At 70.8% G+C, this 57671-nt stretch carries 51 protein-coding genes and 2 riboswitches (1 of these 53 only partly in view); of the genes, 38 read left to right on the top strand and 13 right to left on the bottom strand.

The window, feature by feature from the left end; all coding sequences use genetic code 11:
* From AC067M_RS20755 to gcvT, 4 genes are all read right to left on the bottom strand, one after another.
* Window positions 1–1185 carry the 5' portion of an L-serine ammonia-lyase gene (locus AC067M_RS20755; RefSeq protein WP_478698470.1) on the bottom strand. The gene continues 183 nt to the left of window position 1, outside the view, so the window shows 1185 of its 1368 coding nt (coding positions 1–1185); it begins with the start codon at window positions 1183–1185; its stop codon lies off the left edge, out of view.
* 65 nt (window positions 1186–1250) lie between these two features.
* Window positions 1251–2513 (bottom strand): serine hydroxymethyltransferase, encoded by a 1263-nt coding sequence (gene glyA / locus AC067M_RS20750; RefSeq protein WP_478698469.1) that lies wholly within the window; start codon window positions 2511–2513, stop codon window positions 1251–1253.
* Between the two features lie 15 nt (window positions 2514–2528).
* On the bottom strand, window positions 2529–2906 hold the full coding sequence (gcvH, locus tag AC067M_RS20745) for a glycine cleavage system protein GcvH (RefSeq protein WP_478698468.1): 378 nt from the start codon (window positions 2904–2906) through the stop codon (window positions 2529–2531).
* A 118-nt stretch (window positions 2907–3024) separates the two neighbouring features.
* Window positions 3025–4143 carry a glycine cleavage system aminomethyltransferase GcvT gene (gcvT, locus tag AC067M_RS20740; protein WP_478698467.1) on the bottom strand — a complete coding sequence of 373 codons (1119 nt, stop codon included), beginning with the start codon at window positions 4141–4143 and terminating at the stop codon, window positions 3025–3027.
* 39 nt (window positions 4144–4182) lie between these two features.
* Window positions 4183–4289, bottom strand: a riboswitch (glycine riboswitch).
* Window positions 4290–4390: riboswitch (glycine riboswitch) on the bottom strand.
* A gap of 174 nt (window positions 4391–4564) precedes the next feature.
* On the opposite strand from gcvT, the gene AC067M_RS20735 reads away from it, so the two are divergent.
* The 9 genes from AC067M_RS20735 (at window position 4565) to AC067M_RS20695 (ending at window position 14474) form a co-directional block, all read left to right on the top strand.
* Window positions 4565–5233, top strand: coding sequence for an AAA family ATPase (locus AC067M_RS20735; protein ID WP_478698580.1), 669 nt, complete (start codon window positions 4565–4567; stop codon window positions 5231–5233).
* 113 nt (window positions 5234–5346) lie between these two features.
* The gene (locus AC067M_RS20730; protein WP_478698466.1) at window positions 5347–6141 is read left to right on the top strand and encodes an enhanced serine sensitivity protein SseB; all 795 of its coding nucleotides are present in this window, start codon (window positions 5347–5349) and stop codon (window positions 6139–6141) included.
* Window positions 6142–6337: 196 nt separating this feature from the next.
* Window positions 6338–7135: an enhanced serine sensitivity protein SseB C-terminal domain-containing protein gene (locus AC067M_RS20725; protein WP_478698465.1), complete on the top strand. Its 798-nt coding sequence runs from the start codon at window positions 6338–6340 to the stop codon at window positions 7133–7135.
* 323 nt (window positions 7136–7458) lie between these two features.
* Complete coding sequence (locus tag AC067M_RS20720; RefSeq protein WP_478698464.1) at window positions 7459–8466, top strand: ABC transporter permease; 1008 nt, start codon at window positions 7459–7461, stop codon at window positions 8464–8466.
* Between the two features lie 70 nt (window positions 8467–8536).
* Window positions 8537–10333, top strand: coding sequence for an ABC transporter substrate-binding protein (locus AC067M_RS20715; RefSeq protein ID WP_478698463.1), 1797 nt, complete (start codon window positions 8537–8539; stop codon window positions 10331–10333).
* Between the two features lie 108 nt (window positions 10334–10441).
* Window positions 10442–11440 carry an ABC transporter permease gene (locus AC067M_RS20710; protein ID WP_478698579.1) on the top strand — a complete coding sequence of 333 codons (999 nt, stop codon included), beginning with the start codon at window positions 10442–10444 and terminating at the stop codon, window positions 11438–11440.
* Window positions 11437–12534, top strand: coding sequence for an ABC transporter ATP-binding protein (locus tag AC067M_RS20705; protein ID WP_478698462.1), 1098 nt, complete (start codon window positions 11437–11439; stop codon window positions 12532–12534). Before AC067M_RS20710 ends, AC067M_RS20705 begins: the two co-directional genes overlap by 4 nt.
* Window positions 12531–13748: an ABC transporter ATP-binding protein gene (locus tag AC067M_RS20700; RefSeq protein ID WP_478698461.1), complete on the top strand. Its 1218-nt coding sequence runs from the start codon at window positions 12531–12533 to the stop codon at window positions 13746–13748. Before AC067M_RS20705 ends, AC067M_RS20700 begins: the two co-directional genes overlap by 4 nt.
* 69 nt (window positions 13749–13817) lie before the next feature.
* Window positions 13818–14474, top strand: a complete 657-nt coding sequence (locus AC067M_RS20695) for a trimeric intracellular cation channel family protein (RefSeq protein WP_478698460.1) — start codon at window positions 13818–13820, stop codon at window positions 14472–14474.
* On the opposite strand, the gene AC067M_RS20690 is transcribed toward AC067M_RS20695, so the two are convergent.
* Window positions 14383–15633 carry an alpha/beta hydrolase gene (locus AC067M_RS20690; RefSeq protein ID WP_478698459.1) on the bottom strand — a complete coding sequence of 417 codons (1251 nt, stop codon included), beginning with the start codon at window positions 15631–15633 and terminating at the stop codon, window positions 14383–14385. The genes AC067M_RS20695 and AC067M_RS20690 overlap by 92 nt on opposite strands.
* 133 nt (window positions 15634–15766) lie before the next feature.
* Here AC067M_RS20690 and AC067M_RS20685 point away from each other — a divergent pair, with 133 nt between their 5' ends.
* Window positions 15767–16633, top strand: coding sequence for a thioesterase family protein (locus tag AC067M_RS20685; RefSeq protein ID WP_478698458.1), 867 nt, complete (start codon window positions 15767–15769; stop codon window positions 16631–16633).
* A 19-nt stretch (window positions 16634–16652) separates the two neighbouring features.
* Here the strand turns inward: AC067M_RS20685 and AC067M_RS20680 are convergent, their stop codons facing one another.
* Window positions 16653–17240 carry a TIGR03086 family metal-binding protein gene (locus tag AC067M_RS20680; protein WP_478698578.1) on the bottom strand — a complete coding sequence of 196 codons (588 nt, stop codon included), beginning with the start codon at window positions 17238–17240 and terminating at the stop codon, window positions 16653–16655.
* A 104-nt stretch (window positions 17241–17344) separates the two neighbouring features.
* Between AC067M_RS20680 and AC067M_RS20675 the strand changes: the two genes are divergently transcribed.
* Window positions 17345–18322 carry a helix-turn-helix transcriptional regulator gene (locus tag AC067M_RS20675; protein WP_478698457.1) on the top strand — a complete coding sequence of 326 codons (978 nt, stop codon included), beginning with the start codon at window positions 17345–17347 and terminating at the stop codon, window positions 18320–18322.
* A gap of 268 nt (window positions 18323–18590) precedes the next feature.
* Here the strand turns inward: AC067M_RS20675 and AC067M_RS20670 are convergent, their stop codons facing one another.
* Together AC067M_RS20670 and AC067M_RS20665 are read right to left on the bottom strand one after the other, a co-directional pair.
* The gene (locus AC067M_RS20670) at window positions 18591–18893 is read right to left on the bottom strand and encodes a hypothetical protein (protein ID WP_478698456.1); all 303 of its coding nucleotides are present in this window, start codon (window positions 18891–18893) and stop codon (window positions 18591–18593) included.
* Window positions 18894–18925: 32 nt separating this feature from the next.
* Window positions 18926–19552 carry a TetR family transcriptional regulator gene (locus AC067M_RS20665; RefSeq protein WP_478698455.1) on the bottom strand — a complete coding sequence of 209 codons (627 nt, stop codon included), beginning with the start codon at window positions 19550–19552 and terminating at the stop codon, window positions 18926–18928.
* A 144-nt stretch (window positions 19553–19696) separates the two neighbouring features.
* Here AC067M_RS20665 and AC067M_RS20660 point away from each other — a divergent pair, with 144 nt between their 5' ends.
* From AC067M_RS20660 to AC067M_RS20650, 3 genes are all read left to right on the top strand, one after another.
* Entirely contained in the window at window positions 19697–19861 is a 165-nt protein-coding gene (locus AC067M_RS20660; protein WP_389423490.1) for a hypothetical protein, read from the top strand.
* A 32-nt stretch (window positions 19862–19893) separates the two neighbouring features.
* Window positions 19894–20160, top strand: a complete 267-nt coding sequence (locus AC067M_RS20655; RefSeq protein ID WP_478698454.1) for a DUF4190 domain-containing protein — start codon at window positions 19894–19896, stop codon at window positions 20158–20160.
* Between the two features lie 240 nt (window positions 20161–20400).
* Complete coding sequence (locus AC067M_RS20650; protein ID WP_478698453.1) at window positions 20401–21564, top strand: cysteine desulfurase family protein; 1164 nt, start codon at window positions 20401–20403, stop codon at window positions 21562–21564.
* Between the two features lie 13 nt (window positions 21565–21577).
* Here the strand turns inward: AC067M_RS20650 and AC067M_RS20645 are convergent, their stop codons facing one another.
* The gene (locus AC067M_RS20645) at window positions 21578–22240 is read right to left on the bottom strand and encodes an N-acetylmuramoyl-L-alanine amidase (protein WP_478698452.1); all 663 of its coding nucleotides are present in this window, start codon (window positions 22238–22240) and stop codon (window positions 21578–21580) included.
* A gap of 80 nt (window positions 22241–22320) precedes the next feature.
* On the opposite strand from AC067M_RS20645, the gene mnmA reads away from it, so the two are divergent.
* A complete protein-coding gene (mnmA, locus tag AC067M_RS20640; RefSeq protein ID WP_478698451.1) occupies window positions 22321–23451 on the top strand; it encodes a tRNA 2-thiouridine(34) synthase MnmA in 1131 nt (376 codons plus the stop codon).
* Window positions 23452–23535: 84 nt separating this feature from the next.
* On the opposite strand, the gene AC067M_RS20635 is transcribed toward mnmA, so the two are convergent.
* A complete protein-coding gene (locus AC067M_RS20635; protein ID WP_478698450.1) occupies window positions 23536–24315 on the bottom strand; it encodes an alpha/beta fold hydrolase in 780 nt (259 codons plus the stop codon).
* Window positions 24316–24396: 81 nt separating this feature from the next.
* Between AC067M_RS20635 and AC067M_RS20630 the strand changes: the two genes are divergently transcribed.
* The 10 genes from AC067M_RS20630 (at window position 24397) to gatB (ending at window position 35870) form a co-directional block, all read left to right on the top strand.
* Window positions 24397–24936, top strand: coding sequence for an LOG family protein (locus AC067M_RS20630; protein WP_478698449.1), 540 nt, complete (start codon window positions 24397–24399; stop codon window positions 24934–24936).
* Window positions 24937–24954: 18 nt separating this feature from the next.
* On the top strand, window positions 24955–25653 hold the full coding sequence (locus tag AC067M_RS20625) for an SDR family oxidoreductase (protein ID WP_478698448.1): 699 nt from the start codon (window positions 24955–24957) through the stop codon (window positions 25651–25653).
* Between the two features lie 186 nt (window positions 25654–25839).
* Window positions 25840–26841, top strand: coding sequence for a methionine synthase (locus AC067M_RS20620; RefSeq protein ID WP_478698447.1), 1002 nt, complete (start codon window positions 25840–25842; stop codon window positions 26839–26841).
* Window positions 26842–26856: 15 nt separating this feature from the next.
* The gene (gene ligA / locus AC067M_RS20615) at window positions 26857–29049 is read left to right on the top strand and encodes an NAD-dependent DNA ligase LigA (protein ID WP_478698446.1); all 2193 of its coding nucleotides are present in this window, start codon (window positions 26857–26859) and stop codon (window positions 29047–29049) included.
* A 268-nt stretch (window positions 29050–29317) separates the two neighbouring features.
* Entirely contained in the window at window positions 29318–31573 is a 2256-nt protein-coding gene (locus AC067M_RS20610) for a putative bifunctional diguanylate cyclase/phosphodiesterase (RefSeq protein WP_478698445.1), read from the top strand.
* A gap of 44 nt (window positions 31574–31617) precedes the next feature.
* Window positions 31618–32109 carry a cupin domain-containing protein gene (locus AC067M_RS20605; protein WP_478698444.1) on the top strand — a complete coding sequence of 164 codons (492 nt, stop codon included), beginning with the start codon at window positions 31618–31620 and terminating at the stop codon, window positions 32107–32109.
* 198 nt (window positions 32110–32307) lie between these two features.
* On the top strand, window positions 32308–32604 hold the full coding sequence (gene gatC, locus AC067M_RS20600; RefSeq protein WP_018531282.1) for an Asp-tRNA(Asn)/Glu-tRNA(Gln) amidotransferase subunit GatC: 297 nt from the start codon (window positions 32308–32310) through the stop codon (window positions 32602–32604).
* Between the two features lie 6 nt (window positions 32605–32610).
* A complete protein-coding gene (gene gatA, locus AC067M_RS20595) occupies window positions 32611–34104 on the top strand; it encodes an Asp-tRNA(Asn)/Glu-tRNA(Gln) amidotransferase subunit GatA (RefSeq protein ID WP_478698443.1) in 1494 nt (497 codons plus the stop codon).
* A complete protein-coding gene (locus tag AC067M_RS20590) occupies window positions 34101–34340 on the top strand; it encodes a hypothetical protein (protein WP_030851407.1) in 240 nt (79 codons plus the stop codon). The genes gatA and AC067M_RS20590 overlap by 4 nt, the downstream gene beginning before the upstream one ends.
* A gap of 15 nt (window positions 34341–34355) precedes the next feature.
* On the top strand, window positions 34356–35870 hold the full coding sequence (gene gatB, locus AC067M_RS20585) for an Asp-tRNA(Asn)/Glu-tRNA(Gln) amidotransferase subunit GatB (RefSeq protein WP_478698442.1): 1515 nt from the start codon (window positions 34356–34358) through the stop codon (window positions 35868–35870).
* Between the two features lie 60 nt (window positions 35871–35930).
* On the opposite strand, the gene AC067M_RS20580 is transcribed toward gatB, so the two are convergent.
* Complete coding sequence (locus tag AC067M_RS20580) at window positions 35931–36752, bottom strand: SAM-dependent methyltransferase (RefSeq protein ID WP_478698441.1); 822 nt, start codon at window positions 36750–36752, stop codon at window positions 35931–35933.
* 186 nt (window positions 36753–36938) lie between these two features.
* Here AC067M_RS20580 and AC067M_RS20575 point away from each other — a divergent pair, with 186 nt between their 5' ends.
* From AC067M_RS20575 to AC067M_RS20545, 7 genes are all read left to right on the top strand, one after another.
* A complete protein-coding gene (locus AC067M_RS20575; RefSeq protein WP_478698440.1) occupies window positions 36939–37256 on the top strand; it encodes a hypothetical protein in 318 nt (105 codons plus the stop codon).
* Window positions 37257–37456: 200 nt separating this feature from the next.
* Window positions 37457–39685, top strand: a complete 2229-nt coding sequence (locus AC067M_RS20570; RefSeq protein ID WP_478698439.1) for an MMPL family transporter — start codon at window positions 37457–37459, stop codon at window positions 39683–39685.
* On the top strand, window positions 39663–40235 hold the full coding sequence (locus tag AC067M_RS20565; RefSeq protein WP_478698438.1) for a GNAT family N-acetyltransferase: 573 nt from the start codon (window positions 39663–39665) through the stop codon (window positions 40233–40235). The genes AC067M_RS20570 and AC067M_RS20565 overlap by 23 nt, the downstream gene beginning before the upstream one ends.
* A gap of 35 nt (window positions 40236–40270) precedes the next feature.
* Window positions 40271–40840: a hypothetical protein gene (locus AC067M_RS20560; protein WP_478698437.1), complete on the top strand. Its 570-nt coding sequence runs from the start codon at window positions 40271–40273 to the stop codon at window positions 40838–40840.
* 619 nt (window positions 40841–41459) lie between these two features.
* Window positions 41460–41645, top strand: coding sequence for a hypothetical protein (locus AC067M_RS20555; RefSeq protein WP_478698436.1), 186 nt, complete (start codon window positions 41460–41462; stop codon window positions 41643–41645).
* A 101-nt stretch (window positions 41646–41746) separates the two neighbouring features.
* A complete protein-coding gene (locus tag AC067M_RS20550; RefSeq protein WP_478698577.1) occupies window positions 41747–44779 on the top strand; it encodes a helix-turn-helix transcriptional regulator in 3033 nt (1010 codons plus the stop codon).
* A gap of 33 nt (window positions 44780–44812) precedes the next feature.
* Window positions 44813–45022: a DUF6191 domain-containing protein gene (locus tag AC067M_RS20545; RefSeq protein WP_478698435.1), complete on the top strand. Its 210-nt coding sequence runs from the start codon at window positions 44813–44815 to the stop codon at window positions 45020–45022.
* A 10-nt stretch (window positions 45023–45032) separates the two neighbouring features.
* Here AC067M_RS20545 and AC067M_RS20540 read toward each other — a convergent pair whose 3' ends face one another.
* A complete protein-coding gene (locus AC067M_RS20540) occupies window positions 45033–46208 on the bottom strand; it encodes a PQQ-dependent sugar dehydrogenase (protein ID WP_478698434.1) in 1176 nt (391 codons plus the stop codon).
* 126 nt (window positions 46209–46334) lie between these two features.
* Window positions 46335–47333, bottom strand: coding sequence for an aldo/keto reductase (locus tag AC067M_RS20535; protein ID WP_478698433.1), 999 nt, complete (start codon window positions 47331–47333; stop codon window positions 46335–46337).
* Window positions 47334–47409: 76 nt separating this feature from the next.
* On the opposite strand from AC067M_RS20535, the gene AC067M_RS20530 reads away from it, so the two are divergent.
* The 6 genes from AC067M_RS20530 (at window position 47410) to serA (ending at window position 57447) form a co-directional block, all read left to right on the top strand.
* Complete coding sequence (locus tag AC067M_RS20530; RefSeq protein ID WP_478698432.1) at window positions 47410–48360, top strand: 2-hydroxyacid dehydrogenase; 951 nt, start codon at window positions 47410–47412, stop codon at window positions 48358–48360.
* Between the two features lie 394 nt (window positions 48361–48754).
* A complete protein-coding gene (locus AC067M_RS20525) occupies window positions 48755–51805 on the top strand; it encodes a putative bifunctional diguanylate cyclase/phosphodiesterase (RefSeq protein WP_478698431.1) in 3051 nt (1016 codons plus the stop codon).
* 252 nt (window positions 51806–52057) lie between these two features.
* Complete coding sequence (locus AC067M_RS20520) at window positions 52058–53905, top strand: acetolactate synthase large subunit (RefSeq protein WP_478698430.1); 1848 nt, start codon at window positions 52058–52060, stop codon at window positions 53903–53905.
* Window positions 53906–53926: 21 nt separating this feature from the next.
* The gene (gene ilvN, locus AC067M_RS20515) at window positions 53927–54451 is read left to right on the top strand and encodes an acetolactate synthase small subunit (protein ID WP_478698429.1); all 525 of its coding nucleotides are present in this window, start codon (window positions 53927–53929) and stop codon (window positions 54449–54451) included.
* 127 nt (window positions 54452–54578) lie between these two features.
* Complete coding sequence (gene ilvC / locus AC067M_RS20510; RefSeq protein WP_478698428.1) at window positions 54579–55577, top strand: ketol-acid reductoisomerase; 999 nt, start codon at window positions 54579–54581, stop codon at window positions 55575–55577.
* 280 nt (window positions 55578–55857) lie between these two features.
* A complete protein-coding gene (gene serA, locus AC067M_RS20505; RefSeq protein WP_478698427.1) occupies window positions 55858–57447 on the top strand; it encodes a phosphoglycerate dehydrogenase in 1590 nt (529 codons plus the stop codon).
* Window positions 57448–57671: the final 224 nt, after the last annotated feature.

The following is a 57671-nucleotide window of genomic DNA, read 5'->3' as shown; positions in this document are numbered from 1 at the left end:
CTCGATGCAGGGGATCTGGACGAGGCCGCCCACGGGGTCGCAGGTGAGGCCGAGGTTGTGCTCCATGCCGATCTCGGCGGCGTTCTCGACCTGTTCCGGGGATCCGCCGAGGACCTCCGCCAGCGCGCCCGCCGCCATCGAGCAGGCCGAGCCGACCTCGCCCTGGCAGCCGACCTCGGCGCCGGAGATGGAGGCGTTCTCCTTGAACAGCATGCCGATGGCACCGGCCGCCAGCAGGAACCGTACGACGCCGTCCTCGTCGGCACCGGGGATGAAGTTGATGTAGTAGTGCAGGACCGCCGGGATGATGCCGGCCGCGCCGTTCGTCGGGGCGGTCACCACCCGGCCGCCGGCCGCGTTCTCCTCGTTCACGGCCATCGCGTAGAGCGTGATCCACTCCATGGAGTGCGCCAACGGATCACCCTCCGCGCGGAGTTGACGTGCCGTCATGGCCGCCCGGCGGCGTACCCGCAGCCCGCCCGGCAGGATGCCCTCGCGGGACATGCCGCGCGAGACGCACTCCCGCATCACCCGCCAGATCTCCAGCAGACCCGCGCGGATCTCCTCCTCGGTGCGCCAGGCACGCTCGTTCTCCAGCATCAGCGAGGAGATCGACAGACCGGTCTCCTTCGTCAGGCGCAGCAGCTCGTCGCCCGTACGGAAGGGGTACTTCAGGACCGTGTCGTCCAGCTTGATGCGGTCCGCGCCGACCGCGTCCTCGTCGACGACGAACCCGCCGCCCACCGAGTAGTAGGTCTTGGACAGCAGCTCGCCGCCCGACGCGTCGTACGCCCACAGCGTCATGCCGTTCGCGTGGTACGGCAGCGCCTTGCGGCGGTGCAGGACCATGTCGTCGTCGAAGGAGAACGGGATCTCGCGTTCGCCGAGGAGGCGAAGGCGCCCGGAGGCCTTGATCTCCTCCACCCGCTCGTCCGCCGTCTCCACGTCCACCGTGCGCGGCGAGTCGCCCTCCAGGCCGAGCAGCACCGCCTTCGGGGTGCCGTGGCCGTGGCCGGTGGCGCCCAGCGAGCCGTACAACTCCGCGCGTGCGGAGGCGACGGAGTCCAGCAGGCCCTCGTTGCGCAGCCGGCGGGCGAACATGCGCGCCGCGCGCATCGGGCCGACCGTGTGGGAGCTGGACGGGCCGATGCCGATCGAGAACAGGTCGAAGACCGAGATGGCCACGGGTGACTCCTCAATACGGGGGTGGTGGGGCACCAGGCACCCTTGCCGAGTGCCCCACCGGGGACTTACTTGTTCAGGCCGGGGTACAGCGGGTGCTTGTCCGCCAGTGCCTTGACCCGGTTCTTCAGGCCCTCCACGTCGTACGACGGCTTGAGTGCCTCCGCGATGACGTCCGCGACCTCGGCGAAGTCCTCCGCCGAGAAGCCGCGCGTCGCCAGGGCGGGCGTACCGATGCGCAGACCCGACGTCACCATCGGCGGACGCGGGTCGTTCGGGACCGCGTTGCGGTTGACGGTGATGCCGACCTCGTGGAGACGGTCCTCGGCCTGCTGCCCGTCCAGCTCGGACTCACGCAGGTCGACCAGGATCAGGTGCACGTCCGTGCCGCCGGAGAGCACGTTGACCCCGGCCTCCCGGGCGTCGGCGGACGTCAGCCGCTCGGCGAGGATCCGCGCGCCCTCGACCGTACGACGCTGCCGCTCCTTGAAGTCCTCCGAGGCGGCGACCTTGAAGGAGACCGCCTTCGCCGCGATCACGTGCTCCAGGGGACCGCCCTGGAAGCCCGGGAAGACGGACGAGTTCAGCTTCTTCGCGAAGTCCTTCTTCGCCAGGATGATGCCGCCGCGCGGGCCGCCCAGCGTCTTGTGGGTCGTGGAGGTCACCACGTCCGCGTACTCGACCGGGTTCGGGTGCAGCCCCGCCGCGACCAGACCGGCGAAGTGCGCCATGTCGACCCACAGGTACGCCTCGACCTCGTCGGCGATCCGGCGGAACTCCGCGAAGTCCAGCTGCCGCGGATACGCCGACCAGCCCGCGATGATCACCTTCGGGCGGTGCTCCTTGGCGAGCCGCTCGACCTCGGCCATGTCGACCAGGCCGGCGTCGTCCACGTGGTAGGCGACCACGTTGAACTGCTTGCCGGAGAAGTTCAGCCGCATCCCGTGGGTCAGGTGCCCGCCGTGCGCCAGGTCCAGGCCCAGGATCGTGTCGCCGGGCTGGGCCAGCGCGAACAGGGCGGCCTGGTTGGCTGAGGCGCCCGAGTGCGGCTGCACGTTGGCGTACTCGGCGCCGAACAGCTCCTTGACCCGGTCGATCGCGATCTGCTCGGCGACGTCGACGTGCTCACAGCCGCCGTAGTAACGGCGGCCCGGGTACCCCTCGGCGTACTTGTTGGTCAGGACCGAGCCCTGCGCCTCCATGACCGCGAGCGGAGCGAAGTTCTCCGAGGCGATCATCTCGAGCGTGGACTGCTGGCGGTTCAGCTCGGCGTCGACCGCGGCGGCCACGTCCGGGTCGAGCTCGTGCAGGGGCGTGTTCAGAACAGACATGTCGACTACGGCTCCTCAGCCGGCGGAGTGGGCGGCGTACTCGTCGGCGGTGAGCAGGTCGGAGGGCTCCTCCGTGACCCGCACCTTGAACAGCCAGCCCCCCTCGAAGGGGGCCGAGTTCACCAGCGACGGGTCGTTCACCACGTCCTCGTTGATCTCGGTGACCTCGCCGGAGACGGGGGAGTACAGGTCGCTGACCGACTTGGTGGACTCCAGTTCGCCACAGGTCTCGCCCGCGGCGACCGTTGAGCCGACGTCCGGGAGCTGGGCGTAGACGACGTCACCGAGCGCGTTCGCCGCGAACTCCGTGATGCCGACCGTCGAGACGCCGTCCTCGGCGGCCGACAGCCACTCGTGCTCCTTGCTGTAGCGCAGCTGCTGGGGGTTGCTCATGGCCTGAATTCTCCTGTACGCGGGGGAGTGCTGGTGAATGAGTGACTGCTGAAACCGCTGGTGAGCAGCGAAATGTGCGCGGGGTCACGCCCTGGAGGCGCAGCACCTCGACCAGTGTCTACTTCTGGCGCTTGTAGAAGGGCAGTGCCACGACCTCGTACGGCTCGTGAGTGCCCCGGATGTCGACGCCGACGCCCTTCGCGCCCGGTTCCGCGTGCGCCGCGTCGACGTACGCCATGGCGATGGGCCTGCCCAGCGTGGGGGAGGGGGCGCCGGAGGTGACCTCGCCGATCACCTCGCCGCCCGCGACGACGGTGTACCCGGCGCGCGGGACGCGACGGCCCTCGGCGACCAGGCCGACGAGGACGCGCGGCGGGTTCTCCTGAGCCCGGGAGGCCGCCGCGGACAGCGCCTCGCGGCCCACGAAGTCGCCCTCCTTCTCGAACTTCACCACCCGGCCGAGCCCCGCGTCGAAGGGCGTCAGGGAGGTGCTCAGCTCGTGCCCGTACAGCGGCATGCCCGCTTCCAGGCGCAGCGTGTCCCGGCAGGACAGACCGCAGGGCACGAGACCGGCGCCCTCGCCCGCCTTGGTCAGCGCCTGCCACAGCTCCACGGCGTGCTCCGGCTTCACGAACAGCTCGAAGCCGTCCTCGCCGGTGTAGCCGGTGCGCGCGATCAGGGCCGGGACACCGGCGACCGTGCCGGGCAGGCCCGCGTAGTACTTCAGCCCGTCGAGGTCGGCGTCGGTGAGGGACTTCAGAATCCCGGGGGACTGCGGCCCCTGCACGGCGATCAGCGCGTAGGCGTCCCGGTCGTCGCGCACCTCGGCGTCGAAGGAGCCGGACCGCTCGACGAGCGCGTCCAGCACCACCTGGGCGTTGGAGGCGTTGGCGACCACCATGTACGCGGTCTCGGCGAGCCGGTAGACGATCAGGTCGTCGAGGATGCCGCCGTCGGGCCGGCAGATCATGGTGTAGCGGGCCCGGCCGACCTTGACGCTCCCGATGTTGCCCACCAGGGCGTAGTCGAGGAGGTCGGCGGCCTGCGGGCCGGTGACGGTGATCTCGCCCATGTGCGAGAGGTCGAAGAGCCCGGCCTTCGTGCGCACGGCGAGGTGCTCGTCGCGCTCGGAGCCGTAGCGCAGGGGCATGTCCCAGCCGGCGAAGTCGGTCATCGTCGCGCCGAGCGCGCGATGCACGGCATCCAGCGCGGTACGACGGGGTTCGGTACTGCTCATCGGTCGGTCGTCTCCCAAGGCATGACAGGCGAGGAAAGATCCTCCCCATCTGTCATCGGAACCTGAGAGGTTCGCCATGACCGCATGGGGCATGACTTGCACCTTGGGTGGGACCACCGCGAGGGCGGCCCGCTTTTCAGATGTGCCTCGCCCGCGCGGTAACGGTGCCTGAGAGATTCAAGGGAGGGACTTGCTCCTTCGGCGCCCCAGCGACAACTGCTGCTGGGAACTCTCCCGCGCGGATTCAAACGGCCGGTATGCAGTTGGCGGCCTCATCATTGCACGCCCGTACCCCCGCGCGGCAGACCGCATCTGTAACCGGCTTGTGGCAGGAAGCGAACGATATGGCGAGGTACCGCGTATTACCTTCTCTTTACACTCGGCGGGGAGGGTTATTCGTGAGCCACCCCAGGGGAGGACCATCACGGTGAACAGGACCACCGCGTACGCGACCGGCTCGGCCGTCGCGCTGCCCGCACAGCCGACCGCCCCCGCCCGGGGGGCGTGCGGCCCGCAGCCCGTCGTCCGCGATCTGCGCGAGCGCGCGGGTCGCAGCCCCCACGCACTGCTCTTCGGCCCCCGCGACCTGGTCGTGGTCACCGGTCTGCCCGGCAGCGGCAAGTCCACCCTGATGCGGCGCACGGTGAAGGACGCCGGCATCGACTCCCAGGACACCCGCGACCGCTGGGACGCCCGCATGCCCCGCCTGCTGCCCTACGCCGTCTACCGCCCCCTCGTCCGTCTCGCCCATTACGCCGGACTGCGCCGCGCCCTGCGCTCCGGAGCCGGCGTCGTCGTGCACGACTGCGGTACGCAGGCCTGGGTGCGCCGCTGGCTGGCCCGCGAGGCCCGCCGCCGGGGTGGCACCCTGCACCTGCTCCTCCTCGACGTCACCCCGGACACAGCCCTGGCCGGCCAGCGCGAACGCGGCCGGGGCGTCTCCCGGTACGCGTTCCTGCGCCACCGCACGGCCGCCGGCCACCTGCTGCGCTCCGTGGAGCGCGGCGAGCTGCCCCAGGGCTGCGGCTCGGCGGTGCTGGTCGACCGGGCCGCGGCGGACTCCCTGCGCCGCATCGGCTTCACCGGCTGAGCCGGGCCCGCGGACCGAGTCGGGTCACGGGCTGAGCACGGCGGGGAACGTGTCGGCCGGTACCCGATAGCCTTTCCGCCACAGCAGTGGTTCCCGGCAGACGGTTGAGAGAGATGGACTTCCCGGCGGATTTTCCCGCGGACTTCCCGGCACAGGCACACCCCCACTCGCACGGCGGCTGGCCCGGCAACGAACTGGAGGAGGTGCTCTCCGCCTCCCTCGGCGTGCCGGGCGCCGGCGGCCGGATCGTCGAGGTCCTCGGGCGTAGCTTCGTCTGGGTGCCGCTGCCCAACGGCGGCGGCCCGCACAGCGGCCCCCTGGACCTGCCCACCCTGGAGATCGAGGGCCAGGCCTACGTGCCCGTCTTCAGCTCCGAGGAGCAGTTCCGCCAGGTCGTCGGCTCCCACATGTCGTTCACGATCGCACCGGCCGTCGAGTTCGCCCGGGGCCTGCCCCCGCAGGTCGGCATCATGGTCAACCCGGACGGCCTGGTCGGCGTCCCGCTGCCGCCGCCGGCCGTCGCCGAGCTGTGCCGCTCCGGCCGCACCCCACTGGACGGCCCCACGAGCGGCGGCCGCGTCCGCCTCTTCGAGCCCGACTGGCAGGACGACCCGGTCGACTTCCTCGCCGCCGCCTCCACCGAGTTCGCCGCCACCGGCGTCGTCCTCACCGCCCGCCGCTGCCTCGCCACCATCGAAACGGCCGACCCGGTCATGTTCATAGGCGTGGAACTCTCCCACCTCGAAGGCGACCTCCGAGCCCTCCCCCTCGACGCCCTCGGCCGAGCCCTGGGCCAGACCCCGACCCCCTGGCCGGTCAACCTGGTCCTGCTGGACGTGGCCCAGGCCGACCCGGTGGCGGAGTGGATGCGCGAGAAGGTCCGCCCCTTCTACATCCGGGACTACTGAAACACCGCCCGGGACAGCGCCCGAGGGGCGCGGGGCCGTATCGATGTGCGGCTCCGCCGCGTGGGCGCGATCAACCACAGCGGACCCGCACCAAGCACGGAGAACAAGCCCTCCGCGCCCTCAATGGCTCAACCCGGCAGAGCGCCTAAGCTGGTTGCATAAACGAGGCCCACTCAATTCACGAAGGGCGGTAAAGGTGAGCGCGAGCGGCACCGCCGCGACCGGACAGGTCGAGCACATGCTGCGCCAGGTGACGCCCGGGCGCTACGACGCCTACGAGGCACTCCTGCGCGCGCTCGCCACCCCCTCCTCCGGCCAGGTCTGGATGCTGCTGTGGCACGGCCAGGCCGGCTCCCCCGACGCCCAGTACGGGAACATGGAGGTCGACGGCCACGGCTACGCCCCCTGCGTCACCTCCGCCCAGGAACTCTCCGCGAGCGGCTGGAACCGGTCGTACGAGGTGGTCGACGGCCTGGACGTGGCCCGCACGCTCTACCCGGACCACTACGGCCTCTGGCTGAACCCGCACGCCCCGGGCGGCGGCGTCGGCATCCCCTGGCTCGACCTGCGGCGGATCGCGACCGGCCTGGACCGCCAGCCGGCCGGACCCCTGCGGCTGTCCGAACCCGGCATCGAGATCCCGCAGTTCTACGCACTCCTCGCGCAGAACGCCCACCGCACCCCGGCCGTCCGCTCGTTGCGCCGCGCCTGGGTCCAACCGGCGCTCGGAGCGCCGTATCTCGCCATCGGTCTCGACGTGTACGAGACCTCGCCGACCGCCGTCGACTCGGTGCGGGCGATGATGCAGCAGTCGATAGGGGCGGTGCCGGACGGGCTGCCGGTGTCGACGGTCGCCATGACCGACGAGTACGACCCGGTGGTGATGTGGCTGCGCGGCCAGGCGCGCCCCTTCTACGACCGCGAGGCCCACGCGGCCCCCGCGCCGGCCCCGGCGGGCGGGTACGGGTATCCGCCGGCGGCCGGAAGATACTGAGCGTCGGCGGTGCTCCGGCATCGCCGAAACGGGAGCGGAGCTTCATCTTCGCGCGTAGATGAAGCCGGAAAGCCGCGTTGTGGTCCCGTCTGTCCTAATTCATCCCCGTCCGGCCGCCGTTACCTGCTGTCCGGATAACGGAACCCCCCAGACAGCATCACGTTTACGCATCCTTTCACCCTCAAGTCTGGCAACAGATCGCCAAAGCGTTGAAGACTCCCGCACCAGGGGTGGTTCGCCCCTGTGTACGACGGACTGAGTCAATGCCGCCACAGCGGCAAGTGCGGGCCGGCCAACCGCCGGTTGAGAGGGGTCCCTGCCAGATGACGGCACCATTGCACGAGCCGACCGCGGAAGCGGCCCCGAGCGCGGCCGAGGAAGCGGCAGTTGGCGGCGTCGGCGCGAAGGCCGTACAGGGTCGCTCCCTGGGCCGGATCGCCTGGGAGCGCCTGAAGCGGGACAAGCTCGCCCTGACGGGCGGCGTCGTGGTGCTCGTGCTCATCGCGATAGCGCTGCTCGCACCGGTGATCACCGGTCTGCTCGGGCAGGACCCGAATGAGTATCACGAGAAGCTGATCGACCCGCTGTTCGGCACCCCCACGGGGTCGCTGGGCGGCATCAGTGGCGACCACCTGCTGGGCGTCGAGCCGGTCAACGGCCGCGACATCTTCGCCCGCATCCTCTACGGAGCCCGGATCTCACTGCTCGTCGGCTTCCTGTCCGCGGTGGTCGCCGTGATCCTCGGCACCGTCCTGGGCATCCTCGCCGGCTTCTTCGGCGGCTGGGTCGACTCCCTCATCAGCCGCGTCATGGACGGCCTGCTGGCCTTCCCGCAGCTGCTGTTCATCATCGCGCTGGTCTCCGTCATGCCGAACCAGATGCTGGGACTGACCGGCACGGGCGTGCGCATCTTCGTGATGATCCTGGTCATCGGCTTCTTCGGGTGGCCCTACATCGGACGCGTGGTGCGCGGCCAGACGCTCTCGCTGCGTGAGCGCGAGTACGTCGAGGCCGCCCGATCGCTGGGCGCCGGGCGGCTGTACATCCTGTTCAAGGAACTGCTGCCCAACCTCGTCGCGCCCATCATCGTGTACACGACGATGATGATCCCCACCAACATCCTCACCGAGGCGGCCCTCAGCTTCCTGGGCGTGGGCGTCAAGCCGCCCACGGCCTCCTGGGGCCAGATGCTCTCGAGCGCCATCGACTACTACGACTCGGACCCCATGTACATGGTGGTCCCCGGTGTGGCGATCTTCATCACCGTCCTTGCCTTCAACCTCTTCGGCGACGGCGTGCGTGACGCGCTGGACCCGAAGGGTTCCCGCTGAACTGCCGTACCCCAAGCGTCCCGTGGCACCGACTACGGGGTCTCTCATCAAATCCGGAGGATCCGAGATCGTGACTACCCAACGCACCTCAGGGCGGCGCAAGCAGGCCATGGCCGCTGCCGCCGTGGTCGCGGCGCTGCTGACCACGGCGGCGTGCGGCGGCGGAGACGACGACGGCGACGGCGGCTCGAAGAACGGCGCGGCCGGCTTCGACGCCGCCAACAACAAGGTCGCCCAGGCGTCCGCGGCGAAGAAGGGCGGCGAGCTGAAGTTCGGCGCCGCCCAGGACGCCGACTCGTGGGACACCACGCGTGGTTACTACGGCATGATGTGGAACTTCGCGCGCTACTACAGCCGCCAGCTCGTCACGAACAAGACGGAGCCCGGCAAGGCCGGCGCGGAGCTGACCCCGGACCTCGCCACCGGTCTCGCCAAGATCACCGACGACGGCAAGACCTACACGTACACCCTGCGTGACGGCATCACGTGGGAGGACGGCAAGCCGATCACCTCCAAGGACATCAAGTACGGCATCGAGCGTGTCTGGGCGCAGGACGTGCTGTCCGGCGGCCCGACCTACCTCAAGGAAGTCCTCGACCCCAAGGGCGAGTACAAGGGCCCGTACAAGGACACCTCGAAGGACAAGCTCGGTCTGAAGGCCATCGAGACGCCGGACGACAAGACCATCGTCTTCAAGCTCCCGAAGGCCAACTCGGACTTCGAGGAGATGCTGGGCCTGATCTCGGCCTCTCCGGTCCGCCAGGACATGGACACCAAGTCCAAGTACCAACTGAAGCCGTTCTCCTCCGGCCCGTACAAGTTCCAGTCGTACAACCCGGGCAAGGACCTCACGCTGGTCCGCAACGAGGGCTGGAAGCAGGCCTCGGACCCGATCCGCAAGGCGTACCCGGACAAGATCACGGTCAAGTTCTTCACCAACGCCAACGACCTGGACCAGCGCCTGATCAGCGGTGACCTGGACCTCGACCTCAACCAGACCGGCATGTCGCCGCAGGGCCGCACCATCGCCCTGAAGCAGCACAAGGCCAACCTGGACAACCCGGTCTCCGGCTACATCCGTTACGCGACCTTCCCGCAGAGCGTGAAGCCGTTCGACAACATCCACTGCCGCAACGCCGTCATCTACGGCGCCGACCACGTGTCGCTGCAGACCGCGCGCGGTGGCCCCGTCGCCGGTGGTGACATCGGCACGAACATGCTCCCGCCGTCCGTCGCGGGCGCCGAGGGCCAGAAGTACGACCCGTTCGAGCTCAACGGCGCCAACAAGAACGGCAACGTCGCCAAGGCCAAGGAAGAGCTGAAGGCCTGCGGCAAGCCGAGCGGCTTCAAGACCACCATCGCCGTCCGCAACAACAAGCCGGTCGAGGTGGCCACCGCCCAGTCCCTGCAGGCGTCGCTGAAGAAGATCGGCGTCACCGTCGACATCGACCAGTACGACGGCTCGCAGAGCTCCAGCGTCATCGGCAGCCCCTCGAACGTGAAGAAGAAGGGCTACGGCATCATCATCATGGGCTGGGGCCCGGACTTCCCGTCCGTCCAGGGCTTCGGTCTGCCGCTGTGGAACAGCAAGTACATCCTTGAGAGCGCCAACAACAACTTCGCGCTCATCAAGGACAAGACGATCGACGGCCTGTTCGACCAGTACGTCAACACGCTGGACGACTCCGGCAAGGCCAAGATCGCCACGGAGATCAACCACAAGGTGATGGAGGGCGGTTACTACCTGCCCTTCGTCTTCGAGAAGTTCATCAACTGGCGCTCCAGCCGCCTGGCGAACGTCTACACGACCGACGGCTACAGCGGTATGTACGACTTCGTCAACCTCGGCCTGAAGTCCGCGAAGTAAACCCGGCACACCCGCCGAACGGCACGAAAGGCAGGTGAAGGCCGGCGACGCGTGAGGCGGGCCACTGGATGATCTCCGGTGGCCCGCGTCCGCGGCGGGCCGAGAGCTGTGCTCGCTTACCTCATCAGGCGGCTGTTCGCCGCCGCAGTGATGCTGGTGGTCATCGTCCTGGTGGTCTTCAGCATCTTCTTCCTCTTCCCCAAGTGGGCGGGCGTCGACGTGGCCCTGAGCTTCGTCGGCAAGCAGGCCGACCCGGCCGCCGTGGAGGGGGTCCGGCAGAAGCTCGGACTGGGCGAACCGATCTACGTCCAGGCCTGGGAGTTCTTCAAGGGCATCTTCGCGGGCCGCACCTACTCGGGCGGCGGTGACGTCACCCACTGCTCCGCGCCGTGCTTCGGCTACTCCTTCCGCAGCGAGCAGGCCGTCTGGCCGGTGCTGACCGACCGTCTCCCGGTGACCCTGGGTCTCGCGCTCGGCGCCGCCGTGCTGTGGCTGATCTTCGGTGTCGCGGCGGGCGTGCTCTCCGCGCTCAAGCGCGGCACCCTGTGGGACCGCAGCGCGATGGTCGTCGCGCTCGCGGGTGTCTCCCTCCCCATCTACTTCACCGGCATGCTCTCGCTGGCGGTCTTCGTCTTCGGCCTGAACTGGTTCAAGGGCGACTACGTGCCGCTGGACGACAGCTTCACCGGCTGGTTCGGCGGCATGATCCTGCCCTGGATCACCCTGGCGTTCCTCTACGCGGCGATGTACGCGCGTATCACCCGCGCCACCATGCTGGAGGTGCTCGGCGAGGACTACATCCGTACCGCCCGCGCCAAGGGTCTGCGGGAGCAGACGGTCATCGGCAAGCACGCCATGCGCTCCACGATGACGCCCATCCTGACGATGCTCGGCATGGACCTCGGCGCCCTCATCGGCGGTGCGATCCTGACCGAGACCACGTTCAGCCTTCCCGGACTCGGCCAGGCCGTGCTGAACGCCATCAGGACCCAGGACCTGCCCATCATTCTGGGCGTCGTCCTGATCACCTCCCTCGCGGTGCTCATCGCCAACCTCGTGGTGGACGTCCTGTACGCCGTGATCGACCCCCGAGTGAGGCTGTCATGACCGAACTGAGCAAGACCGGAGCTGCCGTGGGCGAACCCACGAGCAACTCGCAGGCCCCGAGCTCCTTCCTCGAAGTGCGCGACCTGAAGGTGCACTTCCCGACCGACGACGGTCTGGTCAAGTCCGTCGACGGGCTCAGCTTCCAGCTGGAGAAGGGCAAGACCCTCGGCATCGTGGGCGAGTCCGGCTCCGGCAAGTCGGTGACCTCGCTCGGCATCATGGGCCTGCACACCGCCGGCCAGTACGGCAAGCGCAAGGCTCAGATCTCCGGCGAGATCTGGCTGGACGGCACCGAGCTGCTGTCCGCCGACCCGGACCACGTGCGCAAGCTGCGCGGCCGTCAGATGGCGATGATCTTCCAGGACCCGCTGTCGGCGCTGCACCCGTACTACACGATCGGTCAGCAGATCGTGGAGGCGTACCGCATCCACCACGACGTCGACAAGAAGACCGCCAAGCGCCGCGCGGTCGAGATGCTCGACCGGGTGGGCATCCCGCAGCCGGACAAGCGCGTCGACAGTTACCCGCACGAGTTCTCCGGCGGTATGCGCCAGCGCGCGATGATCGCGATGTCGCTGGTCAACAACCCCGAGCTGCTCATCGCGGACGAGCCGACGACGGCCCTGGACGTGACCGTCCAGGCGCAGATCCTCGACCTGATCCGCGATCTGCAGAAGGAGTTCGGCTCCGCGGTCATCGTCATCACCCACGACCTGGGCGTCGTCGCCGAACTGGCCGACGACCTCCTGGTGATGTACGGCGGCCGCTGCGTGGAGCGCGGGCCGGCCGAGAAGGTGTTCTACGAGCCCCGCCACCCCTACACCTGGGGCCTGCTCGGCTCGATGCCGCGGCTCGACCGCGAGCAGCAGGAGCGCCTGATCCCGGTCAAGGGCTCCCCGCCCTCGCTCATCAACATCCCGTCGGGCTGCGCCTTCAACCCGCGCTGCCCGTACGCGGACCTCCCGAAGGACAACGTCACCCGCACGGTCCGCCCGGAGCTGGCCGAGGTCGGCAGCCGGCACTGGGCCGCCTGCCACCTGGGCAAGGAGCAGCGGGAGCGTATCTGGACCGAAGAGATTGCGCCGAAGCTGTGAGTGACGAGAAAGCACTGACCAAGTCCGAGCAGACCGACGGCGCCACGCTCACCAAGGACGCCGCCCCCGGCGAGATCCTGCTGAAGGTGACCGGGCTCAAGAAGCACTTCCCCATCAAGAAGGGCCTGCTCCAGCGGCAGGTCGGGGCGGTGCACGCGGTCGACGGGATCGACTTCGAGGTCAAGGCCGGCGAAACCCTCGGTGTCGTGGGCGAGTCGGGCTGCGGCAAGTCCACGATGGGCCGGCTGATCACCCGGCTGCTCGAACCGACCGGCGGCAAGGTCGAGTTCGAGGGCAAGGACATCACGCACCTCGGGGTGGCGGGCATGCGTCCGCTGCGCCGCGACGTGCAGATGATCTTCCAGGACCCGTACTCGTCGCTGAACCCGCGCCACACCATCGGCACGATCATCGGCGCCCCCTTCAAGCTCCAGGGCGTCGAGCCCGCGGGCGGCATCAAGAAGGAGGTCCAGCGGCTGCTGTCGGTGGTCGGCCTCAACCCCGAGCACTACAACCGCTACCCGCACGAGTTCTCCGGCGGTCAGCGCCAGCGCATCGGCATCGCCCGCGCGCTCGCGCTCAACCCGAAGCTGGTGGTCGCGGACGAGCCGGTCTCCGCGCTCGACGTGTCGATCCAGGCGCAGGTCGTGAACCTCCTCGACGACCTCCAGCAGGAGCTCGGCCTGACGTACGTGATCATCGCGCACGACCTCTCGGTCGTCCGGCACGTCTCGGACCGGATCGCGGTGATGTACCTCGGCAAGATCGTGGAGCTCGCCGACCGCGACCTGCTCTACAAGACGCCGATGCACCCGTACACCAAGGCGCTGATGTCGGCGGTGCCGATCCCGGACCCGAGGCGCAAGAACGCCAAGAGCGAGCGGATCCTGCTCAAGGGCGACGTGCCCTCGCCGATCTCCCCGCCGAGCGGCTGCCGTTTCCACACCCGGTGCTGGAAGGCCACGGAGATCTGCAAGACGACCGAGCCGCCGCTGATCGAGCTGCGTCCCGGCCAGCAGGTCGCCTGCCACCACCCGGAGAACTTCGCGGACCAGGCCCCGCAGGACACCGTCCTGCTGAGCGCCGCGAAGGAGGCGGCCGAGCTGGTGGCCGACGAGGTGCTGGCGGAGTCGGCGGAGACGTCGGCTGCGGTGGCGGCGGAGGTGCGGGACAACTCCGACTCCGAGGGTGAAACCCCGGCCAAAGAGAAGTAACTGAGAGCGACAGTGGGCCCCCGCCTTGCAATGTAAGGCGGGGGCTTCGCTTTGCGTCAGAATAGAAGGGTGGTCCAGGAACTCTTCACCCCGTCCGTCCAGCACACGCTCGACGTGATCGGCATCTTCGTCTTCGCCATCTCCGGCGCGCTGCTGGCCGTCCGCAAGAACTTCGACGTCTTCGGCATCGCCATGCTCGCCGAGGTCACCGCGCTGGGCGGCGGCCTGTTCAGGGACGTGGTGATCGGTGCGGTGCCGCCGGCGGCCTTCACCGACCTGGGGTACTTCCTCACACCGCTGCTCGCCGCGCTCCTGGTCGTCTTCCTCCACCCGCAGGTCGAGCGCATCCAGGTCGGTGTCAACGTCTTCGACGCGGCGGGCCTCGGCCTGTTCTGCGTCACGGGAGCGACCAAGGCGTACGACTACGGGCTCGGCCTCACCGCGTCGGCGGCACTCGGCCTCGCCACCGCCGTCGGCGGCGGTGTGCTGCGCGACGTGCTGGCCAACGAGGTGCCCTCGCTGCTGCGCTGGGACCGCGACCTCTACGCGGTCCCAGCGATGGTCGGCGCCACGATGGTCGTGCTTTGCATCCGCTACGACGCCCTGACCCCGCTGGCCAGCGCTCTGGCCGCCGTCACGGCTTTCGTGCTGCGCCTGCTCGCGATGCGGTACCACTGGCGAGCTCCGCGCGCGTGGAACCGTCGTTCGACGGTGCGGGAGGAGTAGCGCCCCCGGCGCCCCCGCCGGAGTGCCGGGTGACGTGCTGCTCGCCCATCTGCTGCGTCAGCCACAGGAACGCCGAAACCACCTGCGGCCGCCACAGGGCCATCGTGTGGCCGCCCGCACTCTTCGGGACGTACACGACGTGCACGGCGGTCGGCGCCTTCGCGATCTTCTCCAGGGCCATGCCGGCCTCGTAGCCGTCGCGCGGCTGGCCGGAGAGGTAGAGGGCGATCCTGGGCGGAACGGCCTTCTTGCGCAGCAGCAGGTAGGGGTTGTTCTCGGCACGCAGGGCCGGGGTCTCGGCGGCCAGCGAGTTGCGCTCGGCGATCGGGTCGTTGTAGCCGGACATGCTCACCGCCGCCCCGTAGCGGTCGGGGTGCGCGACCGCCAGTTTCGTCGCGCAGTGCCCGCCGGCCGAGTATCCGGCGACCGCCCAGCCGCGCGGCGCGGGCTGGGCCCGGAAGTTGTCCATGATCATCCTCGGCACGTCGATGCTCAGCCAGGTGTCCGCGTTGACCGTGCCCGGGACGTTGGCGCAGCCGGTGTCGACTCCGGGGAGCAGGGAGGTGCGCGGCGCGACCAGGATGAACGGCGCGACGCGGCCCTCGCGCATCAGCGGCAGCAACTGCTCGTGCGCCTTCATCGACCCGAACCAGGCCTTCGCCGAGCCCGGGTAGCCGGGCAGCAACTCGACGACGGGGAACGTGTGGTGCCGGTAGGCGGGCTCGTCGTACTGCGGCGGCAGCCATACGTAGACCTCGGCGTTCACGCCGGACACGCGGCCCTTGAGCTGGGTGACGCGCACTCCGCCGGCCTTGCGCATGCCCGGTCCGTGCGCGTCCTTGAACTTCTGCTCGACCTTGGGCAGCCGCTCCAGCGCGATGCCGCCGGTGCCGCTGGCGCCGAGGTCGGCGGCCTGCTGCACATGGTCGGCCGTGCCGAGGAGATCGCCCCAGTTGTCGTACAGGTTGTTGGAGTTGTTGACCAGGACGAAGACCAGGGAGACGGCCGTGCCCTGGGCGAACAGCAGCATCAGCATCCGCGCCGCGGCCCGCACGATCCTGGGTCCGCGCAGCCGCGACCACAGGACGAGGGGCAGTGCGAGCGCGACGACGGCCAGCGCGATCAGGGTGTAGAGGAATGCAGTCCCGGTGAGGCTCATGTCCTTAAGGAGGCAAAGCGGGGGCTCAGGGTTGACGGACGAGTGCGGACGCTTACCGAGAAATTGACCACATCTCACCTGCACCCCCACTGCAAAGCTACCGCTTAGTAATCAGATGTTGTACCTTTCAGCCATGCCAGAAGCAGCTACCGGGACCATGTGCGCCACCATCGGCGACAGCGAGTTCGACCGCGACACCGCGCTCACCCGGCGCGAACCCGGCGTCCCCGGGGTCTACGACATCGACCTCTCGGCCGGCTGGACGATCATCAGCGCCGTCAACGGCGGCTACCTGCTGGCCGTCCTGGGCCGCGCCCTCGCGGACGCCCTGCCGCACGGCGACCCGTTCACGATCTCCGCGCACTACCTGACCGCCTCCCAGCCGGGCCCGGCGGTCGTCCGCACGGACGTCGTACGCACCGGGCGCACCCTCTCCACCGGCCAGGCGTCCCTCTTCCAGTACGACGACGAGGGCCGTGAGGTCGAGCGCATCCGCGTGCTGGCCTCCTACGGCGACCTGGACGCCCTCCCCGACGACGTGCGCACGTCGGCGAAGCCGCCCGCGATCCCGCCCATGGAGCACTGCTTCGGCCCCGAGGACGGACCGGCCCCGGTCGACGGCAGCTCGGCCATCACCGACCGCCTGATGCTCAAGCTCGACCCGTCCACCCTGGGCTGGGCGCTCGGGAAGCCCTCCGGCAAGGGCGAGATGCGCGCCTGGTTCGGGCTCGCCGACGGCCGTGACCCCGACCCGCTCTCCCTGCTCCTGGCGGTGGACGCGCTGCCGCCCACCGCCTTCGAGATCGGCCTCAGCGGCTGGGTGCCCACGGTCGAGCTGACCGTCCACGTCCGCTCCCGCCCGGCCCCGGGCCCCCTGCGCGTAGCCATCACCACCCGCAACCTCGCCGGCGGCTTCCTTGAGGAGGACGCGGAGGTCTGGGACAGCACGGACCGACTGGTGGCACAGTCGCGACAGTTGGCGCGAGTGAGGCTGGGCTGAGCCTGAGCACCGCGCGGTGTCAGGCCCGGCTGAGCGGCCTGCGGCCCAGCCACGCCGCCAACTGCTCGTAGATGTCGGCCCCTTCGGGGGCCGGCAGGGCCGAGCCGAAGGGCGTCTGCTCATCGCGTTGTGCGTCGGGCAGGGCGCGCCGGGCGGTCGCGAGGGCGAACTCGGCCAGCTCCGGGTCGAGTTCCAGGGGGCGGCCCACGGACTCGGAGAGGTCCCAGGTGTGGGTCACGAGCTCCATGACGTACCCGGAGAGGGACGCGTGCCCCGGCACCTCGCCCCAGGGCACCCGGACCGGCACCGCCATGCGCTCGTCGCCCGCCCAGGCGGCCAGCACCCGCTCCCGCACCTCCTCGTACGCGGCCGTCCACCCGTCGTCCCCGACCCCCTCCGCGAAGGGCCGGACGGCGAGCCCGTCGCCGCCCTCCCCGACGACCGCGATCCGCAGGGTGCCGCCCACGATGTGGGAGAGCAGCGTGCGGACGTCGAAGTCGCCGCAGGGGGTGGCACCGGTCAACTGCTCCGGCCGTACGGTCTTGATGAGCGAGGCGGCCTGTTCGGTGGCGCGGGAGTAGAAGGGGCGGGGGTCGACGACGTTCATCATGCTGGGCCTCTCTGCGGGTCGGTACGGTCAAGACTCCCCGGAAAACCTGACAACTGCCGTCAACATTTGCCCGGGGCCGCGCGCGGCGGGATCCTGAGGCCGTGAAGTCCGACCGCCTGCTGTCGATCCTGCTGCTCCTGCAGACCCGTGGCCGCGTCCCGGCCCACGAACTCGCCGACCGGCTGGAGGTGTCGGTCCGCACCATCTACCGCGACATCGAGGCCCTCTCCGCCTCCGGAGTCCCGGTCTACACCGAACGCGGGCGCCACGGCGGCATCGAGCTGCTCGCGGGCTTCCGTACGGACGTGACGGGACTGACCGCCGACGAGTCCCGCGCGTTGTTCATCCTGGCCGCGCAGGGCGCGCACGCGGCGCTCGGCCTGGACGCGGCGCTCGGCTCCGCCCTGCGCAAGGTGATGGCCGCGCTTCCGGCCCCGCACCGTCCGGCCGCCGAGGTCACCAGCCGGCGCATCCTGGTCGACGCCACGCGCTGGAAGGGCGGCCCCCGGCCCGCCGTCGACCTGGACACCCTCCAGGACGCCGTCTTCGCGGACCGACGGCTGCGCCTGCGCTACCGCCACAGCGGCGACCGCGAGCCCCGCACCTACACCGTCGACCCCTACGGCCTCGTCTCCAAGGCAGGCGTCTGGTACCTGGTCGCCGACCGCCGGGCGAAACCCCAGCTCTTCCGCGCCGACCGGGTGCACTCGGCGAAGACGCTGGACGACCCCGTCCGGCGGCGGCCCGGCGTCGAACTCACCGACGTGTGGGAGGTGCTGCGCCGCCAGGTCGAGGAGCGTCCCGGCGGCCTCGACGTCACCGTCCGCGTCCGGCGCGACCGCCTCGACATGTTCCTGCGCCTGAACGCCTCCGCGCTGGCCGAACTCCCCGAGGACGACGGCGAGAGCGAGTGGGTGACCGCCCGTCTGTCGTACGGCTTCGTCCGCGAGGCCCGCCAACTGCTCGCGTTCTCCGACCGGGTGGAGGTCCTCTCCCCGCCCGAGGTGCGCGAGGAACTGCGCGCGGCGGCCGCCTCTGTCACGGGCCTGTACCAGCGCGTGAGCGGCCGCTCCGACTGAACCCGCAGGTCATCGAGGTGGCTTGGGTCTGCCTTTACTCCGCTGGCAGGGGGCGTACAGCGCAGGCTCAAGGAAGTCCTACGCGCCGTTGGTTGAGTGCCCGCCTCAGGACTCCCTCATCCTTCTTCATCTTCCTGGAGTTGTTTCTCATGATGCGTGCGCGTCTCGTCCCCGCGGTGGCCCTGCTGGCGCTCTCGCCCCCCGTCCTGGTGGCCTGCGGCTCCGGCGACTCCTCGTCCTCGAAGTCCTCGCACAGCGGCAACTCCGGTCAGCAGGCCTGCCAGGCACCGTCCGGCATGCCGACCGGCAACGCCTCCGGCCGGGCCGGCGGCGCCCCGTCCGGAGCACCGTCGGGCGCGCCGTCCGGGGCGGCCACGGCGGCCCCCTCTGGCGCGCCGACCGCCCACCCTCCGGCGCCCCCTCCGGCATGCCGAGCGGCGGTCCCGGTGGCGGCCAGGGCGGCCCCGGTGGCGGCGGCCAGGGTGGTGGCTGCGGCGGCCCGGGCGGGGGGCAGGGGCAGCAGGCGCAGCAGCAGGGCTGACCCGGCTGTCGTACGACAGGGGCGCCGCACCCGGCTCCGGGTGCGCCGCCCCTCTCGCGTGCTCAGTCGAGCCAGTGATGGCGCCCGATGCTGATGAGCCGCATCTGGCGGGTGGCCACCTGGGTGACCCGTTCCCGCTCGTCGTCCGGCGCCTCCAGTGCCTCCAGGAACAGCGAGGCCGTGATGAGCATCTGGTCGACGTAGAGATGGGCGAGCATCAGCAGGTCGTCGTCGTTCCAGCCCGCGGACTCCGGGTCCTTGGCCAGCTCCGCCTTCACCTCCTCGGCGAACCGGACCAGTTGGGCCCGTATGGCCTCCCGCACCGGCTGGACTCCGCCATGTCGCTCCCGGGCGATAAACCGGACATGTGCGGGGTACGCGCTCACGTGACGGGTGATCAGCTGGACGGCGCGCGTGATCCGTTCCTCGCTGCTGTCCGACGTGGTCACCGTCGTGCGGATCATCGGGTGCAGGCTGCCCAGCGCCTCCTCGACCAGGGCGACGCCGAGGTCCGCGGTGGAACGGAAGTGCCGGTAGAAGGCGGTGGGGGCGACGCCGACGGCGCGGGTGACCTCGCGCAGGCCCAGGCTGCTCAGGCTCTGCTCCTCCAGCAGGACCAGGGCCGCGTCCAGGAGTGCCTGCCGGGTCTTCTGCTTCTGGGCCTGCCGGACGCCGAAGGTGTGACTCATACCATGCAGTTAACAACTGTTCTCTGTAATTGGAAAGCCGTGAGGAGCGATAGACTCGGGATTCAGTGAACAACTGTAACTACAACCGTTCACCGAAACGTAACGAGACCCACTCGCAAGCGTCTCGGGAGAGGGATTCATCCCATGCTGTTCCTCGTCGCCGCCCTGCTGCTGTTCGGCGCCGTCCTGGGCACCGTCGCCCACGCGCCGTTCACCTTCACCATCGTCGCCGCCGCCGTCATCGCCGCGTGGCTCGGCATCTTCGCGCTCCGCGAGCGCCATGGACGCCGGCACACCTCGACCCACTGACACGCACGTCTGATCGTCTGGAGCTGACCACCATGCACCTCACCGCCCCGGCCACGCGCCGCACCGGTATCCGCGACGCCGACGGCATGGCCGTCGCCGCCTTCATCCTCGGCCTCGTGGGCCTCCTCGTCCTCAACGTCTTCCTCGGCCCCATCGCCATCGCCCTGGCCGCCGCAGCGCTGTGGCGCGGCACAGCCCGTCCCGGCCGCGCCTACCTCGGCCTCACCCTCGGCATCGCCGACCTCGTGGTCCTGGTCGCGTTCATGCAGGCGGACAGCACGATCTCGTGGAGCTTTTAAGAGGCTCGGCGAGCGGGGGCCCCGAGGACGACGGGGCGCAGTCTCCGATTCCCGCTACGACTGGCCGCTGCCGCTGTGGGCAGTCGTTCCGCAGGGCGGAACGGGTGGACACAGCCGACAGTGCCGGGTGCGTCGCAACATGCCCAGCCGCAGCCCGGGCAAGGCGCACACCCCCCACCTCACCCCAGGCCCACCTTGCCACGAGGCCCTGCGACACCGCCCCGTAGAATCGGCCTCACCATGGCATACCTCGACCACGCCGCGACCACCCCGATGCTCCCCGAGGCAGTCGAGGCGCTCACCGCGCACCTCAACGCCACAGGCAACGCCTCCTCCCTCCACGCATCCGGCCGCCGCGCGAGGCGAACCGTCGAGGAGTCCCGCGAAACCCTCGCGGACGCACTCGGCGCCCGCCCGAGCGAGGTCGTCTTCACCTCCGGCGGCACCGAGGCCGACAACCTCGCGGTCAAGGGCCTGTACTGGTCCCGCCGCGCCGCCGACCCGCGCCGCACCCGCGTCCTCGCCAGCCCCGTCGAACACCACGCGGTCCTCGACGCGGTCCACTGGCTCGGCGAACACGAGGGCGCCACGATCGAGTACCTCCCGGTCGACTCCTACGGCCGCGTCCACCCGGACGCGCTGCGCGAGGCGATCACCCGCGACCCCGACGACGTCGCCCTGGCCACGGTCATGTGGGCGAACAACGAGATCGGCACGATCACCCCGGTCCGTGAACTCGTCGACGTGGCGAACGAGTTCGGCGTCCCTGTGCACGCCGACGCCGTCCAGGCCTTCGGCCAGATCCCCGTCGACTTCGCCGCCTCCGGCCTCGCCGCGATGACCGTCTCCGGCCACAAGATCGGCGGCCCCTACGGCATAGGCGCCCTGATCCTGGGCCGCGAGCACACCCCCGTACCCGTGCTGCACGGCGGCGGCCAGGAGCGTCACGTCCGCTCCGGCACCCTCGACGTCCCCGCGATCGCCTCCTTCGCGGTCGCCGGCCGGCTCGCGGCCCAGCAGCGCGACTGGTTCGCCCGCGAGATCGGCGCCCTGCGCGACGCCCTGATCACCGCGGTCCGTACGGCCGTCCCGGACGCGATCCTCGGCGGCGACCCCGTGGACCGCCTCCCGGCCAACGCCCACTTCACCTTCCCCGGCTGTGAGGGTGACTCCCTGCTGCTCCTGCTCGACGCCCAGGACATCGAGTGCTCGACCGGCTCCGCCTGCACCGCCGGCGTCGCCCAGCCCAGCCACGTCCTCCTCGCCACCGGCACCGACCCCGAGTTGGCCCGCGGCACCCTGCGCTTCTCCCTCGGCCACACCTCCACGGAGGCCGACGTCGAAGCGGTCGGCAAGGCCATCGGCCCCGCGGTGGAACGGGCCCGGGCCGCGGGACTGACGTAACCGGCCATCCGTCTCAGGCGCGTGTGGCTGCGCCGGCCTCCCGCACCAGCCGCATGTACCGGTCCCAGTCCCAGAGCTTCCCGGGGTCGGTGTGGTCCGTCCCCGGCACCTCCACATGCCCGATGATGTGCTCCCGGTCGACGGATATGTCGTACCGCGCGCATATCCCCGCCGTCAGGCGCGCGGAGGCGGCGTACATCTCGTCCGTGAACGAGGAGGCGCGCTCCACGAACCCCTCGTGCTCGATGCCGATGCTGCGCTCGTTGTACTCCCGGTTGCCCGCGTGGAACGCCACGTCCAGTTCGCGGATCATCTGGGTGATGTGCCCGTCCCTGCGGACGATGTAGTGGGCGGCGGCCCGGTGCTCGGGGTCCTGAAAGGCCTTCACCGCGCTGTCGTAGTCGCCCTGCGTGACATGGATGACCACCATGTCGACGCCGTAGTCGTCCGGCCGGTCCGCGCGGCGCCAGTTCGCCGACGAGGCCGCTACCCAGCGAGCGCCCCGGTAGTCGACAGCGCCCTCGACCCGCGGCTTCTCCACACCGGGCAGCCGCCACCACAGGTGTGCCAGCTCGTCGCGCGCCAGCACGGCCGAACCGACGGCCGCCGCGAACCCGCCCACGAGGAGGGCACGCCTCCCGATCCTCCGGTCCGTGTCCTTCTCGCTCGCCCCCATGTGACCCTTCCTCGTCCCCTTGAGATCGACAACGGATACCCGCGGGCTCCGGTTCCCGTGCCCCGTACTCTTGAAGGGCTATGACTGACACCTCGCAGCGCACCCGCCCCCTCCGTGTCCTCGCCGCCATGTCCGGCGGGGTCGACTCCGCCGTCGCCGCCGCCCGCGCCGCGGAAGCCGGCCACGACGTGACCGGCGTCCACCTCGCGCTCTCCGCGAACCCGCAGTCGTTCCGCACGGGCGCCCGGGGCTGTTGCACCATCGAGGACTCGCGCGACGCGCGCCGCGCGGCGGACGTCATCGGCATCCCCTTCTACGTGTGGGACCTCGCCGACCGCTTCCGTGAGGACGTCGTCGAGGACTTCGTCGCCGAGTACGAGGCCGGCCGCACCCCCAACCCGTGCCTGCGCTGCAACGAGAAGATCAAGTTCGCCGCCCTGCTCGACAAGGCGCTCGCGCTGGGCTTCGACGCGGTGTGCACCGGCCACTACGCGCAGGTGATCGTCCGCGAGGACGGCACCCGCGAACTGCACCGCGCCTCCGACATGGCCAAGGACCAGTCGTACGTCCTGGGTGTCCTGGACGAGAAGCAGCTCGCCCACGCGCTCTTCCCGCTGGGCGACACGGTGACGACCAAGGACGAGATCCGCGCGGAGGCCGAGCGCCGGGGCCTGTCCGTCGCCAAGAAGCCCGACTCGCACGACATCTGCTTCATCGCCGACGGCGACACCCAGGGCTTCCTGGCGAAGAGGCTGGGCAAGGCCGAGGGTGACATCGTCGACGAGACCGGCGAAAAGCTCGGCACGCACGACGGCGCGTACGGCTTCACCATCGGCCAGCGCAAGGGCCTGCGCATCGGCACCCCCGCCGCCGACGGCAAGCCGCGCTACGTCCTCGACATCTCACCGGTGAACAACACGGTGACGGTCGGTCCCGCCGACGCCCTGGACGTGACCGGGCTGGCGGCCGTCAAGCCCCGCTGGTGCGGCGCCGCCCCCACCGGCCCCGGCACCTACACCGCCCAGCTCCGCGCCCACGGCGGCGAGACCGAGGTGACCGCCGAACTCGTCGACGGCCGCCTGGAGGTGACCTTCACCGAGCCGGTCCGCGGCGTCGCCCCCGGCCAGGCGATCGTCCTTTACGACGGCACGCGCGTGGTGGGGTCGGCGACGATCGCGTCGACCACCCGCGCGAGGACGGCTGTCGCGTAAGCGGCGCTGCGGCGCTTGCCAGGAGAGCGCGCCGGGGTGCGCCTGCCGGCCCCCGCGGCGTCGGCATGATCCACAAGGCAGCCCCTAGGGCGCGAGGAACTCCGCGAGCACCGGCGCGAGCGCGTTCGGGTCCACCATGTGGGTCTCGCCCTCCAGCGTGCGGTACGTGCCCCGAGGGGCCGCGTCGGCGACCGCCCGGGTGGCCTGTCGCAGCCAGTCGGGGCTCTCCCCGCCCGCGACGGCCAGCACGGGCACGTCGAGCGAGGCCAGACGGTCGCGGGGGAGGAGGCCGTCGCCCATGACGGCGTCGTCGTACGCGAGCGTCGGTGCGATCGCCTCCATGGCCGCCCACATCGGCGACTGACGTGCCCCCCGGATCATCTCCTCGGCCAGGCCCGTCAGCCGCAGGAACAGCGCGACCGCGTCTCCCCGCCGCCCCTGCGCGAGCGCCTCGGTGAGGTTCGCGGTGTACTCGGCGCGTGCCTTCGCGCCCTCCGCGTCGAGGGCGAACGGCGTCTCGTACACGGCCACCCGGCGCACCGGCAGCCCCCGGGCCGCCGCCTCGAGCGCCAGCGCGCCGCCCGACGAGATGCCGTACAGCGCCGCCTCCCCGCCCGCCACGTCGATGAGCGCGGCGAGGTCCTCCACCTCCCGATCCACCGAGTACGGCGCCGTGTCACCGCTCTCGCCCCGGCCCCGGCGGTCGTACCACAGGGCGGTGAAGCGGCCCGTGAGGAGCCCGGCCAGGGGCGCGACCGTGCCGCCCGTGGACATCGCCCCGCTCACCAGGATGACCGCGGGCCCCTTTCCGGCGCGCGCGTAGGCGAGTTCGGTGCCGTCGCGGGAAATCGTCTTCTTGTCCATGTCTGTCCAGACTGCCGTACGGCATGCGCGTCATCGGTCTACGACACTTTCCCTTCACAGGCGGACGCGTACGGTGGCGGCATGCGTATCTGTGTCTTCCTGTCCGCCGCCGACCTCGACGACCGTTACACCCGCCCCGCGCGCGAGTTCGCGGAACTGCTCGGCAAGGGCGGTCACACGCTCGTCTGGGGTGGTTCCGACGTGGGCCTGATGAAGGTGGTCGCGGACGGCGTGGAGGAGGCGGGCGGCCGGCTGTGCGGGGTGTCGGTGGACTTCCTCTCGGCCAAGGTGCGGGCCGGGGTGGACGAGATGGTCGTCGCGCGCGACCTCGCCGAGCGCAAAAGGCTGCTCCTGGAGAAGTCGGACGCGGTCGTGATCATGGTCGGTGGGACCGGCACGTTGGACGAGGCCACCGAGATCCTGGAACTGAAGAAGCACGGCCACACCGACAAGCCGGTCGTGCTGCTGAACACCGCGGGCTTCTACGACGGACTCAAGGAGCAGTTCCGGCGCATGGAGGACGAGGGATTCCTGCCCCGCCCCCTCACCGACCTGCTGTTCTTCGCGCAGGAGCCGGTGGGCGCGCTGGCCTACCTGGAGGAGAGCCACGGCATCGAGTAGGCGCGCGGTGATGCGAGCATGGCGGGCATGGCTACTCATGTGATCACCGGAGCGGGTTCCGGCATCGGCGCGGCAGTCGCCCGCCGTCTGCACGCGCGCGGGGACGACCTCGTGCTGCACGCGCGCGACGCGGGCCGCGCCAAGGAGCTGGCGGCGGAGTTCCCCGGCTCGAAGACGCTCGTGGGCGACCTGGCGGACCCCGACAAGCTGTCCTGGGCGTTCTCGCACCAGACGCTCCCCGACCGCGTGGACTCCCTGCTGCACATCGCCGGAGTCGTCGACCTCGGCCCCGTCGGCGACCTGACCCCCAAGACCTGGCGCCACCAGCTCAACGTCAACCTCATCGCGCCGGCCGAGCTGACCCGCCACTTCCTGCCCCAACTCCGCGCCGCCCGGGGCCACGTGGTCTTCGTCAACTCCGGCGCGGGCCTGAGCGCCAGCGCCGGCTGGTCCGCCTACGCGGCCTCCAAGCACGGCCTGAAGGCCCTCGCCGACTCCCTCCGCCACGAGGAACACCCCAACGGCGTCCGCGTCACCTCCGTCTACCCCGGCCGCACCGCCAGCCCCATGCAGGCGAAGGTCCACCAGCAGGAGGGCAAGGAGTACGACCCCGCACAGTGGATCGACCCCGAGTCCGTCGCCACGACGATCCTCACGGCGCTGGACCTCCCGAGGGACGCGGAGATCAATGACGTGACGGTCCGCCCCGGCCGCTGATCACGCCTGGCCGGTCCCGCGTTCGCTTCGCAGTGCCGGTTCAGGGCACTCAGCCCGTCCGGCGTTCGAGGACGAGGCCGTTCAGGCCGATCGGGGGTCCAGGGGGGCGCAGCCAGGGGGGCGCAGCCCCCTGGCCGGGCCCGCACCAACACCCTCACCCGCTCACGACCTACGTAGGCTTCACCCGTGAACGACAACTTTCGCTTCGCCCCCGCCACCGGCATCGGCTCCCTCCCCGGCACCGATGCCAGGGAAGCCGCCAGGACGGCCACCGGAAGCTTCGAGGACTTCCCCTTCCTCCCCGAGCTCCCTGCCAGAGGCCCCGGCGCCGACATGATCGGCCGCACCGCGGGGATGCTCGTCGAGCTGTACGCGCGCGTGGAGCCCAGCGGATGGCGCATCGGTGACCGTCCCGGCCGGGACACCAAGCGGGCGCGTTCCTGGCTCGGCGAGGACCTCGACGCGCTGGAGGAGTTCACACAGGACTACGAGGGCCCGCTGAAGGTACAGGCCGTGGGGCCCTGGACCCTCGCCGCGAACCTGGAGCTGAAGAACGGCGAGGCCGCCCTCTCCGACCTCGGCGCCTGCCGCGACCTCGCCGCCTCCCTCACCGAGGGGCTGCGCCTCCACCTCGCCGAGGTGCGGCGCCGCATCCCCGGCGCCCACATCGTCCTCCAGCTCGACGAGCCCTCCCTCATCTCCGTCCTGACCGGACACGTGAAGACCGCCAGCGGCTACCGCACCCACCGCGCCGTCGACCGCCAGCTCGTCGAGGCCACGCTCCGCGACGTCATCGGGGTTCACGACACCGGCCCCGCCGTGGTCCACTCGTGCGCACCGGACGTCCCCTTCGCCCTGCTGCGGAGGGCGGGCGCCGCGGCGATCTCCTTCGACTTCTCGCTCCTCACCGAGCGTGACGACGACGCGATCGGGGAGGCCGTCGAAGCGGGTACCCGCCTCTTCGCCGGTGTCGTGCCCACCACGGACGGCCCATTGTCAGACCCTGCCGGTAGCGTCATGGGTGTCAGGACGCTGTGGCGCAGGCTGGGGCTGCAACCGGGACTTCTCACGGAGGCGGTCACCCTCACTCCGACGTGCGGACTCGCGGGAGCCTCCCCCGAGTACGCGCGCAGGGCGCTCGCCCACTGCGTCCGGGCGGCGAGGTCCCTCGCGGACAACCCAGAGTAACGGGAGGACAACACGGTGGCCGGCGACAAGCAAGCGGAGACGACGGTGCCCGCCGAGGCACGCGACAAGCACGCGCAGCTCGCTGAGCAGATCGAGGAGCACCGCTTCCGGTACTACGTGAAGGACGCTCCCGTCATCAGCGACGCGGAGTTCGACAAACTCCTGCGCTCCCTGGAGGCGCTGGAGGAGGAGCATCCCGAGCTGCGCACGCCCGATTCGCCGACCCAGAAGGTCGCGGGGGCGTACGCGACGGAGTTCACCGCCGTCCAGCACCGAGAGCGCATGCTCTCGCTCGACAACGCGTTCGATGATGTTGAGCTCGCGGCCTGGGCCGAGCGGGTCGCCAAGGAGATCGGCACCTCCGCGTACCACCTCCTGTGCGAGCTGAAGGTCGACGGTCTCGCCGTCAACCTCACCTACGAACACGGCCGACTCACCCGCGCGGCCACCCGCGGCGACGGCCGCACCGGCGAGGACATCACCCCCAACGTCCGGACCATCGCCGAGATCCCCGACCGTCTGAAGGGCGACCGCGTCCCGGACCTCGTCGAGATCCGCGGTGAGGTCTACTTCCCGATGGAGAAGTTCGAGGAGCTCAACGCCCGCCTGGTCGAGGCCGGCGACAAGCCCTTCGCCAACCCGCGCAACGCCGCCGCCGGTTCCCTCCGACAGAAGGACCCGCGCGTCACCGCCACGCGCCCCCTCCACATGGTCGTCCACGGCATCGGCGCCCTGGAGGGCTTCGAGGGCCTGACCCGCCTCTCCGAGGCCTACGACCTCCTCAAGACCTGGGGCCTGCCGACCTCCCGGCACAACAAGGTCGTCGACGACCTCGACGGCGTACGGGAGTTCATCGCGCACTACGGCGAGAACCGCCACTCCGTGGAGCACGAGATCGACGGTGTCGTCGTCAAGCTCGACGAGATCCGGCTCCAGGGCCGTCTCGGCTCCACCGCCCGCGCCCCGCGCTGGGCGATCGCGTACAAGTACGCGCCGGAGGAGGTCAACACCAAGCTCATCAACATCCGTGTGGGCGTGGGCCGTACGGGCCGGGTGACGCCGTACGCGCAGGTCGAGCCGGTCACCGTCGCGGGCTCGGAGGTCGAGTTCGCGACGCTGCACAACCAGGACGTGGTCAAGCTCAAGGGCGTCCTCATCGGCGACACGGTCGTGCTGCGCAAGGCCGGTGACGTCATCCCGGAGATCCTCGGCCCGGTCGTCGACCTGCGCGACGGAAGCGAGCGCGAGTTCGTGATGCCGGCCGAGTGCCCGGAGTGCGGCACGCCACTGCGGCCGATGAAGGAGGGCGACGTCGACCTCCGCTGCCCCAACGCCCGCACCTGTCCCGCCCAGTTGCGCGAGCGCCTGTTCTACCTCGCCGGCCGCAAGGCGCTGGACATCGAGCACTTCGGCTATGTCGCCGCGGCCGCCCTGACCAAACCGCTGGAGCCCGAGCAGCCGCCGCTGGTCGACGAGGGCGACCTGTTCGACCTCACCATCGAGCAGTTGCTGCCCATCAAGGCGTACGTCCTCGACCAGGACAGCGGCCTGCCCAAGCGCGATCCGAAGACCGGCGAGGAGAAGATCGTCACGATCTTCGCCAACCAGCAGGGCGAGCCCAGGAAGAACGCGCTCGCCATGCTGGAGAACATCGCCGCCGCCAAGGAACGCCCGCTCGCCCGCGTCCTGACCGGGCTGTCGATCCGTCACGTCGGCCCGGTCGCCGCCGAGGCGCTGGCCCGTGAATTCCGCTCGATCGAGCGCATCGAGCAGGCCACCGAGGAGGAGTTGGCGAGCACCGACGGCGTCGGATCGATCATCGCCGCCTCCCTGAAGGAGTGGTTCGCCGAGGAGTGGCACCAGGAGATCCTCCGCAAGTGGAAGGCGGCCGGCGTCCGCATGGAGGAGGAAGGGTCCGGCGAGGACGAGGGCCCGCGCCCCCTCGAAGGCCTCACCGTCGTGGTCACCGGCACCCTCGAACGCTTCACCCGCGACGGCGCGAAGGAGGCCCTGCAGAGCCGCGGAGCCAAGGTGACCGGCTCGGTTTCGAAGAAGACGTCCTTCGTCGTCGTGGGCGACAACCCGGGCTCCAAGTACGACAAGGCGATGCAGCTCAAGGTGCCTGTCCTGAACGAGGACGGCTTCGACGTCCTGCTGGAACAGGGAGCAAAGGCGGCGGCCGAAGTGGCCCTCCCGGCGCAGGAGTAGCGACAAGTGGCGGTTGAAGGCCACCCGATCGGCGCATACCAGATGCATACGGGTGGCCGGGGTGCATTCGGGCAACCGTCGACGACCGCTGCCCGTGGAAGCCTTCTGCGGCCTACTGTTGAGATGTGCGCCTGCCGTGCCCAGCTGCGGTCGGGGCATCTCCGTGTTCGTGAGGGGCACGGGAAGGGTTTTCCGACGCGGCGCCGTTGACGGATGTCGGGCACCGGGCCGCGTGGCGCGGGCACCGCCGGCTGTGAGAGGGACGGGAATGGAACCGACCGAGAGCGCCGCCCCGGGCTCACGGCTGCGCAGGCGCAGGTTCACCGGCGCCTGGCGGGGGAGCCGGTGGCTGATGCGGTCCGCGGAGCGCCCCGGCGCGGAGGGGCGCGTCGCCGGACAGTACACCCCCGCGGACGGGCCCGGCCACGCCCGACTGACCGCCGCCCCCGGACTGCCCGACGCGGAGCACGAGCGGCACCTGTCCTGGCCCGCGCTGCCCGCGGCGGTCGTCGCGGCGGCCGGGTTCGTCCTCGGCGCAGGCTTCTACCGCGGCTTCACCGGCAGCCAGGCCCTCTTCCCGTCCGGCACCGTCGGCTGGTCGCTGGCCGTGCTCACCGGCATCATCGTCGGCCACCTGGTCATGCTGGGCCGCGCCCGCTGGTGGGGCGGCACCGGCTCCGGCGCCGCCCTCACCCTCGCCGTCCTGCTGCTGTACGGCTGGGTGCCCGCCGGCATGGTCAGCCTCACCGTCGTCGTGCTGGTCGGCACAGCCCGGCGCAACCGCTGGCGCCAGGGCGTCCTGCACGGCGCGGTGGACATCCTCGGCATCGGCGCCGGCGCCCTCGTCCTCAGCGCCTTCGGGCCCGTACCGTCCGTCGAGAAACCCTGGAACCCGGACAGCTGGACGCTGTACACCGGCCCCCAACTGGCGCTGGTCGCGGCCATCTACCTCGCGGTCACCCGCGTCCTGCTCTGGTATCTGCACGCCCCGCGCGCCGGTCTGCCCACGGTCGCCCGCACCGCCCTGGTCAGACAGGGCCTGGTCGCGGTCGCGCTGCTCGGCATCGCGCCGCTGGTGTGCGTGGTGGCCGTCGCCAAGCCGATCCTGCTGCCGCTGTTCGCCATCCCGCTCATCGCGCTCGACTCCACCCTGTGGATAGCCCGGGCCCGCGCCGAGGAGCAACTGAGGGACCCGCTGACCGGGCTGCCCAACCGTCAGTGGCTCCTGGAGCGCACCTGGACCGCCCTCGACGACGCCGAGCGCATCGGCGCCCGCGCCGCCCTGATGCTGATCGACCTCGACCGCTTCCGCTCGGTCAACGACACCCTCGGTCATCTCGCCGGTGACCGGCTGCTGCTCCAGATAGCCGACCGGCTGCGTCTCGCCCTCCCGCGCGGGGCGGAGGCGGCGCGGCTCGGGGGCGACGAGTTCGCGGTCTTACTGCCCGTCGCGGACTCCACCACCTCCGCGACCCGTGTCGCCCGCAACCTGGTCACGGACCTCAGCTCCCCCCTCGACCTCGACGGTCTCACGCTCGTGCTGGAGGCCAGCGCGGGCGTCGCCGTCTTCCCCGACCACGCCCTCGACGCCGAGGGCCTGCTGCGCCGCGCGGACGTCGCGATGTACCAGGCGAAACGCGACCGTACGGGCGTGGAGGTCTACGAGTCCAAGCGGGACTCCAACACCCCCGACCGGCTGGGCCTGCTGGGCGATCTGCGTCGCGCCCTCGACGCCCACGAGGTGCAGCTGCACTACCAGCCGAAGGTCCGCTTCGACGGACAGGTGGCCGGCCTGGAGGCCCTGGTCCGCTGGGTGCACCCCGAACGCGGCAAGGTGCCGCCGGACGAGTTCATAGCCATCGCCGAGTCCTCGGGGCTGATGCCCCACCTGACGGAGTACGTGCTGGAGACCGCGCTCGGTCAGGTCGCCGCCTGGCGGGCCCAGGGCCTGTATGTGCCGGTCGCCGTCAACGTCTCCCCACGCGACGTTCACACGCCCGGCTTCGCGGGCTCCGTCGCCGCCCGTCTCGCCCGTCACGGGGTCCCCGCGGGAGCGCTCCAACTCGAGATAACGGAGCACGTCCTCCTCGAGGACCCGCAGCGGGCCGCCGACACCCTCCAGGGGCTGACCGGGCACGGCGTGAAGATGTCCCTGGACGACTTCGGTACCGGCTACTCCTCGCTCGTGCACCTCAAACGGCTCCCCGTCAGCGAGCTCAAGATCGACCGCTCGTTCGTGGCCCGGCTCGCCGTCGACACCGAGGACGCCGAGATCGTGCGCTGCACGGTCGACCTCGCCCACTCGCTCGGCCTGCTCGTCGTCGCCGAGGGCGTCGAGGACGACGAGACCTGGGAGCGGCTGCGCGACCTCGGCTGCGACGCCGTGCAGGGCTGGCTGGTCGCGGCCGCGATGCCGCCCGAGGAGACCACGGCCTGGCTGCGGGCCCGCGGCTCACGCGGCTGGCAGCGTCCCGCGGCCGCCCTCCCGGCAGCGGCGGCGGACGACCCGGGGCGGGTGGGCTGACCCGGACCCCCGCACGTACACCGGAAGCCGCGAGGAGCTCCACCATGTCACTGTTCGTACCGAGGTTCGACGACTCCGTGGTCGTCCGCGACGCCGAGGCGGAGGTGGCCGGCGGCGATCCCGTCGCCGTCAGGCTGCTCGCCGACAGCAGCGCGTCCGGCGGCGCGCTGTCCACCGTCCGCGTCTCGCTCGCCGACGGCGCCGACGGCGCACGCCCGCACCTGCACCGCAACTCGGCCGAGATGTTCTACCTGCTCGACGGCGAGGCCGAGATCCTCTCCGGCGACGATGTCCTGACCGCCGGGCGCGGCGACCTCGTGATCGTCCCGCCCGACAAGCCGCACGCCTTCGCCGCCGCCCCGGGCAGCACCGCCGACCTCCTCATCGTCATCACCCCCGGCGTCGAACGCTTCGAGTACTTCCGCCACCTCCAGCGCATCCGCCTCGGCGAGGCCACCCCGGAGAGCCTCCTGGAGGTGCAGGAGCGCTACGACAACCACTTCCTGCACAGCAGGATCTGGGACGAGCGCCGCTGACAAGAGGCCCCAGCGGCGAACCGTTTCACGTGCAGGGTGCGCCGCACCCTAGGATTGGGCCTGTCGCCACATTCCCGCCTGCCGCGCGACGCCTGGCACGCAACGCTCGACGCGCGGTCCGCCCTTCGGGCGGACGACGGGAATGTGACGACAGGCCCAAGGCCCAAACCACACACACTCACCCCAGAGGATCGCTGCATGCCTGGCATCACGCGCGAGGAGGTCGCCCACCTCGCCCGGCTGGCGCGTCTGGAGCTGAAGCCCGAAGAGCTCGACCACTTCGCGGGACAGCTGGACGACATCATCGGCGCGGTCGCCCGCGTCAGCGAGGTCGCCGACCAAGACGTACCGCCGACCTCGCACCCGCTCCCGCTGACGAACGTCATGCGCGCGGACGAGGTCCGTCCCTCGCTCACCCCCGAGCAGGCGCTCTCCGGCGCCCCCGCCCAGGAGCAGCAGCGTTTCAAGGTGCCGCAGATCCTGGGGGAGGACTAAATCGTCATGACGGACATCATCAAGCTCACCGCCGCCGAGACCGCCGCGAAGATCGCCTCCGGCGAGCTCACCGCGGTCGAGGTCACCGAGGCCCACCTCGCCCGGATCGAGGCCGTCGACGAGAAGGTGCACGCCTTCCTGTACGTCGACCGTGAGGGTGCCCTCGCGCAGGCCCGCGCCGTCGACGCCAAGCGCGAACGCGGCGAGAAGCTCGGCCCGCTGGCCGGCGTCCCCCTCGCGCTCAAGGACATCTTCACCACCGAGGGCGTCCCGACGACCGTCGGTTCGAAGATCCTCGAGGGCTGGATCCCGCCGTACGACGCCACCCTCACCAAGAGGCTGAAGGCCGCCGACGTCGTCATCCTCGGCAAGACCAACATGGACGAGTTCGCCATGGGGTCCTCCACCGAGAACAGCGCCTACGGCCCGACCGGCAACCCGTGGGACCTCACCAAGATCCCCGGCGGCTCGGGTGGCGGTTCCTCCGCCGCGCTCGCCTCCTACCAGGCCCCTCTCGCCATCGGCACCGACACCGGCGGCTCCATCCGCCAGCCGGCCTCCGTCACCGGCACGGTGGGTGTGAAGCCGACGTACGGGGCCGTCTCCCGCTTCGGCATGGTGGCCTTCAGCAGCAGCCTCGACCAGGGCGGCCCCTGCGCCCGTACGGTCCTGGACGCGGCCCTCCTCCACGAGGTGATCGCCGGCCACGACCCGCTCGACTCCACCTCCATCGACGCCCCGGTCCCGCCGGTCGTCGAAGCCGCCCGCAACGGCAGCGTCGAGGGCATGCGCGTCGGCGTGGTCAAGCAGTTCCGCGGCGAGGGCTACCAGGCCGGTGTCATCCAGCGCTTCGACGAGTCCGTCGCCCTGCTCAAGGAGCTCGGCGCCGAGATCGTGGAGCTGGACTGCCCGTCCTTCGACCTGGCCCTCTCGGCGTACTACCTGATCGCGCCGTCCGAGTGCTCGTCCAACCTCGCCCGCTTCGACGGCCTGCGCTACGGCCTGCGGACCGGCGACGACGGCAACCACTCGGCCGAGGAGGTCACCTCCCTCACCCGCGAGGCCGGCTTCGGCCCCGAGGTCAAGCGCCGCATCATGCTCGGCACGTACGCCCTGTCGAGCGGCTACTACGACGCCTACTACGGCAGCGCCCAGAAGGTCCGTACGCTCATCAAGCAGGACTTCGACAAGGCGTTCGAGCAGGTCGACGTGATCGTCTCCCCGACGACCCCGACCACCGCCTTCCCGATCGGCGAGCGTGCCGACGACCCGATGGCGATGTACCTCGCCGACCTGTGCACCATCCCGACCAACCTGGCGGGCAACGCGGCCATGTCCCTGCCGTGCGGTCTCGCCCCGGAGGACAACCTCCCGGTCGGCCTGCAGATCATCGCCCCCGTCATGAAGGACGACCGCCTGTACAAGGTGGGTGCAGCCGTGGAGGCCGCCTTCGTGGAAAAGTGGGGCCACCCGCTGATCGAGGAGGCTCCGTCGCTGTGAGCGCACTGTCCAAGGCCAAGGGCTTCAAGAAGTCCAAGTCCGGTCTGTACATCTCGATGGCCACGTCGGCGTTCGGCGCCGTCGGGGTCTACAAGCAGATCAAGAAGGCCCGCGGAGACAACGACACGCTGCGGCTGCTCGACGCCGTCGTGACCGGAGCCGCGGTCGTCACCAACCTGGCCATTCTCTACCGCGAGCTGAAGCAGCTGGGCGACGACGACGTCCTGTTGGGCTGAGAGGGAAGTTACACCGTGACCATCACGACCGACCTGGTGTCGTACGAGGACGCACTCGCGTCGTACGACCCCGTCATGGGCCTCGAGGTCCATGTCGAACTCGGCACCAAGACCAAGATGTTCTGCGGCTGTTCGACCGCCCTCGGCCAGGACGCCAACACGCAGACCTGCCCGGTCTGCCTCGGCCTGCCCGGCGCGCTCCCGGTCGTCAACGCGACCGGCGTCGAGTCCGCGATCAAGATCGGTCTCGCGCTGAACTGCGAGATCGCCGAGTGGTGCCGCTTCGCCCGGAAGAACTACTTCTATCCGGACATGCCGAAGAACTTCCAGACCTCCCAGTACGACGAGCCGATCGCCTTCAACGGCTACCTCGACGTACAGCTGGAGGACGGCGAGACGTTCCGTGTGGAGATCGAGCGCGCCCACATGGAGGAGGACACCGGCAAGTCGACCCACGTCGGCGGCGCCACCGGCCGTATCCACGGCGCGTCCCACTCCCTGCTGGACTACAACCGCGCCGGCATCCCGCTCATCGAGATCGTCACCAAGCCGATCGAGGGTGCGGGCGAGCGTGCCCCCGAGGTCGCGCGGGCTTACGTCCGTGAGCTGCGCGAGGTCATCCGGGCGCTCGGCGTCTCCGAGGCCCGTATGGAAATGGGCCAGATGCGCTGCGACGTGAACCTGTCGCTGCGCCCGAACGGCACAGAGAAGTTCGGCACGCGTTCCGAGACGAAGAACGTGAACTCGCTGCGGTCCGTGGAGCGCGCGGCCCGCTTCGAGATCCAGCGGCACGCCGCCGTGCTCCAGAGCGGTGGCCTGATCGTCCAGGAGACCCGCCACTTCCACGAGGACACCGGGTCGACGACCTCGGGCCGGGTGAAGGAGGAGGCCGAGGACTACCGGTACTTCCCGGAGCCCGACCTCGTCCCGGTCGCCCCGTCCCGCGAGTGGGTCGAGGAGATCCGTTCCGCGCTGCCGGAGCTGCCGCTGGCCCGCCGCAACCGGTTGCTCGAAGAGTGGGGCATCAGCGCCGTCGACATGCAGTCGATCACCAACGCCGGTGCACTGGACCTGATCGTCGCCACGATCGAGGCCGGTGCCGACGCGGCCTCCGCCCGCAAGTGGTGGATGGGCGAGCTGGCCCGCAGCGCCAACGAGTCGGGCAAGGCGCTCGACGAGCTGGCGATCACGCCGGAGCAGGTCGCGCGGGTGAGCAAGCTGGTCGCCTCCGGCGACCTGAACGACAAGCTGGCGCGCCAGGTCATCGAGGGCGTCCTCGCGGGCGAGGGCACCCCGGACGAGGTCGTCGACAAGCGCGGTCTGAAGGTCGTCTCCGACGAGGGCGCGCTCACCGCCGCCGTCGAGGAGGCCATCGCAGGCAACCCGGGCGTCGCGGACAAGATCCGCGGCGGCAAGGTGGCCGCGGCCGGCGCCCTGGTCGGCGCGGTCATGAAGGCCACGCGCGGCCAGGCGGACGCGGCCCGCGTCAAGGAACTGATCCTGGAGAAATTGGGCGTCAGCGAGGGCTGAGCCTTCGGGGGTAAGCCCTGGGGGATGCATCGGCACCGATGCATCCCCCAGGTGTCTCACTTACAGGCGGCGACCGACGATCCGTGCGAAGCCCAGGACATGGTCCACGTCGGCGTGCATCAGCTCCACCGACCAGCGGGCCATCTCCGCCATGAACTCACTGGGGCTCTCCTCGGCGCACACCTCGCTCCACAGCAGCCAGTCGCGCCAGCCGTCGTCCAGCCAGTCGGCCGCCTCGACCTCCACGACCCCGCTGCGGGCCCACAGGCGCCGCCACCAGACGGGGGAGTGGAACGCCCAGAAGCCGGGATCCTTCTTCCAGTACGCCTTCAGGTGCTCCGGCGGCTCGACGCCCTCCGGCTCCTCCCGCAGCGCCGGTACGACGACACCGATCCGCCCGCCGGGCTTCAGCAGCCGGGTCAGGGTGGGCAGGTAGAGATCGTTGGTGCCGAAGTACTGGTACGCGTCGACGGAGACGATCGCGTCGAAAGTGCCCTCACCGAACGGCAGGTCGTGCGCCTCGGCGAACACGGGCAGGACACGGTCCGCGACGCCCGCCTCGGCGATGCGCGGGGCGTTCTCGTCGGGCTTCACCCACAGGTCGGCGGCGACGACCTGGACGTCGTACTCCCTGGCGAGGAACACGGACGTCATCGCGCGGCCGCAGCCCAGGTCGAGCACGCGCGCGCCGGGGCGCAGCTCTTCCAGGCCGAGGGCGGGGGCCAGCCACTCCAGCAGCCACAGCGCGTTGGGGCCCATCTGGTTCTCGACGGTCCAGCGGGCGTCGTAGTGGCTGCTGCGCGGGTAGCGGGGGTGGGTCAGTCGGCTAGTGAGGTCGTCGTTCGAGGTCGTCGATGTGATGTCGGTCGTGGTGTCGGACATCGGTGAACGGGCTCCTTGAGTCCTTCGTAGGGGAAAGAGATGCGTAGGAGCTCGGTCGGACCTTCACACAATGCACCTGCTTCGGTCGGCGGCGATGAGCCGGAGACGACGGACGGCGGGAACGTAGCAGTGCGCCGCGCCGCCCCGCATCCGGTTTCCCGGCCGGAGGCACTACGCTCGCCCGCCATGAGTGGAAGCGGTGATTCCGAGATACCCGACGGGGCGGCTGCGGAGGATCCGGACCTCGAGGATCCGGCGGAGGACGCGCGGCGCGCCCGCTGGACGGCGGCCGGGACCGGGGCACTGCTGGCTCTCGCCGGGCTGGCCGCGTCGGCCCTTCGCCTCACCGGCTCCGCCCCGGCGCTCGTCCCGGTCGCCTACGCCGTCGGTGCCGCCGTGTGTGCGCTCGCCTCCGTCCTCGGTTCCCGGGGGCGTACCCGGCGGGCCCTGTGGCTGCTGATCCTCGGGGTGATGGTGATGGCGCTGGGGGACCAGTTCGACTGATACGGCAGGGGCGGCAGAGTGAACGTTACTGTCCTGTGATCTGTCTCCCACTCTTGTGAATAAGCCCACGAACGCGGCAAATGATCACTTCCGCCTGTAAGAGTGGCTTTGCATTGCTCATGCGTTCTTTGCGGGCTGTTCAGTTCATGGACGACGATTCCCGGCCAAAGATCCACAATTTGACTCCGGGAGCACGATCCGTGGCAGCCCTTGCACGCTGGTGTGTCGAACGCCGCCTCGTCGCCGTTGTGCTGTGGCTCCTCGCCATCGGCGGGGTGGCCGCGGCCGCCACCGCCACGGGCTCCGCGTACTCCAACGACTACGACGTCCCCGGCACCGCGTCGGGCCGCGCCACCCAGCTGCTGGAGGACGGCTTCCAGGGACTCGGCGGCGACAGCGACACCGTCGTCTGGCACACCACGTCCGGCACGGTCCGCGCCGCCGACGTCGAACAGACGATGACCAACACCCTGGAGAAGATCGCCGACCTGCCCGGTGTGGCCGCGGTGACCAGCCCCTACGACGACCAGGGCGCCCGGCAGATCAGCGAGGACGGCCACACCGCGTACGCCACGCTCACCTTCGACGACCCGGCGCAGGACATCGACCGGTCCGAGGCGCAGGCCGTGGTCACGGCCGCCGAGGCCGCCGAGACGGACGGGCTCCAGGTGGAGCTGGGCGGCACCGCGATCGGGCTCACCGAGTCGTCAGGCGGGCACCTCGCCGAGGTCGTCGGCGTGGCCGTCGCCGCGGTCGTGCTGTTCCTCGCCTTCGGATCGCTCGCCGCCTCGCTGCTGCCCATCGCGACCGCCCTGGTGAGCGTCGGCACCGCGTACGCCGGGATCGTGCTGCTCGGCCACGCCATGACCGTCGCCGACTTCGCGCCCATGCTCGGCATGCTCATCGGGCTCGGCGTGGGCATCGACTACGCGCTGTTCATCGTGACCCGGCACAGACGCGGACTGAAACGGGGGCTGCCGGTCGCCGAGGCCGTCACCAACGCCGTCGCCACCACGGGCCGCGCGGTCGTCTTCGCGGGTGCGACGGTGTGCGTAGCCCTCCTGGGCATGCTGACCCTGCGACTGAACTTCCTCAACGGCGTCGCGATAGCCGCGTCCCTGACCGTGGTGCTGACCGTCGCCGCCTCCGTGACCCTGCTGCCCGCGCTGCTGTCCTTCATCGGCATGCGCGCCCTCAGCCGCCGCGAGCGGCGCCGACTGCAGGAGCACGGGCCCGAGCCTGAGCTGCCGACCGGGTTCGCCGCCCGCTGGTCGGCGTTCGTCGAGCGCCACCCCAAGGTGCTCGGGGCGGTCGCCGTCCTCGTCATCGCCGTGCTCGCCCTGCCCACGTTCTCCCTGCGCCTGGGCACCTCCGACCAGGGCAACAACCCGCAGGCATCGACCACGCGCCAGGCCTACGACCTCCTCGCCGAAGGCTTCGGGCCCGGCGTCAACGGCCCCCTCACCCTCGTCACCCATGTCGACGGCGCCGAGGACAAGCTCGCCCTCGACAACCTCGACGCAACGATCCGCACCACGGAGGGCGTCGCCTCGGTGACACCGGTGACGTACAACACCGGCGGCGACACCGCGTACTTCACGATCGTCCCGGAGTCCGCGCCGCAGTCCCAGAAGACCAGCGACCTCGTGGACCGACTGCGCACCGAGGTGCTGCCGCGCGCCGAAACGGGCACCTCGCTCGACGTGCACGTCGGGGGTGTGACGGCCTCCTACGACGACTTCGCCGAGGTCATCGTCGGCAAGCTGCCGCTGTTCGTCGGGGTCGTCGTGGGACTCGGCTGCGTGCTGCTCCTGCTCGCGTTCCGCTCCGTCGGCATCCCGCTGAAGGCCGCCGCGATGAACATCGCCGCCGTCGCCGCCGCCTTCGGCATCGTCGTCGCGGTCTTCCAGTGGGGCTGGGGCAGCGAACTCCTCGGACTCGGCCGCGCGGGCCCCATAGAACCCTTCCTCCCCGTGATCATGGTGTCGGTCCTCTTCGGCCTCTCCATGGACTACCAAGTCTTCCTGGTCAGCCGGATGTACGAGGAGTGGCTGGAGACCGGCGACAACCGGCGCGCGGTGCGGGTCGGCCTCGCCGAGACCAGCCGCGTGATCAACTCCGCCGCCGTCATCATGATCTCGGTGTTCCTCGCCTTCGTCCTCAGCGGCGACCGCGTGATCGCCATGTTCGGCATCGCGCTCGCCTCGGCCGTCGCCCTGGACGCCTTCGTCCTGCGCACCCTCCTCGTCCCTGCCCTCATGCACATGCTCGGCGGCGCCAACTGGTGGCTGCCCCGGTGGCTCGACCGCCGTATGCCGCGCATCAGCATCGAACCGCCCGAGAGCCGTGCCGCCCATGAGAGGCTCACGGACGTCGTGGAAGTCATGGAGAAGGAGCGGCGACAGGATGTACGCGATATCCCTGGGTGACGGAGTCGAGCTGCGCCCCCTGGAGCCCTGGCACGCCGAGGAGTTCCTCGGCCATCTCGACCGGGGACGCGAGTTCATCACCCAGCACATTCCCTTCGGGGCCAACGCCACGGACGTCGCCTCCGCGCGCGCCGTCCTGCAGAACTACGCCGACAAGCGCGCCGCCGACACCGGCTCCCTGCACGGGCTGTGGCTGGAGGGGAAGCTGGTGGGCGGTCTGCTCTTCCGGGTCTTCGACGCGGCCACCGGCAGCTGCGAGATCGGCTGCTGGCTGGAGCCCGCCGCGACCGGACGGGGCCTCGTCACGCGCGGCGCGCGGGTGCTCATCGACTGGGCGTTTGACGAACGCGCCATGCACCGTGTGGAGTGGCACGCGTCGTCCGCGAACACGGCCAGCATCAGCGTGGCGCGACGGCTCGGCATGAGCCGCGACGGGGTGCTCCGCGAGGACTACCCGTACCGAGGCGTACGGCAGAACACCGAGATCTGGTCGGTGCTCGCCCCCGAGTGGCGCGAGGCACGCGCGCGTGCCGCACACAACGATCATTAAGAGACCTCTCAGAGAGCGTCCGTACGGTGCGAGGCATGGGAACCAAGACTGACGAGGCCGGCACGGCCGAGGCGAAGCACGACGACGAGACGGCGGTCGTCACCAACGACAAGACCACCGACGCCACCGAGGCGACCGGGGTGACCGAGACGGACGAGATCGAGGCGGCCGACCTCGCGGCAGCGGAGGACGAGGCTGAGGACGAGGGCCCCACCGGGGTCGGCCAGGGCGCCGGCGCCGTCGTCTCCGCCGGGCTCGGCATCGTGTCGCTGACCGGCAGCTGGGTCGGCACGGTGGCCTCCGCGCGGGAGTCCCTCATCGGCCAGCTGCAGAACTCGCAGTCCTCCAGCGTGGCCAAGATGATCAAGGAGGGCTACGGCGACGCCTGGCAGGCCACGGCGCTGTGGGGCGGCGTGTTCGCGCTGGTCGCGCTGGTCGTCGGCGTCGTCGTCCTGGCCCGGCCCGCGTTCGGCGCCCCGGGCCGCCCGCAGGCCCCGTGGATCAAGTCGGTCGCCTGGGCGGGCGTCTCGCTCGGCGTCATCGGCCTGTTCCTCGCCGTCCTCAAGTACACGGACGTCCTGCTCGGCCTGCCGTCGGCCGGCTGAGCACCGGCCCACATCCCCGCGGCCCACGAGGGGTTGCCAACTGCTGCGCAAGGTCGCAGTAGCTCGATCGTGTGATGGTCGGCTTCCGTGCTTGCGGTGTCCTGGGCCGTTCGGGCTGCAGGTGATGGTGCGATCTGGGACGCCGGGTACGGCGCCAGCGTGCGGGGCCCCCGCTCCACCGGAGTGATGGTTCGGGGCTTCCCCGTCGCCTCTGGCCGTACCCATCTGGCCAGGTCGTGAGGGCAGTGTCCCATCAGCGGCCTCCGGCCGCGGGGACCTCCCGGGCCCGGACCACGGACAGGATCCGTGTCGCCGCCCCGGGGCTGAGTACTCCGGGGACCAGTGCGCCCAAGACCGTTCGGGGCGTGCGGCTGAGCGGGCTCAGTCCTGCTCAGTCCCCAGGACGGTCTTAGGTCCGCCGTACGGCATTTACGGCACGCCTAAGGGGTCCTTGCACTATGAGCGCAAGGACCCCTAAGACCCCTCACGCGCGTCTAAGGCCCTCTCCCCGGGCCGAATATGCGGAACTCTCCCGATGTGGCGGACCCCCCTGGGAGGCGAAGGTTGAGGCATCGCAACGAGCGATGCACCACAACCCACCTCTCTCAAGGGACACACCATGTACGAGTACGACCTCCAGCGTGCCCGGTCCGCCGAACTCATGCGGCGGGCCGAGCACGAACGGTTGGTCCGCGAGGCCGTCCGCGGTCGCCGCGCCGCCCGCCGCGAAGCGGCCCGACGCACCGCCGAGCACGACTCCCATACCAACCGCCCGTGGCGGCCCTGGCCCGCCCGCGTCGCGTGAACCCGGCGACAGCCGCCCCCGGGCCTTCCCTCGCCACCCCCCTCGACGACCGCTCCCTCTCCCTCCCGAAAACCGAGCCCGTGCCATCGCTCCCGCATGCGATGCTCGAGCCCGTGGAGAACAGGTGTGTCAGCCCCGTGTTCGTGGGCCGGGCCGACGAGTTGAGCGCGCTGCACGAGGCGCTCGACCGTGCCGCCGAGGGCGAGCCGCAGGCATGGGTGATCGGCGGGGAGGCGGGGGTCGGCAAGACCCGACTGGTCGAGGAGTTCGCGGCGGAGGCCGCCCGCGCGGGCGCCGTCGTCGCGATCGGCGGCTGTGTCGAGATCGGCGCCGACGGGCTGCCCTTCGCCCCCTTCTCCACCGCCCTGCGCGCCTTGCGCCGGGCACTTCCGGACGACCTGGCCGCCGCCGCGGCGGGCCAGGAGGAGGAACTCGCCCGGCTGCTGCCCGAACTCGGCGACGCCCCTTCGGACCGGCACGACGAGGAGGGCACCGCCCGCCTCTTCGAACTCACCGCCCGCCTGCTGGAACGCGTCGCCGCCGACCGCACGGTCGTCGTCGCCCTGGAGGACCTGCACTGGGCCGACACCTCCACCCGCCACCTCCTCGCCTACCTCCTTCGCACCCTGCGCACCGGCCGACTCGTCGTCCTCGCCACCTACCGCGCCGACGACATCCACCGCCGCCACCCACTGCGCCCCCTGCTCGCCGAACTCGACCGGCTGCGCTCCGTCCGCCGCCTCGAACTCGCCCGCCTCACCCGCGAGGAGGTCGGCCGCCAGATCGCCGGCATCCTCGGCACCGAGCCCGACCCCGGCCAGGTCGACGAGATCTTCGCCCGCTCCGACGGCAACGCCTTCTTCGTCGAGGAACTCGCCGTGGCCGCGGACGACGGCTGCCGCACCGGCCTCACCGCCTCCCTGCGGGACCTGCTCCTCGTCCGCGTCGAGCGCCTGCCCGAAGCCGCCCAGCGCATCGCCCGGATCGTCGCCGAGGGCGGCTCCACCGTCGAGTACCGGCTGCTCGCCGCCGTCGCCCGGCTCGCGGAGGACGACCTCATCGAGGCGCTGCGCGCCGCCGTGAACGCCAACCTCCTGCTCGCCGCGCCCACCGGCGACGGCTACCGCTTCCGCCACTCCCTGGTCCGCGAGGCCGTCAGCGACGACCTGCTGCCCGGCGAGCGCTCCCGCCTCAACCGCCGCTACGCCGAGGCCCTGGACGCCGACCCGACGCTCGTCCCCGCCGGCGAACGCGTCACGCGCCTGGCCAGCTACTGGTACCAGGCCAACGACCCGGCCAAGGCCCTCCCCGCCGTCCTCGACGCCTCCGTCACCGCCCGCCGCCGCCACGCCTACGCCGAACAACTCCGGCTCCTGGAACGCGCGATGGAGCTGTGGGACACCACCCCCGAGTCCGTACGGGCCGGCCTGCGCCCCGTCGACCACGCCGAGCTCTCCCCGTCCTGCGGCTGCGACCCGGCCGCCACCCCGCTGCGCTACCTGGACCTGATGGCCGAGGCCGCCGTCGCGGGACGCCTCTGCGGCGAACGCGAACGCGCCCTGAAGATCACCAAGCGGGCCCTGCGCCTGCTGGAGGACGAGCACGACCCCCTGCGCGCCGCCTGGTTCCTGCTGCAGCGCTCCCGGCTGGTCCACGCCCTGTCCCGGGGCGACGGCCGGGAGGACCTGGCCGCCGCGCAGGACCTGGTACGCGGCCTGCCGCCCAGCGAGGTGCACGCCGAGGTGCTCGTCCACGTCGCCTGCTGGTCCATGATCCACGCCCCCGGGCCCGACGCCTACGCGGCCGCCGAGCAGGCGGTGGAGTACGCCCGCATGGTCGGCGCCCGCGAGACCGAACTCGACGCCCGCCAGGTCCTCGGTGTCCTCAAGGCCGCCGCCGGCCACATCGAGGACGGCTTGGGGGAGCTGCGCGAGGTCAAGGAGCAGGCGCTCGCGGAGAACATCCCCCACGTCGCGCTGAACGCCTACGTGAACCTGCCGTCCGAACTCGAAGCCGTGGGCCGCTCCCGGGAGGCCGTCCCCATCCTGGAGGAGGGCCTCGTCCACGCGAGGCGGCACGGACTGTCCGACACCGAGGCATGGCTGTGGGGCAACCTCGCCGAATCCCTCTTCTCCCTGGGCCGTTGGGACGGGGTGGACCATGCCGTGGCCACCGCCCGGCAGTTCGTCCGGAGCGCCAAGACGCGAGGCTTCCACGCGACCCTGCGAGCCGAACTCGCCCTGGCCCGGGGTGACCTGGCCGAGGCCGCCGACCAACTGACCGCCGCGCGCGTCCACTTCGGCGAGCATGAGGACGCCCCTCTGCACGAACTGCCCCTGGTCCGCCTCGCCCTGGGCGTCGCCGCCGCCGAGGGCCGCCTCCCGGACGCCCGGGCCCATCTCGAACGCGCCCTGGCTCCGGGCCTCCCTCCGGGAACCCAGCGCTACGGGTGGCCCCTGCTGCTGGCCGCCGCCACCGCGGAGGCCGAGGCCCGCAGCCCCGCCGCGCAACAGGGACGCAACGAGGCCCTGGCACGCCTCTTCGAAACGGCCAGAAAACTCACCACGAACGCCCCGGTCTGGCTCGCCCACGAGAAGTGGGTCCGCGCCGAACTCCTGCGCGCCGAGCGCCGGGACACCGCGGACACCTGGACCGAGGTGGTCACCGTCTTCGAGTCGCTGGAGCGCCCCTACGACCTTGCCCGCCTCCGCCTGCGCCTGGCCGAGGCCCTCCTCACGGCCGGCGGCGACGACGAGCGTGCCCGCGCCACGGAGCTGCTGCGCCTCGCCCGCGCCGTCGCCGACCACCTCCGCGCCCGTCCGTTGGCCGACGCCGTCACGCTCCTCGCCCAGCGTGCCCGCCTGTCCCTGACCCACGCCCAGGCGCTGCCCTCCGACCCGGTCGAGGCCCTCGGCCTCACCGGCCGGGAGCGCGACGTCCTGCGCCTGGTCTCCGCGGGCCGCACCAACCGCCAGATCGCCGAGGAACTCTTCATCTCCCCCAAGACGGCGAGCGTCCACGTCTCCAACATCCTGGCCAAGCTCAACGTCTCGGGCCGAGGAGAGGCGGCGGCCGTGGCGCACCGGCTGGGACTGTTCCCGCCCGACGCTCGCACGGCGTCCCTGACGGGCTGAGGCGTACGCTGAAGGAAATCGGCAGGAGGCGCCGTGTTCAACATGTTCGAGGAACTGTTCGCACCCGGCCGCAAACACACCCGTGACGAGCAGAACCGGCTGGAGCTGACCCGGGTGGACGTCGGCGACGCCGATCCCGGGCGCGGACCGATAGACCTCGCCTCGGGAAAGGTTGTCGTGCGCCGTCCCGAGCCGCCGACCGAGACGGACGACGGCGCCGGGGGAGACGCGGGGGAGGTCTGAGGGGGCCGCCTCAGCTCACCCGCAGCTCCAGGATCTTGTCGTCCCCGCTCTGCGGCGAGCCGCGGCCGTCCGTCTCGCTCGTGACCAGCCACAGCTTGTCGCCGCCGGCCGACACGACCGTACGCAGGCGGCCGTGGTCGCCCTGCAGGAACGCCTGCGGGGCCGCCGAGGCCTCCGTGCCCTTCAGGGGGATGCGCCACAGGCGCTGGCCGCGCAGGCCCGCCATCCAGACGGAGCCCTCGGCGTAGGCGATGCCGCTGGGGGATGCCTCCTCGGTGCGCCACTGGGCTATCGGGTTCACGTACCCGGAGTCGTCCGACTCGCCCTCCGCCCGCGGCCAGCCGTAGTTGTCGCCGGGCTTGATCGCGTTCAGCTCGTCCCAGGTGTTCTGGCCGAACTCCGAGGCGAACAGGCGCTGCTGGGAGTCCCAGGCCAGCCCCTGTACGTTGCGGTGGCCGTAGGAGTAGACCGGGGAGTCGGGGAACGGGTTGCCGGGGGCCGGTTCGCCCTCCGGGGTCAGGCGCAGGATCTTTCCGCCCAGGGACTTCCGGTCCTGCGACAGGCCCCGCTCGCCGCTCTCGCCCGTACCCGCGTACAGCATCCGGTCCGGGCCGAAGGCGATCCGGCCGCCGTTGTGGATCACGCCCTTGGGGATGCCCTTGAAGATCGTGTCGGGGGCGCCCAGCTGCTCACCGGCGGGCTTCTTCTCGTCGTACAGCATGCGGACGATGCGGTTGTCCGAGACCGAGGTGAAGTACGCGTAGACCATGTGGTCCGCGGCGTAGTCGGGGGAGAGCGCGATGCCCAGCAGGCCGCCCTCGCCCGCCGCCGACACCCCGGGCACCTCACCGAGCTCGGTCTTCTTCCCGGTCTGCTCGTCGACCCGGGTGATCGTGCCCTCGTCGCGGGAGGAGACGAGCAGACCGCCGTCGGCCAGCGGGGCGAGGCCCCAGGGCGAGTCGAGGTCCTCGGCGACCGTGCGGACCACCTTCACCGTGCCCTTCGCGGGCGCGGTGTCCTCAGACGTCTGCGCCGACGGCTGCGGGCCCGTGCGACTCGGCGTCGTACTCGGTGTCGTACCGCCCGCGGCGCCCGGCGCCTCACCGCCGCCGGAGGAGCAACCGGCCGTCACCAGGAGCGCGGCGACGGCCAACACGGCCGACACCGCTCCACGTTGCACCATCATCGTCCCCCTTCGACACGGCCGGTTCTCCCTGTCATACGCACCTCGCGCGTCCCGGGTTCCCGATCACGGCCACCCCAAGCAGAACGGGTGACGCGCGCCTGCGTCAGACCTGCCGGACCCGCCCCCTCAGTCCCACGACCCCAGCGCCCTCGGCAGTTCCGCCACCTCCGCCAGGTCCCGCTCGGTGAGCCGCAGACCGGCCGCCGCCGCGTTCTCCGTCACCCAGCGCTCCTGCTTCGACCCCGGTACGGGCACCACGTGCCGACCCTGCGCCAGCACCCACGCCAGCGCCACCTGGGCTGGTGTGACGCCCTCGCCGTGGCGGCGGGCGACGCGGCGCAGGCCGACGACGATGGGCTGGTTCGCGGCCATCATCTCGGCGGTGAAGCGGGGGTGGCGGGCGCGCAGGTCGTCGGGTTCGAAACCCTCGCCGGGGGTCAGCGTGCCGGTCAGGAAGCCGTTGCCGAGCGGCATCGCCGCGAGGAAGCCGATCCCGCGCGTCTCGCACCACGGCAACAGCGTGTCCAGCGCCTCCGGCGACCACACGGACAGCTCCGCCTCCACCGCGCTCACCGGGAAGACCTGCTGCACCCGCTTCAACTGCCGGATCGTCGCGTCGTGCAGCCGCCCCCCGGACCGCCGACCGCCCCGCGCACCCACCGCGCACAGCCCCAACGCCCGTACCTTGCCGGCCCGCACGAGGTCGGCCATCGCGCCCCAGGTCTCCTCGACCGGGACCTCGGGGTCGGCGCGGTGCAGCTGGTAGAGATCGATCACGTCCGTCTGCAGGCGCCGCAGCGACGCGTCGCAGGCCCGTCTCACGTAGCCGGGACGGCCGTTGGCCACGATGTGCTGCTCCCCCACCAGCAGTCCGACCTTCGTCGACACGAAGGCGTCCTGCCGCCGCTCCTTCAACGCCCGCCCCACCAACAGCTCGTTGGTGAACGGGCCGTACATGTCGGCCGTGTCAAGCAGCGTCGAGCCCAGATCGAGCGCCCGGTGCACGGCCCTGAGCGACTCGTCGCCCCGCTGCCGCGACCCGTTGTACGCCCAGCTCATCGGCATGCACCCGAGTCCGACGGCCCCCACCGCGAGCGCCGCCGCGCCGATCGTCCTGCGCTCCACCTGGTCGTGACCCTCCCTTTCCTGGCCCCCCAACCTAACCTCTGCGCCCGCGCGTACCTGACATAGCCTCCTGAGCATGACTGCTGATGTGTGGCTGCCCATCCCGCCGGACGAGATCGAGGGACTCCCCGAGGGGCCCGCCTACCGCTTCTGGGACGGCGAGCCGGAGTTCCCCGCGGACCCGGCCGACTGCGTCTTCTACGTCGTCCCGTACATGAAGCCGCCCCAGGTCGGACAGCGCCCGCTGCCCGGGATGAGCTCCGTGCAGGTCGTCCAGACGCTCTCCGCCGGCATCGACCACGTCGAGCCCGCCCTGAAGCACCTGCCTCCCGGCGTACGGCTGTGCAACGCGCGCGGTGTGCACGAGGCGAGCACCGCCGAGCTCACGCTGACCCTCGTCCTCGCCTCGCTGCGCGGGGTCCCGGACTTCGTGCGGGCGCAGGACAGGGGGGAGTGGCTCGGCGGATTCCGGCCCGCGCTCGCCGACAAGAACGTGCTCATCGTGGGGTACGGATCGATCGGATCGGCGATCGAGGACCGGCTCGTTCCGTTCGAGGTCGCGCGGGTGGCGCGCGTCGCGCGCTCCGAGCGCACCACGGCGCGCGGGCCGGTGCATCCGCTCACCGACCTGCCCGCCCTGCTCCCCGAGGCGGACGTGGTGATCCTCTCGACGCCCCTGACGGAGAGCACGCGCGGCCTGGTGAACGCCGACTTCCTCGGCCGGATGAAGGACGGGGCGCTCCTGGTGAACGTGGCCCGCGGCTCCGTCGTCGACACCAAGGCTCTGCTCGCCGAGCTGGACAGCGGCCGCATCACCGCCGCCCTCGACGTCACCGAACCCGAGCCGCTGCCCCTCGCCCACCCCCTGTGGCGTGCGCCGGGTGTGCTGATCAGCCCCCACGTCGGCGGCCCCACGTCCGCGTTCCTGCCCCGGGCCAAGCGCCTGCTGGTGGATCAGTTGAACCGTTTCGTGAACCGGGAGCCGCTCGGCAACGTGATCCTTACGACGGGCGTGACAGGCGCCTAGTCCGGTTCGAGTACCCTCCGCAGTCCCGCGCAAGCGGTCCGTACTCACATCGCCGCTGGTCGTCACGGAGCGTAGAGGAACTATGTCCCTGAGTGACGAGACTGGTGTATCGTCCCGACAGGGGCTGCGCCGCGCACCGTTCGGCGCCGGGGATGGACATTTCAGACTTGTGAGGGGGGCGACGGGCGATGCACGGCCTATGGACGAACGATCCGACGCGGCGGGGCCGCCGACGGCGACCCTGCGACCCGACCGCGCGCAGGCGCGGCCGCCACGGCAGCGACAACGGCCACCACAGTCACTACCACCCCAAGCGCGACAACCGCCGCAGGCACGCCCCGCCGACGCATCGCGGCCCGCGGGACCCGGGAGCGACGCGGACCGGGAGGGACCGGTGAGTTCGCCCCCGCCTCCCACCACCACACTCGACGGAGCGCTGCGGGCACAGCCCCCGACAGCAGCACCGCCCGCCCGGCCGCCGGCCCCCGGCGGCCGGACGAGCCTGGTCCGCCAACTCGTCCTGGCCCTGGTGTGCGCGGGATACGCCGTCGGTTCCGCGCTCGGCTGGGGCTCCGACGAACTCGCGCTGATCATGGGCGACTTCGGGCTGAGCGCCGCGGCGGCCGCCGCCGCGGTCTCGTGCTTGCTCTACGCGCGCACCCGCCGCGTCCGCTTCCGACCCGCCTGGCTGCTGTTCGCCCTCTCCTCGGTGATGGCGTCCCTGGGCAACCTGGTCTGGGGGTGGTACGAGGTCGTCCTCGAACAGCCCGTGCCCAGCCCCAGCTACGCCGACGGGTTCTTCCTGTGCTTCGCGCCCCCCGCCATCGTCGGCCTGCTCGTGCTCGCCAAGCGGCCCGTGACCAAGGCCGGCTGGGTGTGCCTCGGCCTGGACGCCTCGCTGATCGGCGGCTCGCTGCTCACCCTGTCATGGAGCCTGGCCCTCGCCCAGGCGGCCAAGACCGAGGGCTCCAGCGTCTCGCACGCCGCCCTGTCACTGGCCTACCCGCTGCTCGACATCGCCCTGGTCAGCATGGTGCTCGCGCTGCACTTCCGGCGCTCGGCGGTCAACCGCACCGCGGTCAACACCGCGATCGGCGGGCTCGCCCTGACCGTGATGTGCGACGCCCTGTTCACCTCACCACTGCTGCACCACAGCTACCGCTCGGGCCAGCTCCTCGACGCGGGCTGGTTCGCCGGCTCGCTTCTCCTGGCGTACGCCCCCTGGGCCATGCCCCGGCAGGGGCAGCCGGAGGCCGGCCGGCGCCACCCCGACCGGCACATCCCGGACGGGCACACGCGCGTGGTCCACGAACACCTGCCCGGCCAGCGCGCCGTCGGCCACCACCACGCGCCCCCACAGGGAGGCGATCACAGCCGGTATCCGGCCACCCGGCCCATCACCGGCTCCCTGGCCGCCCTCACGCCCTACCTGGCCGCCGCGGTCTGCACCCTGGGGATCCTCTACAACGTCCTCAACGGCCGCAGCGTCGACCGCGTGGTCCTCCTCACCGGAGGCACCGTCGTGCTCGCCCTCGTGATGCGGCAGGGCATCATGCTGCTCGACAACATCACCCTCACCCAGGAACTGGCGCAGAAGGAGAACCACTTCCGCTCCCTGGTCCAGGGCTCCAGCGACGTCATCATGATCGCCGCGCCCAACGGCATCCTGCGCTACGTCTCCCCGGCCGCCGCCGGGGTCTACGGACGGCCCGCCGAGGAACTCGTCGGCACCGAACTGGCCAACCTCATCCACCCGGAGGACCTGGGCTGCGTGGTGCACGAGGTGCGCCGCTTCCTCGCCGCCAGCCCGCTCGAGGAACCCACCACCCGCATCGAGTGCCGCTTCCGCTCGGGAGGTGGGGGAGGCTGGCTCAACGTCGAGTCGACCGTCAACCGCCACCACGGCGGCCTCATCTTCAACAGCCGGGACGTGACCGAACGCGTGCGCCTGCAGGCACAGCTCCAGCACAACGCCGAGCACGACCCGCTCACCGACCTGCCCAACCGCGCGCTGTTCACCCAGCGCGTCCAGCAGGCCGTGTCCGGCCGCCGCGCCACCGACCGCGGCGCCATCCTGCGCGGCACGGCCGTCCTCTTCATCGACCTCGACGGCTTCAAGGCCGTCAACGACACGATCGGCCACCAGGCCGGGGACGAACTGCTCGTCCAGGCCGCCCGCAGGCTCCAGGAAGCGGTCCGGCACGGGGACACGGCGTCCCGGCTGGGCGGCGACGAGTTCGCGGCGCTGATCATCGGCGACGGCACCCGCGACCGCACCGCCCGCGAACGCCACATCCTGGAGCTCGCCGACCGCCTCAGGCTCACGCTCTCCCAGCCGTACCTCATCGACGGCAACGACGTCCGCGTCGCCGCCTCCATCGGGGTCGCCTTCGCCGAGCCCGGTCTGGGCGCGGGCGAACTGCTGCGCAACGCCGACCTCGCCATGTACCGCGCCAAGGCGGGCGGCAAGGGCCGGGTCGAGCTGTACAAGCCCCAGATGCAGCAGGACGTCGTACGCAAGGCGGAGCTGGCCACGCGTCTGCGGGCCGCGTTGAACGACGGCGAGTTCGCCCTGCTGCACCAGCCCGTGGTGTGCCTGGAGGACGGCCGGATCACCTCGGTCGCCGCCCAGGCCCGCTGGCGCTCCTCGCAGGGGGTGCTGTTCACACCCGCCGAGTTCCTGCGGGTGGCGGAAGACAGCGACAAGACCGCCGAGCTCGGGCGCTGGGTGCTCCAGGAGTCCGTCGAACAGGCCGCCGAGCGCGCGGCGAACGGCATCAACGTACCGGTGGTGGTCCGGATGAGCGCCCGGCGCCTGCTCGACCGGTCGATGCCGCTGGGCACCGTGGAGGCCCTGCTGACCCGGCACGGGCTGCCGTCCGGGTCGCTGGTGATCGAGCTGTCCGACACGGACCCGCGGGTCCCGCTGGACGAGCTGGAACGCCGGCTGAGCGCCCTCAGGAGGGTCGGTGTCCGGATCGCGCTCGACGGGTTCGGCAGCGGCTACGGCGCGATCACGGCCCTGAGGCGACTCCCCGTCGACGTGATGAAGCTCGACCGCACTCTCGTCGAGGGAGTCGTCGAGTCGGCGCGGCTGCACAAGATCACCAGTGGGCTGCTGCGCATCGCCACCGACCTCGGGCTCCAGTCCATCGCCGACGGCGTGGACCTCCCGGAGCAGGCCGTCGCCCTGCGCGCGATGGGCTGCACCCACGGGCAGGGCATGGCGTTCTCCGGGCCCCTGGACGAGTACCGGCTGCGCCGAGCGCTGGGTTCCGGCCGCTATCCGGTGCCGAACGGGCCGGTCGAACCGGCGTTCGCGGGCGGCGTGAGGGAACCGCAGGGGCGCGTCGGGGGCGCGGGGGTGTACACCAGCGGTGTCACCGCCGTTCTCGGCGGAAGTGGTCTGCGCCCACATAATGAGACTCCCGTCCCACCCACTTGACAGTCGGTGCGTGCCGGGGGGAGGGTCAGAGCCATGCGCACCCGAATTCTCGTACTTGGACAGCGCGTCGGCTGAGCTGGGACGCACCGGACGATCCGGAACCCCCAGCGACCACTCCCGGCGCGCTCCCCTCGCTTGCCTTGCGGCACGAGGGGTTTTTTGTTGCACGGGCGCGAGTCGAACTCCGTCCGGGCACGAGCCCAACGTCGTACAAACCTCGCACAAACCCTCAGCATCGAGAAGAGAATGACGATGACCGAGCAGGCCACCGGGGCCCATCCGCAGCCGCGGCCCCGATCCGGAGGACAGCACTCCGCTCCCATCGAGCACGTCACGGGTGCGCAGTCCCTCATCCGTTCTCTCGAGGAGGTCGGCGCCGACACGGTATTCGGCATTCCCGGCGGTGCGATCCTTCCCGCCTACGATCCGCTGATGGACTCGACCCGGGTGCGCCACGTCCTGGTCCGTCACGAGCAGGGAGCGGGCCACGCGGCCACCGGCTACGCGCAGGCCACAGGCAAGGTCGGCGTCTGCATGGCCACCTCGGGACCGGGCGCCACCAACCTGGTCACCCCGATCGCCGACGCGCACATGGACTCCGTGCCGCTGGTCGCGATCACCGGCCAGGTCGCCTCCTCGGCCATCGGTACGGACGCCTTCCAGGAGGCGGACATCGTCGGCATCACCATGCCGGTCACCAAGCACAACTTCCTGGTCACCAAGGCCGAGGACATCCCCCGGGTCATCGCGCAGGCGTTCCACATCGCCTCCACCGGCCGCCCCGGCCCGGTCCTGGTCGACATCGCCAAGGACGCCCTCCAGGCGAAGACCACCTTCACCTGGCCGCCCACCATGGACCTGCCCGGCTACCGCCCGGTGACCAAGCCGCACGCCAAGCAGATCCGCGAGGCCGCCAAGCTGATCACCGCCGCCAAGCGGCCGATCCTCTACGTCGGCGGCGGCGTGCTCAAGGCCGGCGCCACCGCCGAACTGAAGGTCCTCGCCGAGCTGACCGGTGCCCCCGTCACCACCACCCTGATGGCGCTGGGTGCGTTCCCCGACAGTCACCCGCAGCACCTGGGTATGCCGGGCATGCACGGGTCGGTGGCCGCTGTCACGGGCCTGCAGAAGGCCGACCTGATCGTCGCCCTCGGCGCCCGCTTCGACGACCGCGTCACCGGCAAACTGGACAGCTTCGCCCCCTACGCCAAGATCGTCCACGCCGACATCGACCCGGCGGAGATCGGCAAGAACCGCGCCGCGGACGTGCCGATCGTCGGTGACGCCCGCGAGGTCATCGCCGACCTGATCCAGGCGGTGCAGAAGGAGCACAGCGAGGGCGGCCCGGGCGACTACACCGCCTGGTGGAAGGACCTCGACCGCTGGCGCGAGACCTACCCGCTCGGCTACGACCAGCCCGCCGACGGCTCGCTCTCCCCGCAGCAGGTCATCGAGCGCATCGGCCAGCTCGCCCCCGAGGGCACGATCTTCGCGGCGGGCGTCGGCCAGCACCAGATGTGGGCCGCTCATTTCATCCAGTACGACAAGCCCGCCACCTGGCTGAACTCCGGCGGCGCCGGAACCATGGGCTACGCCGTCCCGGCCGCCATGGGCGCCAAGGCCGGCGCGCCCGGCAAGGCCGTCTGGGCGATCGACGGCGACGGCTGCTTCCAGATGACCAACCAGGAACTCACCACCTGCGCCCTGAACAACATCCCGATCAAGGTCGCCATCATCAACAACGGCGCCCTCGGAATGGTCCGCCAGTGGCAGACCCTGTTCTACAACCAGCGCTACTCCAACACCGTGCTGCACAGCGGCCCGAACGACCTCAACCCGCAGGCCCGCGGCACCCGCGTCCCCGACTTCGTGAAGCTGTCGGAGGCCATGGGCTGCTACGCCATCCGCTGCGAGTCCCCGGACGACCTCGACAAGGTCATCGAGGAGGCGAACTCGATCAACGACCGCCCGGTCGTCGTCGACTTCATCGTCCACGAGGACGCGATGGTGTGGCCGATGGTCGCCGCCGGCACCTCCAACGACGAGATCATGGCCGCCCGGGACGTCCGCCCCGACTTCGGCGACAACGAAGACGACTGAGAGCCGTAAAGGAAGCAGATCATGTCCAAGCACACGCTCTCCGTCCTGGTGGAGAACACCCCGGGCATCCTCGCCCGGATCGCCGCCCTGTTCTCCCGCCGCGGCTTCAACATCGACTCGCTCGCGGTCGGCGTCACCGAGCACCCCGACATCTCCCGCATCACCATCGTCGTGGGCGTGGAGGACCTGCCGCTGGAGCAGGTGACCAAGCAGCTCAACAAGCTCGTCAACGTGCTGAAGATCGTCGAGCTGGAGCCGTCACAGGCGGTGCAGCGCGAACTCGTTCTGGTGAAGGTGCGCGCCGACAACGAGACGCGCTCCCAGATCGTCGAGATCGTCCAGCTGTTCCGCGCCAAGACCGTCGACGTCTCCCCGGAGGCCGTCACCATCGAGGCCACCGGCAGCAGCGAGAAGCTGTCCGCGATGCTCAAGATGCTGGAGCCCTTCGGCATCAAGGAACTCGTCCAGTCCGGCACCATCGCGATCGGACGCGGTGCGCGTTCGATCACCGACCGGTCCCTGCGCGCTCTGGACCGTTCGGCGTAAGCCTTGTCACGAACGGAATCGGGCGATCGGGTGACACCGGCCGCCCGTATACCGAGACCCCGAAACCTCCCTCCCGCTCCCCGTCATACGGTGGACGCAACACCTGCATTCAAGGAGAGAACCCAAAGTGGCCGAGCTGTTCTACGACGCTGACGCCGACCTGTCCATCATCCAGGGCCGCAAGGTCGCGGTCATCGGCTACGGCAGCCAGGGCCACGCCCACGCCCTGTCGCTGCGTGACTCCGGTGTCGACGTGCGTGTCGGTCTGCACGAGGGCTCCAAGTCCAAGTCCAAGGCCGAGGAGCAGGGCCTGCGTGTGGTGACGCCGTCGGAGGCCGCCGCCGAGGCCGACGTCATCATGATCCTCATCCCGGACCCGATCCAGGCCCAGGTCTACGAGGAGTCCATCGCCCCGAACCTGAACGACGGCGACGCGCTGTTCTTCGCCCACGGCTTCAACGTCCGCTTCGGCTTCATCAAGGCCCCGGCCGGCGTCGACGTCGCCCTGGTCGCCCCGAAGGGCCCGGGCCACCTGGTGCGCCGCCAGTACGAGGAGGGTCGCGGTGTCCCCGCGATCGCCGCGGTCGAGCAGGACGCCACGGGCAACGCCTTCGCGCTGGCCCTGTCGTACGCCAAGGCCATCGGCGGCACGCGTGCCGGTGTCATCAAGACGACCTTCACCGAGGAGACCGAGACCGACCTGTTCGGTGAGCAGGCCGTCCTCTGCGGTGGTACGGCCGCGCTGGTCAAGGCGGGCTTCGAGACCCTGGTCGAGGCCGGCTACCAGCCGGAGATCGCCTACTTCGAGTGCCTGCACGAGCTGAAGCTGATCGTGGACCTCATGTACGAGGGCGGCCTGGAGAAGATGCGCTGGTCCGTCTCCGAGACCGCCGAGTGGGGCGACTACGTCACCGGCCCGCGCATCATCACGGACGCCACCAAGGCCGAGATGAAGCAGGTCCTCGCCGAGATCCAGGACGGCACCTTCGCCCAGAACTGGATGGACGAGTACCACGGCGGTCTGAAGAAGTACAACGAGTACAAGGACCAGGACTCCGAGCACCTGCTGGAGACCACCGGCAAGCAGCTGCGCAAGCTGATGAGCTGGGTGAACGAAGAGGCGTGAGCCTCGTTCCGCGACGGTGCCGCCGGTTGGGGGGCACCGTCGCGGACTCCGCCCGGACCCGCTCCTCGTGCGCCGGAGGGGCTATTTTGGGGTTATCCGGCGTGTACAGCCTCGTCCGGGGGATCCGCCGTCGTGGCGCAGGAACGCGCTCGTGGCGCCACTACACTGCTGCACTACATACGCGTCAGGCCCACAACGTCGTGCGTCTTCCACGCGGCTAGCCCCTCCACCGCCTGCGGCCGTCGGGACGGCCGTCCGCATTGGACCTGTGAGGACTCACGTGAGCTCGAAACCTGTCGTACTCATCGCTGAAGAGCTGTCGCCCGCGACCGTGGACGCGCTTGGCCCGGACTTCGAGATCCGGCACTGCAACGGAGCGGACCGAGCCGAACTGCTCCCGGCCATCGCCGACGTCGACGCGATCCTGATCCGCTCGGCGACCAAGGTGGACGCCGAGGCGGTCGCCGCCGCGCGCAAGCTGAAGGTCGTCGCACGTGCCGGCGTCGGTCTGGACAACGTCGACGTCTCCGCCGCCACCAAGGCCGGCGTGATGGTCGTCAACGCCCCCACCTCCAACATCGTGACCGCCGCCGAACTGGCCTGTGGTCTCCTCCTCGCCACCGCCCGCCACATCCCGCAGGCCAACGCCGCGCTGAAGAACGGCGAGTGGAAGCGCAGCAAGTACACGGGCGTGGAGCTGGCCGAGAAGACCCTCGGCGTCGTCGGCCTCGGCCGCATCGGCGCGCTCGTCGCGCAGCGCATGTCCGCCTTCGGCATGAAGGTCGTCGCCTACGACCCCTACATCCAGCCCGCCCGCGCCGCCCAGATGGGCGTCAAGGTGCTGTCGCTGGACGAGCTGCTCGAGGTCTCCGACTTCATCACCGTCCACCTGCCCAAGACCCCCGAGACGGTCGGCCTGATCGGCGACGAGGCGCTGCGCAAGGTCAAGCCGAGCGTGCGCATCGTCAACGCCGCGCGCGGCGGGATCGTCGACGAGGAGGCGCTGTACTCCGCCCTCAAGGAGGGCCGGGTCGCCGGCGCCGGTCTCGACGTGTACGCGAAGGAGCCCTGCACGGACTCCCCGCTGTTCGAGTTCGACCAGGTGGTCTCCACCCCGCACCTCGGTGCCTCCACCGACGAGGCGCAGGAGAAGGCCGGTATCGCCGTCGCGAGGTCCGTGCGCCTCGCGCTCGCCGGTGAGCTCGTGCCCGACGCCGTGAACGTCCAGGGTGGTGTCATCGCCGAGGACGTCAAGCCCGGACTGCCCCTCGCCGAGCGCCTCGGCCGCATCTTCACCGCCCTCGCGGGCGAGGTCGCGGTCCGTCTCGACGTCGAGGTGTACGGCGAGATCACCCAGCACGACGTGAAGGTGCTGGAGCTGTCCGCCTTGAAGGGTGTGTTCGAGGACGTCGTCGATGAGACCGTCTCGTACGTCAACGCCCCGCTGTTCGCCCAGGAGCGCGGCGTCGAGGTGCGGCTGACCACCAGCTCGGAGTCGGCCGATCACCGCAACGTCGTCACCGTGCGCGGCACGCTCTCGGACGGCGAGGAGGTGTCGGTCTCCGGCACGCTGGCCGGTCCGAAGCACCTCCAGAAGATCGTCGCGGTCGGCGAGTACGACGTCGACCTCGCGCTCGCCGACCACATGGTCGTCCTGAAGTACGAGGACCGTCCCGGCGTCGTCGGCACGGTCGGCCGGATCTTCGGTGAGGCGGGCATCAACATCGCCGGTATGCAGGTCGCTCGTGCGGCGGCGGGCGGCGAGGCGTTGGCCGTCCTGACCGTCGACGACACGGTGCCCGCCGGGGTGTTGGCGGAGGTCGCTGCCGAGATCGGGGCGACGTCGGCTCGTGCGGTGAACCTGGTCTGAGGTTGCCGTCCCTGGGGGCTGCAGCCCCCAGACCCCGGCTTCGGCCTCAACGGCCTCGTCCTCGATCGTCGGACGGGCTGAGCGTCTGAACCCTGCTCGAAAAGGCGCCGGGGGGGGGGGGGGGGGGGGGAGGGTCACGCCATTTTTGCTTTTTTCTCCCTCTCTCTCGGCTTCTCTCCTTTAACATGCGGCGCCACAACTACACCCACCAGCCCCGCCCCTCC

This window comes from Streptomyces sp. NPDC043427 (assembly GCF_056436655.1).
Note: the sequence above shows the minus strand (reverse complement) of the source record. Positions and strands in the feature narration are given on the sequence as shown.

Excerpts from the sequence above, each read along its gene's own strand:
- glyA (WP_478698469.1), bottom strand. The coding sequence starts at position 2,513 with ATGTCTGTTCTGAACACGCCCCTGCACGAGCTCGACCCGGACGTGGCC.
- AC067M_RS20705 (WP_478698462.1), top strand. The coding sequence starts at position 11,437 with ATGACCGAACTGAGCAAGACCGGAGCTGCCGTGGGCGAACCCACGAGC.
- AC067M_RS20560 (WP_478698437.1), top strand. The coding sequence starts at position 40,271 with ATGGGAACCAAGACTGACGAGGCCGGCACGGCCGAGGCGAAGCACGAC.
- AC067M_RS20555 (WP_478698436.1), top strand. The coding sequence starts at position 41,460 with ATGTACGAGTACGACCTCCAGCGTGCCCGGTCCGCCGAACTCATGCGG.
- AC067M_RS20730 (WP_478698466.1), top strand. The coding sequence starts at position 5,347 with ATGGACTTCCCGGCGGATTTTCCCGCGGACTTCCCGGCACAGGCACAC.
- AC067M_RS20720 (WP_478698464.1), top strand. The coding sequence starts at position 7,459 with ATGACGGCACCATTGCACGAGCCGACCGCGGAAGCGGCCCCGAGCGCG.
- gcvH (WP_478698468.1), bottom strand. The coding sequence starts at position 2,906 with ATGAGCAACCCCCAGCAGCTGCGCTACAGCAAGGAGCACGAGTGGCTG.
- AC067M_RS20650 (WP_478698453.1), top strand. The coding sequence starts at position 20,401 with ATGGCATACCTCGACCACGCCGCGACCACCCCGATGCTCCCCGAGGCA.
- gatC (WP_018531282.1), top strand. The coding sequence starts at position 32,308 with ATGCCTGGCATCACGCGCGAGGAGGTCGCCCACCTCGCCCGGCTGGCG.
- AC067M_RS20530 (WP_478698432.1), top strand. The coding sequence starts at position 47,410 with ATGACTGCTGATGTGTGGCTGCCCATCCCGCCGGACGAGATCGAGGGA.
- AC067M_RS20520 (WP_478698430.1), top strand. The coding sequence starts at position 52,058 with ATGACCGAGCAGGCCACCGGGGCCCATCCGCAGCCGCGGCCCCGATCC.
- AC067M_RS20685 (WP_478698458.1), top strand. The coding sequence starts at position 15,767 with ATGCCAGAAGCAGCTACCGGGACCATGTGCGCCACCATCGGCGACAGC.
- AC067M_RS20625 (WP_478698448.1), top strand. The coding sequence starts at position 24,955 with ATGGCGGGCATGGCTACTCATGTGATCACCGGAGCGGGTTCCGGCATC.
- AC067M_RS20630 (WP_478698449.1), top strand. The coding sequence starts at position 24,397 with ATGCGTATCTGTGTCTTCCTGTCCGCCGCCGACCTCGACGACCGTTAC.
- AC067M_RS20565 (WP_478698438.1), top strand. The coding sequence starts at position 39,663 with ATGTACGCGATATCCCTGGGTGACGGAGTCGAGCTGCGCCCCCTGGAG.
- AC067M_RS20680 (WP_478698578.1), bottom strand. The coding sequence starts at position 17,240 with ATGAACGTCGTCGACCCCCGCCCCTTCTACTCCCGCGCCACCGAACAG.
- AC067M_RS20575 (WP_478698440.1), top strand. The coding sequence starts at position 36,939 with ATGAGTGGAAGCGGTGATTCCGAGATACCCGACGGGGCGGCTGCGGAG.
- gcvT (WP_478698467.1), bottom strand. The coding sequence starts at position 4,143 with ATGAGCAGTACCGAACCCCGTCGTACCGCGCTGGATGCCGTGCATCGC.
- AC067M_RS20610 (WP_478698445.1), top strand. The coding sequence starts at position 29,318 with ATGGAACCGACCGAGAGCGCCGCCCCGGGCTCACGGCTGCGCAGGCGC.
- ilvN (WP_478698429.1), top strand. The coding sequence starts at position 53,927 with ATGTCCAAGCACACGCTCTCCGTCCTGGTGGAGAACACCCCGGGCATC.
- AC067M_RS20550 (WP_478698577.1), top strand. The coding sequence starts at position 41,747 with ATGCTCGAGCCCGTGGAGAACAGGTGTGTCAGCCCCGTGTTCGTGGGC.
- AC067M_RS20635 (WP_478698450.1), bottom strand. The coding sequence starts at position 24,315 with ATGGACAAGAAGACGATTTCCCGCGACGGCACCGAACTCGCCTACGCG.
- AC067M_RS20655 (WP_478698454.1), top strand. The coding sequence starts at position 19,894 with ATGCACCTCACCGCCCCGGCCACGCGCCGCACCGGTATCCGCGACGCC.
- mnmA (WP_478698451.1), top strand. The coding sequence starts at position 22,321 with ATGACTGACACCTCGCAGCGCACCCGCCCCCTCCGTGTCCTCGCCGCC.
- AC067M_RS20540 (WP_478698434.1), bottom strand. The coding sequence starts at position 46,208 with ATGATGGTGCAACGTGGAGCGGTGTCGGCCGTGTTGGCCGTCGCCGCG.
- AC067M_RS20605 (WP_478698444.1), top strand. The coding sequence starts at position 31,618 with ATGTCACTGTTCGTACCGAGGTTCGACGACTCCGTGGTCGTCCGCGAC.
- AC067M_RS20665 (WP_478698455.1), bottom strand. The coding sequence starts at position 19,552 with ATGAGTCACACCTTCGGCGTCCGGCAGGCCCAGAAGCAGAAGACCCGG.
- gatA (WP_478698443.1), top strand. The coding sequence starts at position 32,611 with ATGACGGACATCATCAAGCTCACCGCCGCCGAGACCGCCGCGAAGATC.
- AC067M_RS20645 (WP_478698452.1), bottom strand. The coding sequence starts at position 22,240 with ATGGGGGCGAGCGAGAAGGACACGGACCGGAGGATCGGGAGGCGTGCC.
- AC067M_RS20690 (WP_478698459.1), bottom strand. The coding sequence starts at position 15,633 with ATGAGCCTCACCGGGACTGCATTCCTCTACACCCTGATCGCGCTGGCC.
- AC067M_RS20660 (WP_389423490.1), top strand. The coding sequence starts at position 19,697 with ATGCTGTTCCTCGTCGCCGCCCTGCTGCTGTTCGGCGCCGTCCTGGGC.
- AC067M_RS20580 (WP_478698441.1), bottom strand. The coding sequence starts at position 36,752 with ATGTCCGACACCACGACCGACATCACATCGACGACCTCGAACGACGAC.